The sequence below is a fragment of the Alicyclobacillus sp. SO9 genome (genome assembly GCF_016406125.1).
GTDB lineage: Bacteria > Bacillota > Bacilli > Alicyclobacillales > Alicyclobacillaceae > SO9.
The window spans coordinates 2018498-2076168 of record NZ_CP066339.1; the positions used below are offsets into that span (position 1 = coordinate 2018498).

Genomic DNA, 57671 nt, shown 5'->3' on the forward strand with positions numbered 1-57671 from the left:
AACGTTCTGGATTTTCTTGATTTTTGCCGAGAGCACGGGTTCTCGAATGTAGAGCTGCTGGACGTGTTTTGGAAAGACCAATCAAGTGAACTGCCGAAGGTGAAGGACTTTCTTCGGAAAAACGGCATGACTGTGGCTGCCTATGCAGTCTCAAACGATTTCGCAAAGGAAGCTGCAAGTGACCGAGAAAAAGCTGCAAAGGTCATCCTGAACGGCATTGAACTTGCGAAGGAACTTGAGACACAAGTCGTGCGCGTGTTTGCTGGGGACTTAAAACCGGGATCGGAATTTCAAAACAGTGTGGGCTATATCGTTGAGGGCTTTCGGAGCGTAGTTGCAAAGGCGGAAGCAGAAGGCATCGTTTTGGCTCTAGAAAACCATGGGAAACTGGCTGGTAAAGGTGAACAAGTTCGTCATATTATTCGCGAAGTAGGCAGTAACAGCCTCCGGTCAACTTTTGACATGGGTAATTTCATATTAGTAGACCAAACTGCCCTCCGAGCCTTTGCGGAACTGGGTACCTTGGTTGCGCATGTGCATGTGAAGGATTTCAAACAAGCAAATCATGGTGAGGGGCTTCAGGGTGTTAATGAAAAGTGGTTTGTGTCGACCGTTTGTGGCTTGGGTGAAATCCCTATATCCGAAGTGCTGCGAAAGATCCGCTCATCCGGCTATGACGGCTATGTGTCCCTGGAATATGAAGGTGATGGAGATGAAGTCTCCGGTGTGTTAGACAGCATGGAATATCTTCGCAAGTATATCAACTAGCTGTATCTGAAAGGGTGACTTTAATGAAACCTTTAAACGTCGCGGTTATCGGTGCGGGTTCTATTTCAGACCTACACCTCAAGTCTTATCAAAAAAACCAGCAAGCCGCTATCGTAGCCATTTGCGACATAAATGAGGGTCGAGCTCGCGCCAAGGCTGCAGAATACGGCATCGAACGTGTCTATACAGACTATCACAAGTTGTTGGAGGACAGAGAAGTAGAGTCTGTAAGCATTTGCACGTGGAATAACTTGCATGCTCAGATTGCGATGGATGCATTAAGGTCTGGGAAAAATGTCCTAGTTGAAAAGCCTTTGTCCCGGACGCTGGAAGAAGCTTTGCAGTTACAACAAATTGTAAAGGAAACCGGAGGACTGCTGCAGGTTGGCTTCGTTCGCAGGTATGCTTCGAACACAGAAATTCTAAATCGATTTATTCAGGCGGGTGAACTAGGAGAAATCTATTACTCCCGCGTCTCTTGTCTGAGACGGCTTGGCAACCCTGGCGGGTGGTTCGCAGATGTTGAACGTTCCGGCGGTGGTCCGCTGATTGACCTTGGCGTTCACATCATAGATATCGCTTGGTATTTAATGGGGAGACCCAAGGTTAAATCGATTAGCGGCAACACATATTTGAAACTAGGCAACCGAAGCAACATTCAGAACTTGTCTTTTTATCAAGCATCTGATTATGACACAAGTAGAAATACAGTCGAGGATTTTGCCAATGCCCTTATTCGTTTCGAAAATGGTGCGTCTATGACAGTGGACGTAAGCTACACTCTGCATGCGAAGGAAGACGAGCTGATTGTGAAGTTATATGGAGAAAAAGGCGGAGCTGAAATTGAGCCGGAGTTAGCTATTGTTTCAGAAAAATACGACACAATTTTGAACGTAACACCACAAGTAGATAACCGGGGACTTGATTTTGTCGAAGCATTTCAGAATGAAATTAATCACTTTGTTGGTTGCAGTCAGAATCATACAGAGTCCCGCAGTCCGGTGGATGACGGCGTTGAAATCATGAAAATGTTAGTGGGTATCTATGAATCAGCTCAAAAGGGGACAGAAATTTATTTTGATTAAACTGTTGAGGGTTGTGTCTTGATAAATTGGGAGTGTTTGTGTTGAGACGACTTGTCGCTGTGAATGGATTGGTAAAAATTGAAGTCTGCAGTGAACCGACTATGACTGAGCAAAGTGTTCTGATACAGACGCACTTTTCGGCCATTAGCCCTGGCACTGAGTATAAACTCATTGAGAGTTCACGGGAATCGCCTGTCCCTCTTGGTTACAGTGCAGCAGGTACTGTCCTGGCTGTCGGAAGCAAGGTCCTTGGCATCAAGGAGGGAGACAAGGTGGCTTGTTACGGAGGACCGTTTGTGACGCATTCGGAACGGCTGGTGGTTCCTCAAAACCTCTGTGTAAGGTTGCCAGACGATGTGTCGTTAAGTGATGCTGCCTTCGTCGGTTTGGGTGCCATTGCTGTCCACGGCGTACGAAGCCTGGGAATTCAATTTGGTGAAATTGTGGCAATTTTCGGCTTGGGTTTGCTTGGCCAACTCTCCACACAACTTTGTCATGAAGCGAATTACCTTTCCATTGTTACCGATTTATCAGAAGTCAGGCGCGGTCGGTTACTGAATCACTACAGTACTGCAAGCGGTGTACAAGTGCTTGACAGCTCACATTTCAGTGCAGCCATAAGTGAGGCTTCCGGTGGCGGCGGTGCAGATGCAGTCCTGATATGTGCTCACTCCCTTCAATCTGGACTCCTTGATGCTGCTTTAGAGGTTGTCCGATATCGCGGACGCGTGGTTATAGTAGGCAACATTCCTGTGGAGTGCTCACGAGAAAAAATGTTTCAGAAAGAAGTTGACGTCCAAGTTTCTCGAGCTGGTGGAATAGGAAGGTATGATGAGGGCTATGAAAACCGCGGAATAGACTTTCCAAGAAGTCTGGTTCGATGGACAGAAGGTAGAAATATGCAGGAAGTGATTCGCTTGCTGGCGTCTGGTCGACTCGACATCGATTCACTTGTAACACACCGCATTGCGTTCAATGATGCTCCCAGCGCATATACGGAGATGAAGCAAGAGTCGGATTTTATGGCAGCAGTCCTATCGTACTAGACTATTTTCAGGACAGACATCCATATTTGGAGGTGAAGCTGGTGGCCGAGTTGGTTGTGAATCCAGATTTCCGAGACCGGAAGGAAGGCGAGTCTACGGCAACCGGCTGGTTTGAAAAACCTGACCGGAATACGTTCGAATATGCGATTGAAGCAATTCAATTGGGCGGTGTAACCAGGAGCATCCAAAAGGTTATCGGATCTGGTCGCGGAGATGGATACATCTGGCAAAAAATTGACGTTACACCAGGGACCTATCGACTCAGCGGGACACTGAAAACACAGGGAGAAATTAGTTCCCAGTTAAGGCTCTTCTTTATGGATGAAAACGAGAAAATTATCCGTCGAGAAATATCACGAACGGTGCTCGGCAATAGTGACTGGGAGCGTATTTCAGTAGTGTGTGAATCCCCGCCTGAAGCCAAAAAAGCACTCCTGTTTGCCATCTCATACACAGTCTTTGAAGAAGCATCTTGCAGTTGGTCACACATTAGTCTTCAGCCAATCACTGATTCGACTGACGAAACAACAGGGACAACAGGAAGTGAAGCCGCAGAATTAGAAGACGTTGGCGTTTCGAGACCGGGCGTTGTCTCGTCTACAGATGAGGCCCCTGTTATTATCCCACGTCCACAAAGGATAAGCTGGGACACGTCGGTCGCATTTCGCCTCTCGCCGGCCGTTGTTATCGTACCAGAGGGAGACATGTTTCTTGAGGAGATACAGCGGGTCGCTGAGTACTTTAGCGTGTTTGTGAAGACCGAGCTTGGAATGGATATCAGGGTTGCGACATCGGACCAGGCAACGGTATTAATGGAAACTATTTTGTTACGCATAGGCAGTCCGAGGGAACATCAGGGTGCAGATAAAGACACCCAGGAAATTCTGCGGACACGCGCTGAGTCCTATTGTTTGGAGATTGAGCGGAACAGGGTCACAATCACGGGACACGATGCTCGAGGACTCTTCTTTGGAGTTCAGAGCTTCATTCAAATCATCAACGGATTGCAAAATTCATCGCAAAACGAATTGCAAACCACAGGCAAGACGGAGCAGTACTATCTTCCGGGATGTGTGATAGTTGACTACCCTGACCTTGAGTGGCGCGCTGTACATATCTTTATTGATTTTCTTTCACAAGACTTTACAAAAGCACTCATAGACAAAATTTTATGCCGCTATAAATTTAATGCACTTGTGATTGAGTGCTCGAGCGTTAAATGGGAATCCCATCCGGAAATCTGGCGGGAATCTGCTGTTGAAACCGATAAATTACGCGATCTCGTTGACTATGCAAAACGCCGTTTCATGGAAGTTATACCGCTGGTTCAGTCTTTAGGACACTGCCAGTGGCTGTTTGCCAATGGACAAAACGTCGATATTTGCGAGGACAGAGACAATCCATATGCCTACAATCCGCTCAATGACAGGTCGTACTCCGTAATGTTTGAAATCTACGATGAAGCCATTGAAGTATTTCGACCAAAGCTGTTTCATATTGGACACGATGAAGTTCGCATGGTTGGAAGCTTCCCTAAATCTGCGCAAGGAAAAGAAAAGGGATTCGAATCATTGTTTGTACAGGATACAAATCGAATTTCTCAGCATTTAGAGAGCCGTGGTGTAAGACCAATGATGTGGGCGGATATTATTCAGGAACCGACGTTTCAACCATATCTCTCAAAGATAGATTCCTCTCTGTTTATGGTGGATTGGCAATACACTCCTTTTCGAGCGTACCAAGGTATTGAATTCTTGCGAAATGAAGGATTTGATGTCATCGGGTCAGCCTGGCATAATCCGCAAAATATTTTTTACTTTACTAAACATGTAAAGGAAATCGATGGCTTAGGAATGCTTCAAACCACCTGGACGGGTCATTTTGGAAGTACGTGTGCGTTAGCGACAGACATGAAACAATACATTGCACATCTTTACGCTGCCGAGATGAATTGGAATGTAGACGGCTATGGGTCTGTAGCTGCACTACCCTATGATTCGCAAAAACTCGTCAAGACTGCACTGGAGGAAAACACTGTGACCGGGGAAATTCCAGACTGGGGAAGGAATTGGTGATGCGGTGATGAGCGATACTCCGAGCGTACAAGTAGGGTGGAAAGCTATTTTGAGAAGGTGTGTAGGGCCGGTACGGACTTATTTTGATTCGATGCTGCGCGGCATGGGAACAGACGACACCCACTTATTTGATGAGGAATTAGGACAGAGGGCGAGTTGTTGTACGACAGGGCAAGCGGCTTGTTTGTATACATTAGACGCTATCCTTACAGGTGGCGACGGCAAAGAGATTGCCGTTGACTTAATGAAGGATGTAGAACGTCGGCAACTTCCCTCCGGAGGCTTCAGTCAGCCCTATTACCGCAAAGCAGGAGAAAAGGAAGTTGTGGATATTGCTGAGATTGGGGCTGTTGCCAATAGTCTCTATCACGTGTGGAGGCATACAGGAAGTGATATTCCCGCTATCATTTTGAAGCGAAGTGCGGACTATTTGATAACTCAAAAGGTACCTCTGCACAGCGGTGCAGTCTACAAAAATCCAAATGCTGTCGATGATGTTCTGAACGGTGATATCTATGCAGCTCATACTTGGGCGCGTGCATTTCAGGTGACGAGGGACTCATCCTACGCTGAGGAAGCTAAGAAGACACTACACCATGTAGGAAATGCATTTAGTAGACACGAGAGCGGGTGGTGGCCTTACACTGAGACGTGGGCGGGCGAAATTGCCATGGGAAACAGTGTCAGTTATCAGGCCACAATTATAGCATTTGCGCACACATGCCTCGAAGTCATGCCGGCAGAAGTAACAACGCGGTGGATGCACATCATCAATGAAGCCACAGGTACCATTGCTCGGTGCCTGTCAGAACCACCGTCAGAGTTCGTAGAGGTTCCTTGGTGGTCCCGGGACTGGAAAAACACGTGGGAAATTTACCTCGCGTTGTGGCGTTCCAGAACGAGCAAAGGTCCATCGGACATTGTAAATCAGAGAATGAGAGAGGTAGTGCAGGATTTGGAACACGACGGAGTTCTGTGCTTTTCTCCGAAGATTCTGTCGGAAGATAGAACCCGGACACCGGTATCTACGACGTTTCGCAAGACAGCCACTTTTGCAGGAATTTTATCCTATATGGCGCTTGACGAAGGTGTCGTACAGGGGGCGGACGTCTTATGAAGAAGGGGGTGAACCAATTTTCAATGCCTGAGCATTGGAGCTTGACAACCATTTTTGAAATGGTTAAAAATGCCGGGTTTGACGGGATTGAACTGAACCTTGGTGATTCAGGTGAACTGTCCTTAACTTCCAGCGACAGTCACATCGAATCCGCAGCAAGGGAAGCCGAAGCAGTTGGGGTTGACCTGCCAAGCGTTGCAACAGCATTGTTCTGGAAGTATAGTCTCACACACAACGAAGCCGGGATTCGAGACAAGGCTTATGGTATTGCAAAACGGCTGATTGACGTCGCGGTAATGATGAAAGTTTCAACTGTTCTCATCGTTCCTGGTCTTGTCGATGCGGACACCCCTTACGATAAGGCATATGAAAGAGCAGTTGAACAATTGCAATCTATTGGAGAATACGCACGGCAACAAAACGTCCAGGTCGCGGTTGAAAACGTCTGGAACAGGTTCTTGCTTAGTCCATTGGAGATGCAACGGTTTCTTCGAGACATCGATAATCCATTTGTCGGCGTGTACTTCGATGTTGGAAATGTACTCGCGTATGGATTTCCTGAACACTGGATTGATATTTTAGGGAATAAAATATTTGCTGTTCATGTAAAAGATTTCAAAAACGACATCGGTAATATTCGAGGCTTTACCACTTTGCTGCACGGTGACGTAGATTGGCATGCTGTCATTACAAAGCTTAAAGCCAGTGCTTATGACCATTATCTGATGGCTGAGATCCCGCCGCACAAGTATCCTGAAAGATTTCTGCAGGAAATATCAACAGCACTGGATTTCATTATGGAGGTGGATAATTGATGGTAAATGTCGTGGTTGTTGGAGCAGGCACAATGGGAACTATGCATTCTACATCCTTCGCGAGGATGGAAGGTGTGCAAGTGGTCGGCATTGTCGATATTCGGGCAGAATACGGTAACAAATTAGCGAGCAAAATCGGCACCCAGGCATTCCTGTCACTGAATGATGCATTGACGAGTCAGGAGGTTCATCTCGTTGATATCTGCGTCCCTACGTACCTGCATCGGCAATACGTAGAACAAGCAGCAGATGCAAACTGCCATGTCATTTGCGAAAAGCCGATTGCCCTGACACTATCTGACGCCAACGCCATGATGGACGTCTGTGAACGGGCGGGCGTCAAATTTTTTGTCGGGCACGTTCTGCGGTTTTTCCCAGAATACCAAAAGTCACACCAACTTGTTCAACAAGGAAGGGTGGGAGATGTCGGAATCGTGCAGGCCGGGCGCGGAGGTGCATTTCCAAATGGATGGCAAGATTGGTATGCCAGCATCGAAAAGAGTGGAACCCTAATTACTGATATGATGATTCATGACTTCGATTTTCTGCGCTGGTGCTTTGGAGAGGTGAAACGTGTTTACGCAAAGAGTAACTGGGGGCGTGACTTGAATAAAATCGACCATGCCTTTGTTACGCTGCGCTTCAAGAGTGGTGTCATTGCCAGCGTAGAGGGAACTTGGGCGTATCCTGACGGGTTTACCACCTCTCTGGAGATTGCAGGAAAGGGAGGTATCATCGCACGGCACAGTGACGAGGAAGCCCCGATTCATACATTCTTACGAGAGGACGGCACGAATACTGGAGGCGTCGCTGTTCCGGAGAGTCCACTGCTGAAGGGACCCTATTACTTAGAACTTGAGCATTTTATCGACTGTATTATTCATGACACAACACCTCTGGTTTCTCCCCATGATGCGTATAAAGCCCTGCAAATCAGTCTAAGTGCTCTTCAATCCATCCGTACAGGAATTCCAGTTTATATAGAGGAGGAGACTTTATGAAAGTAGGGATCGTAAGTTTCGCACATCTTCATGCGTATACGTATGCCGATGCCTTGTTAAATATGGAAGATGTAGAACTATGTGCAATTTCTGATGGTAATGCCGCTCGCGGACGAGAGGCGGCCAAACGGTTTCGCACACGGTACTATGGGGATTATCACGAAATGCTGCAAGAGGACCTAGATGCGGTTGTCGTTTGTACAGAAAACTCAAGGCACGCTGAGGTGGTCATTGCAGCAGCAGAGGCAGGTAAACATGTGCTTTGTGAAAAGCCAATTGCCACCACGGTAGAAGATGCCAAGCAAATGATTGAGGTTTGCGAACGAAACAACGTCATTTTGCAAATTGCCTTTCCAGTGCGTTTTTGCGCCCCAATTCAGAGACTGAAACAAATGATTTTGGATGAGGACCTAGGTCGTATCATTGCAATTAAAGGTACAAATCGAGGTCAAAATCCAGGCGGCTGGTTCGTCGACAAGAATCTCTCTGGAGGCGGAGCTGTCATGGATCATACGGTTCACGTGATTGATTTGATGAGATGGTTTATGGGAAGTGAAGTCAGAGAAGTGTATGCCGAAGTCGACACAGTGTTTAACGATATTCCCGTGGACGATTGCGGCATTCTGACGTTGGAGTTTGAGAATGGAGTATTTGCCTCTCACGACCCCAGTTGGTCCAGGGTGAAGTCGTATCCGACGTGGGGAGATGTAACCCTCGAAGTCATTGGAACAAAAGGTGTAACCAAAGTAGATGCCTTTTCGCAACATGTTACTTTGTACAGTGACCTGGACAACCGAGTCTCTGAAGAATTTTGGGGGGATTCAATGGACATTGAACTGATAAGAGACTTTCTTTCCTGTATCAAGGAGCATCGCTCGCCAAGCATTACTGGTACAGATGGACTTAAGGCTTTAGAAGTAGCATTGGCTGCGTATCAGTCTGCAGAAACAAATCAACCTGTGAAACTAACTCACAGATAGGAGAATTGAGGTTTTAAGGCTGCGAATTTTCACATTGTACGCCCCAGGTTCAAGCAATAGGGATAGGGGTCTTGACAAGGTGTATATCTAGGTATACGTTTAACAAGAAATATGAAATCGATTACTTAGTGGTGAGAGAATGGCGACACTAAAGGATGTAGCGCGTGCCGCAGGCGTGTCAACGGCAACCGTGTCGCGGGCACTTGGCGGTACTGGTTATGTCTCCGATGAAGTGAAACATCGCGTTATGGCAGCGGTAAAAGATTTAAATTATCAAATGAACGGTATTGCGCGGAGTCTTCGAAACGCAAAGACGAATACTATCGGCGTTTTAGTTCCTGATATTTCCAATCCGTACTTCATGGAGATCATCCGTTCTTTTGAAGAAGATGTCAGTTCCAGCAACTATAATATCTTGGTGGCGAGTTCAGCAGAGACCCCCGAAAAAGAGCAGAAACTAGTCGAAGTTTTCGTTGAAAAGCGTGTAGACGCCATTGTTTTGGCAACCTGCCAGGAAGATGTCAGTCGTTCCGTCGCGGCCTGTCAACAAGGCGGTGTTCCTGTACTGCTCATTGATAGGTCTGCTGCCAACATTGACGTGGATACAGTTGTTGAAGAAAGTGTGTCTAGTACGTATGAAATTGTGAAATACCTGATTTCTTTAGGACATCGTAAGATTTCTATGATTAATGGAAGTGCGCCAATTAGTACGATTTCGGAACGGGAAAGAGGATTTCGCCAAGCGCTTGAGGATTTTAAGGTGCCACTGGTTCCAGAATACATACAGCATGGTGAATTTACACAGGAAAGTGGCTACTATTTAGGTAATCGATTACTTACCTTGTCAGACCCGCCAACGGCGATATTTTGTTCCAACAACTTTATTACCGTCGGGCTTATGGTTGCTGCGAACAACTTGAAGGTACGCATACCGGAAGATGTTTCTGTGGTGAGTTTCGGAGAGCTGTTATTACCAGAGTTGATTCAACCCCGGGTGACGGCGGTCATTCAAGACCCAGAGAAGGTAGGGAAAATAGCCAGCCGTATTTTGCTTCACAGGATTGAGGATAAGAGTTTAACCGCGACAGAGCGCACCGTTTTATCAACGTATATCCGCTTAGGTGATTCAGTTTTGCCGAGGAGTTAGTCGAATTGTCAAAAGGTATTGCTGGTGGAGAAGCAGGGTTGTGCAATCTCGTAAACATATCATTTGAATATTGGAAATAGGCGGAATTTTATGTCTTTTGGAAGGGGTGAGGATACGTGCAAAGCGGTGAAACGCAAGATTTCAAGACTGACTTTCCGAAAGTACGATGGAGAGGTAAGTGGATTTCTGCGCCGTCCGTGGTTGGAGGTCGAAGAACCGTATCTTCTGCTGCCCTCGGTCACACTATTTTGTTCCGGAAGAGCTTTGATGTGGCTGACAGCGGTTGCGAAAAGTTCCCCGCGAGAGTGACAGCGGATTCCCGCTACATTTTGTGGTTGAATGGTGTGGAAGTATCCCGAGGGCCGATTCGAAGTCAGCCGCGAAGGCTCACCTATGACGTTGTCGACTTGGCACCGTATCTACGTTCTGGCAGGAACGTACTTTGTGCTCGCGTTCAGTACTACGGCGAAAACACTGCGTGGTGGATGAAGGCGGATGCAAACCTAGCGTTGGGTAACTTTGGGGTATTTGCTTTCGAAGCGTATTGTGACAAGGACAAATCCCTTATCAGTGACGATAGTTGGAAAGCAACTGTCTCTGATGCATGGAGTTCCGTTCCCATGCAAGATAGAACACTGTCAACCGCACCGCTTGAAGTATTTGACGCTCGCAGACTGTCTATGCACTGGATTGATCTCAACTTTGATGATACGGGCTGGTCGTCTGCGAAGATTGTAGCGGCGGAGCATATGGGCTCGCTGAAATATGACAGTCCTCCAACCGATCCCTATGGACCCATGCGTGTGAGACCGATTTCCAAACTCACAACCTTTGAAAAAACCAGTTCTGTTCATTCAGTACATGTGGTCCACGATGAGCTTAGTTTGCACTCGGATCCAGTCAAGCACGTGCTGGCCAATCTAGCTGCAGATAACATTCAGTCCGTTGCGGCAAAGCCCGATTTCCCGGTTGCAATGCAAGTTGCGGGCGGTTGCGCCACCGTAATTATTGTTGACTTCGGTCGGGAGGTTGCGGGAACACTGCGAATCGCTCTGGATGCACCCGAAGGGACGGTTGTGGACGTTGCTGCCTCCGAAGCGCTGAGTGCGTTCGCAAGTGCGAATCAACACACAGGTTTTCGCTACATTGCGCGGGGACAGGAGGATTCCTTTGAGTCTTTTGATCCGATGGGGATGCGCTATGCAAAAGTCTGTATCACAGGTACTCACGAATGTCGTGTAGAGTCCGTAACCATTCACGAGCGTCTGTATCCGTTTACAGACCGTGGGTCTTTCATCTCGAACGACAGTCGCTTGAACTCCATCTTCGAAGCCGGCGTTCGCACAGTCTCACTCACTTCCCACGATGCCTTCATAGACTGTCCGTCTCGGGAACAACGCGCATGGATAGGTGACAGTGTTGTTCATCAATTAGTGCATCTTACCGTGAACGCGGATTGGAAATTGGCGATATGGAATCCACAGTTGGCCAATTCTCCGAGATACGATGGTATTCTTCCGATGTCTGTTGCAGGGGATTCAGAGGCTGCAGGCGGCGTCAACATTCCGGAGTGGTCCCTGCACTGGATTAGCAGTGTCTACAACCTGTACCGGTATGTAGGAGATAAGGTTTTGGTTGCCAGCCTACTACCATCCGTAGAACGCGTTCTCAGATGGTTTCTTCCATACCAAAACGAGCAGGGGCTATTGGAGCATCTTCCTGAATGGGTCCTTGTTGACTGGTCTACGGTGATGCGTGAAGGAGCTTCATCCATTCTAAACGCACACTTTGCCTTGGGCCTGTGGCAGTTTTCAGAGATGGCTGCCTGGCTTGAGGACGCTGGCCGTGCGAAATGGGCAACAACGATTTGGTCAGAAATAAGGAATTCATTCGATGTTTTTTGGGACCCAAAGCGGGAGGCTTATGTTGACAACATCGTCAACGGCATCCCAGGACGGGCCATAAGCCAGTTGGCACAGGCACTGCCTGTTTGTGGTCGTTTGGTGCCGCCAGAGCGTTTTGATGCACTGTTGCGAAATATGGTGGACAAGCGGCATCTCACGTGCAAATCGTGGTTGGCTGATGTGTTTGAACGATTCATTTCAGAAGCGCCAAATCTGACGAGTGAGCAGGATGGAAACGAATTGCTGCTGGAGTCTATTGTTAATGGTTCTATGGACATCAACGTGGACTGGGATATGGAACAGGAAAGCGTTGAAGCCCAGCCCTTTATGAGATACATGGTACACGACGCCGTTGTATTAGCAGGCGGGCCTGACAAAATTGCGGATTTGTGCCTTGACTGGGGAAGTTTTCTTGACGCAGAAGGGGACACATTCTGGGAGTTGTGGACAGGAGGCAGTCTATGCCATGGATGGAGTAGTACTCCGACGCGAGACTTAATTCAGTACACCCTGGGAGTGACGCCGGCAACCCCAGGATTTGAGTCTGCGCGCATTGCTCCGCGACTAGGTCATCTGGAATGGGCCAAAGGACAAGTGCCAACTCCCTACGGCTTCATTACAGTTCATATAGATAAGCATTCTATTTTGGTGGAATCACCCGTCCCGTTTCATTTGGATTTGTCTGGCGACGAGGAGTTGTGTTTTCCTGCGGGAAGGCATTCTTTAGATAGAGTTTCTGACTCCTAATCGCGTTACAAGGGGGTGGACGTCAACTGAGCAATGGGTCGCATTTCGTACTAAATCTAAGGGGGATATTCTAATGAGAACAAGGTTCAATAGGTACTACCTAACGCTTACGGCCGCAACTGTAGCAACAATGGCTTTGGTCGCTGGATGCGGGACCACGAATACTGCAAGTAATACGTCGAAGTCAAATTCTTCGAAGAGTTCCGCTGCCAATGGGAAAACAATCACATTGACGTATAGTACGGTAGCAACGCCCGACCAATTAGAGGTGAAGGCTGCAAAGAAATTTATTAGCGAGGTAGAAAGTCTGACCAATAACAAGGTCAAGATTAAGCTTTATACTTCCGGCAGCCTCTATGGTCAGGATGCCGCTTTGCCCGCAGTTGAGCAGGGAAATTTAGATATGACCACAGTTTCTGCAGCTACATTGGCCCCCCAAGTCCCGGAACTCGGAATGTTCACAGCGGCTTACACGTTTAAGAACTATACGGCAATGGATAAAGTTTTGAATGGCAGTATTGGGAAGAAACTGTTTAAGCAGGTTGCGCAAAAGACCCATGTACTCCCTCTTGACGCTTGGTATCTAGGAAATCGGGAACTGAATTATCGCAATGTTGGGCACGCCATAAAAACCCCGCAGGATATGAAGGGTGTAAAGCTGAGAATGCCAGATGCAAAAGCATGGCTGAATCTTGGTAAGGCGTTGGGAGCCAACCCTGTTCCGCTGTCCTTCAGCAATGTCTACACTTCTCTACAAACGGGCACCATTGACGCACAGGATAATCCGTTGCCGACAGATAAGGCCGACAAATTCTATGAAGTTGCAAAGAACATAAGTCTTACTAATCATGTAATCGATTCCATCTGGCCCGCTATCAGCGATAAGGCATGGAATAAACTGACTCCCAGTGAGCAATCGGATATGCAAAAGGCAGTGTCTGATGCAGGAAAATGGATGGCGCAACAAACCATTCAGCAACAGAAGACGCTCGTTAAATGGTTTCAACAGCATGGCGTCACAATTGTTCATCCTGATGTAAACGCATTCTATAAATATGCTCAAAATTGGTATAAAACCCACCCATCTGCTACGAAGGGATGGAACAAAACCCTGCTAAAGCAGGTACAGCAAGTGAATGCGTCCGTCAAGTAAGTCAATTTAGCGGAGGACTGCCAGGGGTCCTCCGCCCTGCGTGGGGGTGTAAGTGTGCTTCAGACTCTGAAAGTCTTAAGAAACATTGTGGAAATTTATATTCCCGTTATTTCATTTTCCGTGATGTTCTGTGCGTTTATTGTCGGGATTTTTTATCGGTATGTTCTGGACAATCCACTGACTTGGCCCTTCGAGGTCTCGTCGATAGGATTTCTTTGGGCAGCCCTCTTTGGCGCAGTCTACGCGATGCGTACTCGCAGTCACATTGCCTTTGACGTGGTGTATGATTTGATGTCTCCGAGAGTTCAGCGAATTGCACGCCTTGTCTCAAACGGTTTGATGTTCGTTGGATTTAGCATCGCGCTGTATCCGACATATCACTATATCCAATTCATGCACACCCAACAGACACCGGATTTTCAGATTCCCTTTAATGTGGTGTACGCTCCCTTTGCCTTGTTCTGCCTCACCGTATCTATTTACTCTCTGATTGACCTTTGGCAGGACATTCGCTCTATGTTTCATCACCGTGAAACACTTCTGAGGGAGGGACAGCAGACATGACCTGGTACTTTGCCATTCCCCTGGTTCTTTTTGTATTAATGTTCATCGTTCGTATGCCTTTAGGTTTAGGGCTGATGTTGACGGGTGTGTTTTATTTGTTGGCAACAGGCCAAGATGTGGGTCTGATGGCGGAGAATATTGTCAGTAAATTATACACACAGAGGGTCATTATTGCAGTGCCGCTATTTGTCTTCACAGCTAACGTCTTTAATCGAGGAGAAATCACCGATCGCATTTTTACATGGGTCAATTCGTTCATTGCCAAGTACCGCGGCGGCTTAGGACATGTAACTGTGATTGACTCGATGATTTACTCCGGCATGACGGGCTCATCGACAGCTGAGGCGGCTGGTCTTGGAAAGATGGAAATTTCGACGATGAAAAAGATGGGTTATGACGGCGGATTCAGCTGTGCAATCGCAGCATCTGCTTCTACGTTAGGAACCATTATTCCGCCGAGTATTCCAATGATATGGTTTGCGTTACTCTCCGGCGCGTCTATCGGACAACTGTTTCTTGGCGGCGTTGTCCCTGGGGTTCTCTTTGGCATCGCTTTAATGGTCTATGTGGTTTTTATATCTTATCGCAGAGGATATCCAAAGGGTGAGTCCTTTACTTTGCGAGAGTTTTTTGTCAGTACATTCAAGGCATTTCCAGCGCTCTTGACTCCAGTCATTCTTCTTGGCGGTATCTATTCAGGGGCCATGACAGCGACGGGTTCTGGGGCTGTCGCCGGTCTGTACGCCTTGATTCTCGGAGTTCTTGTCTATCGTGTCATAGGTTGGAAAGAGACCTACGAACTGTTGGTTGATACAGTCCGAATGACTGGCATGTTGACCATGCTCGTGGCTGGCGCATACATGTTTTCGTTCATCGTCGCTCAGCAGCAATTGCCAAATGTGGTAGCCCATCTGATGTTGGGTGTTTCAGATAACAAGTATTTGTTTCTCTTGGTCATCAACATTGTGTTTCTTTTGCTGGGAATGGTCTTGGACACCTCGGTTATCACACTGGTTTTTGTGCCCATCGTTCTTCCGCTCGTAGAACAATTTCATATCTCGCTGATTCACTTTGGTGTGATGATTGTCCTGAATATGATGATAGGTCTTTCCACACCCCCTTACGGACCTCTGCTCTATATCACGTCGGCTGTTTCGGAAACACCGTTGCGGGATGTAATCAGGGAGATATGGCCGCAATTAATCGCCATGATTATCGTTTTGATTGTGGTTACCTATATACCAGCTACCGTGACTTGGCTGCCAAATCACGCGATAGCAAAATAAGTGAGGAGGAGTGTCATGAACACTTCAGGGACTTTCAATGGAGTCTATTCTCTGCTGCTAACGCCTTTTCAGTCTGACAAGAAGATTGACTGGGATACCTATGAGAAGTACGTCGAGTGGCAGCTGGCATTTCAACCAAACGGCCTGTTTGCTGTTTGTGGAACAAGTGAAATGAAGTGGCTGCTTCGTTCAGAACGCATGGAGTTGGCAAAAAGAGCCGTTAAGCGAGCTGGGAATCTCCCGGTTATCGCCACGGCAAATTTGGATGACGACAGACAGATGCATAAGGAAGAAATTCAAGAGATGATTGAAACCGGTGTGTCAGGAATTGTTCTTGTTCCGCCCCTTGGGCTGGGCATAGATGCGTCGCAGTTAGAGGAGTATTTTTCGGAACTCATTGAGCTGTCATCGGTTCCCGTGTTGATTTATGAGTGGCCGCAAACCGCACCCCATATAGTGTCAGCGGAAACCTTCTCCTCTTTGGTGAAGCGTACAGGCCTGCGGGGAATCAAAGATACGACCTGTACGCTAGAGGGGATTTCAGAGAAAATCAAAAGCATTTCAGGCTACGATGCAACTGTTTTTCAAGCAAACATTCCTTTTTTGTTGGACTCACTCGACGTTGGTGTAGAAGGAATCATGGCCGTGGTGAGCAGTTGCTGTGCAGACTGGGTGGTGGAATTATGGCAACGGCGCCATGACCTCTCAGCAAGAGGCGACCTTTATTCAAAACTCTTACAGCTGGATATGTTGTTGCGCTTGGGCTACCCGGCCACGGGCAAGTTTCTTGCCCGCGCTCGCGGCATCGATATAAGTCCCGCCACTCGTTGGCCCATTGAGCTGACGAAGGAAGCAGAACGGGCATTAGCTGCATTCGTTGATGAGTTCGCTTTACAGAGTTAGTTACAGAGCTAGAGATTTAATAGTCCATAAACAGCTACAAATGACGTCAGCATGATTGGGAGGCACAAGACATGGGGAACACAAACGCAATGATGGATGAAACGTATCCAAAGATAGGTATCAGACCCGTAGTGGATGGCCGACGCGGAGGAATTCGAGAGTCACTGGAAGAGGTCACCATGAATTTAGCGAGATCGGCTGCAGAACTTTTTAGAAATCACCTACGCTATCCAAACGGTCAGCCGGTTCAGGTGGTGATAGCCGATACCTGCATTGGGGGCATTACGGAAGCGGTTGCCGCGAACCGACAATTTGCGGCTCTAAATGTCGGTGCGACGTTAACTGTTACACCTTCTTGGTGTTATCCGACGGAGACGATGGATCAAGACCCGATTCTGCCGAAAGCCGTGTGGGGGTTCAACGGCACAGAACGACCAGGAGCAGTCTATCTTGCTGCGGTTCAGGCTGCCCATAACCAAAAGGGGTTACCGGTCTTCTCAATATATGGGCACAATGTACAGGACATGGGTGACACATCAATTGAGTCAGATGTAGAAGACAAATTACTTCGCTTTGGGCGGTCTGCTTTGGCGGTTGCTTTGATGCGCAACAAATCTTATCTTTCCATCGGAACGGTTGCCATGGGCATCGCCGGCTGCATTCCTCAAGAGGACTTCTTTCAGTCTTACTTAGGTATGCGTAACGAATATGTAGACATGACAGAACTCCTTCGCCGGATAGATGGAGAAATATATGACAAGGCGGAGTTTCAAACTGCCCTGGAGTGGGTGCATGAATACTGCAAAGAAGGAGTCGATGTCAATCCCCCCGAAGTGCAGCGTTCAAGACTACAAAAGGACGAGGACTGGGAAACCGTTGTCAAGATGACACTTATTATCCGTGATCTCATGATTGGCAACCCCGTGCTTGACGACATGGGTTACGGAGAAGAAGCTCTTGGACACAGTGCGATTGCCGCTGGGTTTCAAGGACAGCGGGCTTGGACGGACCAGTATCCAAACGGAGATTTTGCAGAAGCCATTCTGACAAGTTCATTTGATTGGAATGGAACGCGATTGCCTTATATGCTGGCGACAGAGAACGACTCGCTGAATGCTGCAACGATGCTGTTTGGATCTTTATTAACAAATCGTGCCCAAATTTTTGCGGATGTACGTACCTATTGGAGCCCGGAGGCAATCGAAAGAGTAGTTGGCAAGAAACCCACTGGGATGGCAGAAGGAGGCGTAATCCACTTAACCAATTCCGGTTCAGCTGCGCTTGATGGAAGTGGGCAACAGACAGTAGACGGTACTCCTGTCATGAAACCTTGGTGGGAGGTCTCCGAGACCGATGTGAAAGCGTGTTTGGAAGCTACTTCGTGGTGTCCAGCGGTTGATTTCTTTCGAGGAGGAGGCTTCTCTTCTCGATATGTGAGCCGAGGCGGAATGCCCGTTACGATGGCTCGAATTAACGTGGTTAAAGATTTAGGGCCAGTCTTACAACTGGTTGAAGGTTACACCGTTGAGTTGCCAGAGGATATGCACAGAGTGTTGGATGAAAGAACAAACCCGACTTGGCCCGCAACGTGGTTTGTTCCCAGACTGACGGGAGAAGGAGCCTTTCGTGATGTCTACTCTGTGATGAACAATTGGGGCTCCAATCATTGCGCCGTCAGTTATGGACACGTTGGTGCAGACTTACTGACACTGGCTTCGATGCTGAGAATACCCGTGAACATGCACAACATACCCGATGCAGACGTATTTCGCCCTTCAGTCTGGAGTCAATTTGGTACAAATGACCCAGAATCAGCCGACTACCGGGCATGTAGGACATATGGCCCAATTTATGTCTGAGCTTGATGGAGGGGGATTCTCAGTGCAAAAGACTGTAATTGGGGTGGACTTTGGAACGGAGTCGGGACGGGCGGTGGTGGTAGATGTTAGAAGCGGTGCGATACTGGCGGCACATGTGACGCCCTATCCACACGGCGTATTGGATGAAGTGTTGCCAACTGGCGAGCAACTGGGAGACAATTGGGCGCTGCAACACCCTGAGGACTATTTGACGGTCTTGAAAACGTCGATTCCTAAAGTACTGCAAATAAGTAAGGTGTCGCCCGAGACAGTAATCGGGATTGGGATTGATTTCACGTCGTGCACGATGTTACCCGTTAACGCTGAGGGTGCCCCTTTGTGTTTACTGCCGATGTTCGAACACCGTCCCCATAGTTGGCCCAAACTGTGGAAGCATCATTCAGCTGCAGAGGAAGCACAGGATGTGACGCAACTAGCTGCAGCCCGTCAGGAGTCATTTCTCCCGTTATACGGCGGCGCGATATCAACAGAGTGGATGATCCCGAAGATTTTGCAAGTGCTGCGTTCAGACCCCAAAGTCTATGAGGCATCCAACCGATTTGTGGAGGCCGGGGACTGGGTGACAGCTCAACTGACCGGAAATTTTGTCCGTAACAGGAGTGCAGCCGGATTTAAAGCCATGTGGACTGAAACCGGCCCACCCGATTCGGAGTTTTTTGCAGAGTTGGACCCGAGGTTGCAACATATTATGTGCACAAAACTGCGTGGAAAAGTCGTTCCTGTGGGAAGTGTAGCGGGCCATCTGGTTGAATCCTTGGCACAAGCGACGGGACTCTGTCCTGGCATACCGGTTGCTGCAGCGGCAGTTGATGCTTTTGCAGCGGTGCCGGGTGCAGGAGTCGCGCAGCCTGGGACCATGGTACTAGCTATGGGGACTTCAACTTGTCATATGGTGTTGTCTGAAGAACTGCATATGGTGGAAGGCATAACTGGGGTCGTCAAAGACGGTATTTTGCCCTCCTTCTATGGCTATGAGGCTGGGCAGGCAGCGGTTGGGGATATCTTTAATTGGTTCCTTGAAAATATGGTGCCGGACTCCTACATTGAACACGCACGGGCAAATAAAATGAGTGTCTTTGACTTGCTGGAAACGAAGGCCAGTGATTTGACCCCTGGTGAGTCAGGTCTTGTTGCATTGGACTGGTGGAATGGGAATCGATCGATCTTGGGTGATGCTCATCTAAGCGGCATGATGGTTGGGCTCACTCTTAGTACAAAAACTGAGGAGATGTATCGAGCTTTAATTGAAGCAACCGCTTTTGGAACTCGAAAAATCGTAGAACGTTTTGTTGAATCTGGTGTTGAGATTAACAAACTTGTTGCATGTGGAGGACTTCCCGGAAAGAACAAAATGCTGATGCAAATATACGCAGACGTGACAGGTCGAAAGATTTCAACACCAGCGGTGGATGAATCTACCGCACTTGGTGCCGCCATTTTGGCGGCAGCCAGTGCTGGGTTGAAACTTGGCGGATACGACTCTGTCACAGAGGCTATTCATCAGATGAGTCCGCACAGGGTTGTGGAATTTCATCCGATTCAGAAGAATGTCGAGAGATACAATGAACTATACGAGGTGTATTGTGTTCTGCACGACACCTTTGGACAGGGTTCACCAGAACTCATGCATCGGCTGCGCAAACTCAGAGAATTGACACGCAAGTCCTAAGTCTAGCATCACAAGCCTATTAAAAACAGGGGTTTTCACACCCCTGTTTTCTTCACTCTGCGGTGACCTTCAAATTGGGGTGACGATTAAATTGCAGTGACCGTCAAATTGCAGTGACAATTACAGAGACTGCTGGTCTTCCTGCGCTTCAACACGGGCAAGCTGCCGTGAATGGTCAGGGCGATGAAAGAAGATAACGGCCAGTACCGAGCTAATAGCGAGAATGGCCAGCAGCCAAAATGCTCCTCGGAAGCTGCCGGTTGAGGTCACCACCCAGCCTGTAATGGTTGGCGCGACAAAGCCGGCAATTGCAAAGAACGTGTCCATCACTCCGAGAGCCGTTCCGGTTCTTTCTCGGGCTACATCGACGTTGATTGCGTAAAAAGTCGAGTTCGCACTCATGCCGAAGGCAACCGCCAGAGAGACAAAGATGAGCGTAACAGCGAGATTGTGGGTGTAAATGACAGGAATGATGCATGCGGCCGCCAGCAATTGCGAAATCCAGATGGGGTGCGAGCGAGCTTTTCGCAAGCTTCCCGTCTTCTTCAAAATCGCATCAGACAAGTATCCAACAGCCCACAAAAGAATAGCTGCCAGTAACCATGGGAGAATGCTGAACAGTCCAATGGACGTCAAGTCTAAATGGTATTGATCGCTCAGAAACGACGGCAGCCAGGTCATAAAGAAGAACAGGTAGTAGCCAAATACAAAAAACGACCAGTCGTTGGCAAGCAAAGTTGGATTGGAAAACAGGAACTTCCACAATCCTCTTACACTGTGGGACTGCTTGCGACGCATGGTTTTCGCGTCTAATTGCCGGCTTTGGAGTTGTCCCTCGCGGATGTGCTTTAGTTCGGCTTCATTGACATGTTTACTGTGTTCTGGAAAGTCTCGAAAGAGGAAGAACCAGAGCGGTACCCAAATGAGACCTAGAATTCCGAGAATGATAAACATACCGCGCCAGGAAGTCTTTAGAATCAATCCGGTAACAATCGGCGCACCAATAGCAAGCGCCAGCGGAACGGCGACGAGAGAGTTTGACAGCGCAATTGCGCGTTCGTTTTTGTGCAGCCAGTCACCAACAGCTCGGTTGATAGCGGGAAAATTCGGACCTTCAGCTACGCCAAGAAGAATGCGCATGACGTAAATCATCGTAAAACTGACGGCAAGGCCTGTGAGGCCAATGGATAAGGACCATAAGAGCGATGAGATGAGAAGAACACTGCGTGCACCGGAACGATCGACCCAAATGCCGCCAAAGAATGTCATAATCATGTAACCAACGCCAAAGGCGCCGAGAATCATCCCGGATTGAGCAGCATTTAAGTGAAACAGCTTTGAGATGTCCGGGATGGCGTACGAAATAGCCGACCTATCAATGTAGTTAATAATGGTGATAGCAAATAACAGACTAATGATGGCCCAGCGGTATTTTGTAGCCGTTTTCATTGTTTCCCTCCTTTGAAAATGTTCCCCTACTTTGGAATATGATTTAATGCATAGAGGTATTTTTACATACTATTCCTAGAATTGGGCGCGGTTGAGCCGATAGTTGTAACAAAAAAGTGAACATTATGAGATGTGTGAAATCGGTTTCTGTGACCTTCCATTACCATTGACCTGTTCTCATATCTATTCATCAGACAGGTTTACAATGCGCCGAAGACTAGTGAAGAATAGTACGATACTTAATTTCGAAAACTTTGACATATCTCTCATCATTCACGTCTGTTGTCTGCTATAGTTGACGTAATGGCAAATAGAAAAATGTGATTTGAGCGGCTCTGGGACGTGCAGGTTGCGAGAGCAGTCGACCAATCGGTTGGTTGATGACGTTGGTGAGCGGCGTGGAAAGCGCTCTCGTTTTCCGTAATTGCTGCGGCTGTTGACGGGAAAATTCGCTCAGCTGTCGGAATTTTTTTCATCGGAAGGGGATGGTGTCTTGCGTATTCTTGTTGTCGTTCCACCGAGTGAAGCGGCTCTTGAACAGGCGCAGCAAATGGCCGGCTTGTTCATGGGGCACGAAATTGAAGTTGCTTCCACTGCACAGGAGCAGAATCGTCGTCTGCCGGAGGCGGACATCCTGATGTCAAACGCCTTTGTGCCCGTGACGGCAGGAAACTTGGCACAAGCAAAAAACTTGCGGTTCATTCAGGTCTTGGGTGTAGGGGTAAATCATATTGATTTAGACGCGGCCAAAGCACAGGGGGTTGTTGTGGCCGATGTAGCTGGTGCAAACTCCGTGAGCGTCGCTGAGCATGTCATCATGTCGCTGCTGTGTTTGTATCGACCGATTGTCGCCAGCCACACAGCTATCCAAAACGGACAGTGGCCGCTGTCGCAGTGGTTCAATCAAGCAGAAGATTTGACAGGGAAAACCATTGGCATTGTGGGTATGGGCAGAATCGGCCGGGAATTGGCTCGCCGGTTGCTGCCTTTTGCTGTCGGAATTGTGTACACGGATGTTGTTCGGCTCACTGAGGCAGAGGAAGCAGAACTCGGCGTCAGCTACGTTGAAAAATCGGATTTGCTCTCCATCAGCGATGCAGTCACATTACATCTTCCTTTTACAGAGGAAACCTATCATTTTATCAATAGTGATGCATTAGCCCTCATGCAGCCCGGCAGTGTTCTCATCAATGCAGCGAGATCTGAGTTGGTGGATGAAGGAGCTCTCGTTGAGGCACTTCATTCCCATCTGCGCGGGGCTGCCCTTGATGTGTTTTCACCAGAGCCGCCAAACCCGGATAACCCGTTGTTTAGCCTGCCAAATGTACTGCTGACCCCGCACGGAGCGGGAACCACCCGGCAGGCTCAAGAGCAAATTGCTGCGCGCGCTCTGCAAAACGTGCTTCGATTTATGGATGGCAGGTCACTCGAAGATGTGGTGGTGGATGCATGAGCACAAATCCAGGCGGACGTATGAACGCAAGAGATGCATTTCATCAGTGGCTCACTGACAGAGGGATTTCGCGGATGTTTGGCAACCCGGGATCGACTGAACTACCGATGCTGGTCGACTGGCCAAAATCGGTGGAGTATGTGCTTGGCTTGCAGGAGAGCGTCGTTGTCGCTATGGCAGACGTGTACGCACAGACAACAGGCATGCCTGCACTGGTGAACCTGCATGCAGCGCAGGGGCTCGGGAATGCAATGGGATCGCTCAGGACAGCCCTGCATAACCACGCACCCATGGTGGTGACGGTCGGACAAGAGGACACAAGGCACCAGATTCTGAATCCGCTTTTGTACGGCGACATGGTCTCCCTCGGGCAACCTGTGGTGAAGTGGGCGTACGAGGTGAAGGAAGCGGCAGATGTCGTCCCGGCCCTGGAGCGAGCCTGGCACTTTGCAGAGGCAGCGCCGGCTGGACCCGTCTTGCTGTCGATTCCCATGAACCTCTGGGATGGGCCTGCAACAAAACTTCCAATCCGGCAGTCTTACACTTACACACGGACGACTGTCAATCCTGAATTTCTCAGCTCAGTGGCGGAGGCATTGTCAGAAGCGACATCACCTGCCTTGGTACTGGGGGGCGGAGTGGCTCGCAGCGATGCGTTTGCAGAGGCTGTTGCATTAGCGGAGCGCCTGCAGTGTCCCGTTTATGGAGCACCGCTTGCGGAACGCATGGGGTTTCCCAACCAGCACCCGCTGTATGAGGGAATGTTGCAACCTGTCTTGCCACTGATTTTGCAAACCCTCGGGCGATACGATGTCGTGGTGGTGATTGGCGCTCCTGTATTTCTGACCTATCCGTACTTGCCTGGTCCTCGCGGGTTGCCGATGCAGGTGTACCACATTGACGACATTGATGTGAACCTGTCAGCTTCTCTGGCACAACATACCTTTCAGTATCCAGTCAAAGGAGCCATCGCGGCTTTGGCAAACCAGGTTGTGGAAGCGAACCACACAAGACCGAACGCGTCTGCGGCTCGCAGAGCCCAGCGGAAATCAGCTGCCATTCGCTCGAAACAGAAGCTGGGCGCAGCTTTCGTCCTTGGGACTGTGTCACGAATGGTTGCGAAAGATACGGTAGTGATTGATGAAGGAATTTCTGCGAGTCCGTTGGTGCGGGAGTATGTCAATGTATTCCAAAGTGCACAGTATTTCAGTGCTTCTACCGGCGGTTTGGGCTGGGGCATTCCTGCAGCAATTGGTGCGGCTCTGGCAAGACCGGGACAGAAGGTGGTGGCGATTGTCGGAGACGGCGCCAGCCTCTATGGTATTCAGGCACTTTGGACGCTGGCGCGTCTGAACCTCCCAGTGGGCGTGATTGTGCTGAACAATCAGCGCTATGCCATCTTGAATGGATTTGGGAAAATGCTCTATCCGAGTCTTGAATCGACGATTCCAGGGATTGAACTCCCGGGGCTGAATCTGGTGAAGATTGCGGAAGGATTCGGTGTGTCTGCATCTCGTATCGATACGGCGGCAGCGCTCGAGTCGGCACTTGAGTCGGCACTTAACGACGGTTGGCGCTTTGATGAAGGAGATGCGGCAGGCGACGCAGGCGCTCAAAGTGGCCAATCTGCCGTAAAACCGTTCCTGTTGGATGTTGCGGTAAGCTCCGAGGATATCTCTCTGATGTAGTTTGACTCGCATAACGCAGAAGTTTTTACTTGATAAGAGAAAGAGGTGGATCCAATGAAAATTTCCATAATTGGTACAGGGAACATCGGTGGAGCATTAACGCGCAGGTTCACTCAGCTTCATCACGATGTTAGGATAGCCAATTCACGCGGTCCAGAATCTTTACGAGAACTAGCATCAGAAACTGGGGCGCTCCCTAGCACCGTCCAAGAAGTGGTTCAGGGTGCCGACGTCATTGTCGTGACGATTCCCGAGAAAAACATACCAAATCTACCGGGTGACCTGTTTGCACAGGTTCCGGCAGACACAGCAGTGATTGATACCGGAAACTATTATCCAAGACAACGGGATGGGAAAATTTCCGAGATTGAAGAAGGGCTGTCGGAAAGTCGTTGGGTGGAACAACACCTCGGCCATGCAGTTATCAAAGTCTTCAATAACATTTACGCCAAACACCTGCTGGAACGCGGGCTTCCCGCAGGAGAACCGGGACGGATTGCACTCCCTGTGGCCGGAGACGATGTGTCAGCCAAGCAAAAAGTGATGGGATTAGTCGAGGAACTTGGCTTCGACGCCGTCGACGCGGGTGGTCTGGATGAATCCTGGCGTCAACAACCTGGATCGCCTTGTTATGGTGCTGATTCGGACGTTGAGGGTTTACGGGAGGCGTTGCGGGCTGCCAGTCCACATCGTACGAGTGACTGGCGCGCCTGACACCCGATGGACACCAGATGCGAATAAGTCGGAAATGAAAGTTGAGTCCGGATAGCGGGGCATGGTATCCGTTTGAATTGAATCGTCGACATCACGTGGATGATGAGCAGATGGGCTGTTTTCAGAGAGAACAGCCCATCTGCTACTTTTCTGGAGCGGATTCCAACGGGTGCTGTGCAAGCAAAGGCTGCAGACCAGTTGCTGGGTGCATGGTTTTCGTGTGGATGAAACCGTCGCGGGCAGTCAGCCTCCCAGTCTTCGCGTGTGTGCTGGTCCCTGCTGCTTGGCGGACGCTGCTGCTTGGCGGTTGCTGGCGCTTGGTGGACGCTGCTGCTTGGCGGACGCTGCTGCTTGGCGGGTGCTGCTGCTTGGTGGGTGCTGCTGCTTGGTGGGTGCTGCTGCTTGGTGGTGGCTGGAGCTTGGTGGTGGCTGGAGCTTGGTGGTGGCTGCCGCTTGGCGGTTGCTGGCGCTTGGTGGTGGCTGGAGCTTGGCGGGTGCTGCCACTTGCTAAGGATCTTTTTGCTCCCTATCGCGTTACTCGCCAAAAAATAGGGATCGATTCGCTCACTATTTCTACAAGGCCATCACAATAATGATCGCATTGATCCCTATCATCCCCGCTCCGCTCTAACACTATGGATATTAGTGTCCTTTCATGACACTAATATCTTGGCCATGCGACATTAGGGATCTTTGAGATCCCAATCTCATCCCACGTCGAACAATAGTGATCATTCGAGTTCCTAACTTCCTAACTTCCTAACTTCCTAACTTCCTAACTTCCTAACTTCCTAACTTCCTGACTCCCTGACTCCCTGACTCCCTGACTCCCTGACTCCCTGACTCCCTGACTCCCTGACTCTCCGCCTCACTGCTCAGTCCTTATTAACGAGACCTGGTCTTACGACGAAAGACCTATCCCACTGCTTTCCCCTGTACATCCTTCGCCGGATTCGCTGAGTTCTGCATCGACCTATGATGGTGACAGACATCAGCGAATGGAGGTTTTTTCAATGTTACAAAAACCCGTTATAGCTATCACAGGAGGTACACGCGGCCTCGGATATGCGTTGGCAAAGGCCCTTCTTGAGGACGGATTTGCAGTATCCGTTTGTGCGAGACGGACGGAAGAAGTGAAGGAGGCTGGCCGTGCATTGTCAGACTATGGGCCGGTTCTAGCGCAACAGGTGGATGTGACGGATGCTGCCGCAACGGAAAATTGGCTGCAATCCACCAAGCGTGAATTCGGCCGCATCGACGGTTTGGTGCACAATGCATCGAGTATTGGCGATGTCCCGATGCCTGTGCTGCAAAACACAACGGCAGCCAATATGCGGCAGGTGCTGGAAGTCAATACAGTGGCTCCAGTCCTGATGACACAGCAGGCATTGCCCATACTCCTCGAACAACCCCGTGCCCTTGTGGTGGCGATTTCCAGTGATGCTGCTGTCGGCGGCTACGAAGGCTGGGGTGTGTATGGTGCCAGTAAGTCAGCGCTGGATTTGATTGCGAAGACATTCGCGTCGGAGTTGGCGGAGAAAAATGTGCAGGTTGTTTCTGTCGATCCCGGTGACATGGACACAGAAATGCACCACGACGCGGCGCCTGCTGACAACGGGTTACCGGCGCCAGCCATGTCAGCCAGCGCCATGATGGCGTTGTTTCGTCCCTTGCGAACCGGTGAGCCTTGGCCAAGCGTGTCAGGGTCACGGTTGTCGGTGCATCATGATGACGGCAAATCGCTGTTGGCTGGGCTGAAGGGAGAGGATGAATGATGGCGTCACTTCGCATGGAATCAAGTGGCATGGAATCAAGTGGCATGGAATCAGGTCGCATGGAACTGAGTGGTATGGAATCAGGTCGCATGGAGTCAGGTCGCATGGAGTCAAGTGGCATCAAATTGAATGGCATGGAATCCAGTCGAATCGAATCACTGCGGGTGGAAGACCTGGACTTCGGTATCGATGTAGGGCAGTATGTGGCGGATCGAACAGCAGAGGCTCGTGGTCTGGCCAGAGATAGCGTAAAGATGCTGGTGGTTCATCGCAGCACTGGACGGCTTCAGGACACACGGTTCAGCAGTTTGCCTGACTTTCTCGAGGCGGGGGACGTCCTGGTTGTCAATTCGTCGGCTACCATTCCTGCTCGGCTGGCGGTGCACTCACAGGGACAACATCATTTCATTCACCTGGCCGCAAGGCTTTCCGCCAATCGTTTTCTCATTGAACGGCGGGGAGGACATGGTGAAGCGGACGCCCGATTCTGGCCAGAAGGAACAGCGATAACCGTCCTTGGCGGAGACGTGAACGGACGGCCTGCAGCAAGCTGCAGGGTGAACCGCAGGTTTCATCCCAACAGTCGACTCTGGGAAGTGGAGGCGGATGAAGACCTGTATCAGCTTGCGCCTTCTATTGGATCGCCGATTCGGTATGATTACGTCAAACAAGACACCACCGCGGGGGATTATAGGACCATTTTTGCGAGAATAGCGGGATCGTCGGAAATGCCCTCAGCAAGCCGCCCGTTCACCAAACCTATTCTGCGCCAACTTGCCCGGCGAGGCGTCAAAGTGGCTTCCATCACCCTTCATACCAGCGTATCCAGTCATGAAGTCGAAACAGATTTGTCACAGCATCCCGTCTTGCCGGAATGGTATCAGGTTTCGGAACAGTCTGCCACTGTCATCAACCGGGCAAAAGCCAACGGCAACCGCATTATCGCTGTCGGTACGACGGCAGTTCGGGCAATCGAGAGTTCCGTGGATGCAAGTGGGAAAGTGATGCCACAACAAGGCTGGACGACGCACCTTGTCACGCCGTCGACGAAACCGAAGGTAGTGACTTCCCTAGTCACGGGCATGCACGACAACCATACGAGTCACCTGGCACTGATGTATGCCTTTATCCTCCCGGATACACTGCGGCAGGCCTATCGTGTGGCGGCTGACCACGGGTACTTGTGGCATGAGTTTGGCGATATCTCTTTAATCCTGTGAGTCAGTACGCAACGTGCTGGGAAACAACAATGGAAAGCGGGGGGTGACTCCCGGGTGAAATGGGAACGTGTCAATCACATCCAAGGCGTTTGGCTTGAAATAAGACACCCGTGTTGCATGGTGCGGCGGTGTCTTATTTTTTGATGCCTGTCAACCCTTTTCAATTTGCATCTTTTTGCGATAATGGACAATATAGAACATTTGTTCTGTAATAGGTTGTGTCATGGACGGGTATATAACTACTCTGGTTAAAACTGAATTGCATGCTGAGACGGACGCACGAAACTCAAAAAACTGGGCGGAGGCGACAAGAATGCGGATACTGCACACGGCAGATTGGCATTTCGGCAAGACGCTGGAAGGCCGGAATCGAATAGCAGAACAAGCTGAATTTGTGGATGAGTTGATAACCCTATGTGAAAAAGAAGCGGTCGATCTCGTTCTTATGGCAGGAGATGTCTACCAAACTGTCAACCCGAGCGCTGAAGCGGAGGCGTTGTTTTACCGGGCGTTGGACGGCCTGTCCGCAGGCGGTGCCCGTGGTGTCGTTGTGATTGCCGGGAACCACGACAATGCACAGCGGATTAATGCGGCAGGTCCGTTGGCTGACAAAGCAGGCATTACGCTGCTGGGATTGCCAAAAGACTCGGTTGCGCTGACGTCGCAAACAGCGACAGAGAGGGGGGTGTCTGAACTGGAACAACGGGTTGAGCGTGTCGACGGCGGTGTCGGGTTCGTCGAACTCAAAATACCCGGATGCAAGGAGAGTGCGGTCGTTGCGGCGGTTCCGTACCCGTCCGAGGGGCGGCTCAATGAGGTACTGTCAGAGACGCTTGATGAAGAGCAAATGCAACAGAGTTACAACAAGCGCATTGGGGAGTTGTTTCAGGAACTGGCGGGTCATTTTCGGGACGATACGGTCAATCTCTTGATGAGTCATCTGTATGTGAACGGCGGCATTGAATCCGAGTCCGAAGTACAGATTCAAATTGGCGGTGCATACGCCGTTTCACCTGATGTGTTTCCACAGGCAGCTCATTACGTTGCATTGGGCCACTTGCATCGACCCCAGGATGTGAAGGGGGCTAAGGTGCCTGTGAGGTATTCGGGATCGCCGCTTGCATACAGTTTTTCCGAGGAAGGCCAGAAAAAATCTGTAACCCTCATTGACGCATTGCCCGGACAGCCTGTGTCCATTCGGGAGGTTTCATTACAAAGCGGTAAACCGCTGGTGGAATGGAATGCGACCGAGGGGATTGCACAAGTAGAACAGTGGGTAGCTGATGGACGGGACGGCAACGCCTGGATTGACCTGAAGGTTCATGTGCAGACGGGGCTGGATTTGGAGAACATTCATTACTTACGCGATTTGCACCCAGGTTTCGTACATATTCATCCGATACTGCCGGTTGCAGACGGAGACACGGAAACAAGCTCTGAGGAAAACAGGGACAGGCCGTCTGTTGACGAGATGTTTCGCAGGTTCTTTGAAGAACGCACCGGCGGGGCTCAGGCGGACGACGAGTTGGTGGAACTGTTCCTCAGTCTGGTTGCGGAAGAAGAAGCGGACGCCGCGTCCAATGCAGATGACGGTCAAGGTGATGACGGTGACACCCGTCAGGGCCACTCTGATAAAACCGACGATAGCCATAAAACAGAGGACTCCAAGGAGGTTGGCGCATGAAGCCGATGAGACTGACGATTTCAGGTTTGAACAGTTTCCGTGAGCAGCAGGAAATTGACTTTAGCCAACTGACTGAGCTTGGTATGTTCGGTATTTTTGGTCCAACAGGGAGCGGGAAGTCATCGATTCTGGATGCCATTACACTGGCCCTCTACGGAAACGTGGAACGTGCGGGGCGTCACACCCAAGGCATTCTCAATCAGGCGGAGAAGAAGCTGGACATTGCTTTTGACTTTGAAATCGGATTGGCTTTGGACCGCAAACGGTACCGTGTGGAGCGGGTTTATAAAAGGGGGGCTGGGGAGTATTCTGTGCAACACCAGTCCAGCCGTCTGTTGCAACTTGAGCATCAGGGTGAAACCGATTATGGACTGGTCATGATTGCCGAAAACCAGCGGGAGGTCAACCAAGCCGTCCTCCGAATTGTGGGTTTGCAGCAAGATGACTTTACGAGAGCCGTTGTACTGCCGCAGGGAAAGTTCGCGGAGTTTTTGCAACTGACCGGAAAGACGCGAAACGAAATGATGGAGCGGCTATTCGGCCTGGAGAAGTTTGGACAATCTCTGTCAAACAGGGCTAACCGCCGGGCCAAGGACACCACTGCGAAGAGAGAAAACATAGAAACTGCGCAAAGAGAGCTTGGAGACGCGTCGGAAGCAGCTGTAAATGAGGCCGAACGGGTACTGGAAACACGAAAGAGTGAGTTGGAGCAGGCTGATAAGAATTGGCGTACCGCTCAGAACCGTTTAAAAGACTTTGAGCAAATCCGTGATTTCATGACGCAATTGGACGGAATGAGAACAGAGTTGAACGGCTTGTATGACAAAACAGACGAAATAGAGGTCATTCGGCAGGCTTTACAGCGACACGACGAAGCTGTCATCCTGTGGCCGAAGGTACAGAGCTGGCAAGAGGCAGAGGCTGCCGTAGAGCTTGCGCAAAAGGCGGTGGAAGGTGCCCGAACTGCGGCACAAGAGGCGAAACAGAGGCTGGATAAGGCCGTTTTGGAACGCGATGCTGTCGAAAAACAAGCTGCAGAACTGGAGCCAGAGCTGAACAAACAAAAGGTTTTGCTGCACGAGGCCAAGACTCTCGAAACAGAACTGGGCAAATCCACTGCCGACCTGGACAAAGCCAAGCAGGCATACGAAACGGTTGTAAGACAGAACCAAGCTGCGGTCAACATGCGGGACAAGGCCAGACATGAGGCAGCAGGTCTCGAAGCGCAAATGGATGGCGCACAACAGCAAGAAACCCTGCACAGGATTTCACCTGAAAGACGGCAACGCCTTTCCAACCTGGGCACTGCAGAGCAGGTCTGGATTTCTGCAGTGAGACGGGAAACGGATGCGCGGGACAAGCTGATCGTACGACAGCAGCAGTGGGATAAGGCACAGGCGGGAGTGAAGAAGTGGTCTGATGAAGAGCAAAGGCTTGTTGCTCAGGAAGGGTCCGTCCAAACAGAAGCAGACCGTTTGGAAAAGAGCGCGCCCGCCTTTAGCATACAGGTGCTGCAGGACTTTCTGCAGTGGCGTTCGCAGGCGGAAACGCGGCTGGAGACGCTCGCGAAAGTGGCAGGGGAAGCGACTGAGGTCCGTAGACAAATTGCTGAAGCCGAACAAACGTGTAGTGATGAAACAGAACGGGTTGGCGCGTTGACAGAAACCCGTGACAACAGCAAAAAAGAGTTGGACAAACTGCAATCGGAGTATGAAACATACATGGCTACCAATGAGTTTGAGTGGATTAGGCGGTTGCAGGCGCGTGTGCGCAACGGGGAGCCGTGTCCAGTCTGTGGTGCAACGGATCATCCGGATTTGTCGTCGCATTTGAATCGGGACGAAGCAACTACAAAAGCCGGATGGTCCACAGAGCAGGCAAATGCTCTCAGGCTGACAGAGGCGGCGTACAATCAACACAGTGATGAACTGCACAAAGCAGAAATCGCGTTGACCCAGGCCGCGTCAGTGCTTGAGTTTCGAAGAGAGAACTTGAAACAAAAGGAACAGGAACTGACTGATGTTCTGGCAGGTCTCTCTGCATACTGGACTCCTGACATTGAGAGAATGATGTCTTGTAAAGTCCCAGCAACACAGCAGGAATGGGAATCGTTCCTGAAGGCGTTCGATGCGTCGATGTCTCGGTTGCAGAAGCAAAACCAGGAGTGGGAGAAAGAGAAGCAAGCTGTTGAGGAGCGTGCAGCAAACCTTAAGGAACAGATGCAGGAGGCTCGGCATCAGCTCAGTCTGGCACAGACTCGGGAAAAGACTGCACAAGGTGAGGCCGCAGTGCAGCAAAGGGAAGTGGAAGCCGCCGCAGATGAAAAGACAAAGGCTGTAGACACGCTCTTTCAGGTGTTGCGCCAACTGGACGTCGAGCCAGCGTTGGAGTCGGCACCGGAAACGGCAGATGAGACGCTGAAGCGGCTCATTGAAAACACACGCACAGAAGCTGCAAATCATGATAAATTAGCGGGCGAAGCAAGGGAGACTATGCAGAAGTTGGCGCCACAGCTTGCGCAACTGCGGAGTACTCTGCGCGAACAAGAGGAGGCAGTCGGCCAAACGGATCGGGAGGTTACAAAGCTTCAATCGACCATCGCGGCTCTGCAGCAAAAGGTCACGGCACAGACTGAGCAACTCCGGGGATACACGGGAGGATTGTCGGTGGCTGACGCCATGACGAAGGTAGAATCGCAACTGCAGGAACTGAAAACCACGATGGAGCGCGTACAGACCCTTGTAAAATCTGCCGAGGACGGCTATTCGACGACCAGCCAGTCCGTTACAAAGGCTGAAGCAGCAGTGGAAGAGAAGACAGCCACTCTGCGGAACTATGAGCGGCAGTTGACGGATGCGCTATCCGAATCGAACTTTGCGACTGTTGACGCGCTGCGTGATGCACGCTTGGATGAGGGAGATGTACAAGAGCGCACGAATACCGTAAAGACGTATGACAAAACCGTCGAGGAATACCAGACGCGCAGCAAAGACTTGGAGACGAAGCTGGCCGGTCGGTCTGTTGATGCAGAGGCAATGGAACGCGTGAAGCAGGATGCAAAGACTGCGGATACGGTATATAGGCGTTGTCTAGAAGCCCACGGGGCGGCCAAGGAAAGCTACAGTGCGTTGTTGACGCGCAAAGCACGCTGGCAGGAGCTAGAGCAGCAGCGCCTGGAAGTGGATGGATTGGCTCGCCGGCTGGATGTCCTTACGAAAGTGCTCAGAGGGAATGCCTTTGTTCGCTACGTTGCGAAGGAGCAGATGGAGCTCGTCGCACGCCAGGCCTCAAACCGGCTGGCCCATCTCACACACGGACGGTACGCGTTGACCTTCAATGACGATGGAGATTTCTTGATGCGGGATATTCACAATGGTGGCCAGACCCGACCTGTCAACACACTGTCTGGAGGCGAGACTTTCCTCACTTCCTTGTCCCTGGCCTTGGCGTTGTCCTCTCACATTCAGCTGCGCGGGGAGCACCCGCTGGAATTCTTCTTCCTTGATGAAGGATTTGGTACGCTCGATCCCGATTTGCTCGACGTCGTCATCTCCTCCATGGAATCCTTGAATCTGGAGCGGATGTCCATCGGTCTCATTAGCCATGTCCCCGAGTTACGGCAGAGAATGCAGCGGCGCTTGATTGTAGAGCCGGCTTTGCCAGCCGGACGAGGGACAGTGGTGCGCATGGAGAAGGCGTAGGGCTGCTTTCAGCAGTCCCGTCTTCTTTTCGATGCCGTTGCTCAAATTGAACTCTCTGTAAAAAGGGATGAAATGATAGATGAGTAGATAATTGGTAAACAAAACTGTTAAGACATCTAGACGCGTAATGCACAGTAGTGTTCAAGAACCGAGATGCCGAAGCTAAATAAGCTGATAATAAGGAATGTTTTGCGTTGGCACGAAACTTGCGCTTGTGCTTACTGAGAAACGCATGCTGACATGAGGAGGGGTGCGCCAAGAGTAAGGTAAAAAATTAAAAAGTGAAAGTGGGAATCAGATGAAAACTGAAGTGATGATATCATTAAGTATTTATATGATTGCTATGATTCTCATCGGCGTTTGGTCTTACAGGAGAACTTCCACCCTGTCCGATTATATGTTAGGCGGGCGGGAGTTGGGCCCCGCGGTGACGGCCCTGTCTGCTGGAGCGTCTGACATGAGCGGTTGGTTGGTAATGGGGTTGCCAGGGGCAATGTATTTATCAGGTATTTCAAGCCTATGGCTGCCCATTGGCCTTACTATCGGCGCCTATTTCAATTACTTGTTACTTGCGCCGAGGTTGCGCATCTACACAGAACTTGCCAATGATTCCATTACCATTCCAGACTATCTGGAAAATCGCTTTGAAGATGGTAAGAGTATGTTACGCCTGGTATCCGGTATTGTGATTTTTGTCTTCTTTATCTTCTACACGTCCTCCGGTATGGTGTCAGGCGGGACTCTTTTCAAGAGCGCTTTCGGACTAAACTATAACTTGGGCTTGGTAATTACCGGCGGAGTGGTTTTAATCTACACCATGTTTGGCGGCTTTTTGGCAGTCAGCACGACCGACTTCGTGCAAGGAGCGATTATGTTCATCGCCCTCATTCTTGTTCCCATCGTCGCGTTTACGCATATTGGGAGCCTGCCGCCGATTATCCACGACCTCCACAGTGTCAATCCGTCTTTATTAAACCTATTCACTGGTACTTCTTTTCTTGGTGTTGTAGGTCTTCTGGCTTGGGGACTAGGATACTTCGGACAGCCGCACATCATTGTTCGGTTCATGGCTATTAAGTCTGTAGGAGATTTAAAAACAGCCAGACGTATCGGTATAGGTTGGATGATTACTACACTTTTAGGTGCATCGGCTGTCGGGCTCATTGGTATTTCGTATTTCCTGCACCATGGCGGCCCTTTACAAAACCCTGAGACCGTTTTTGTTCAATTTTCTAATATCCTGTTTAATCCCCTTATTACAGGTTTCATTCTAGCCGCTATGCTTGCCGCCATTATGAGCACAATTTCTTCACAGCTTCTGGTAACAGCCAGTGCAGTGACCGAAGACTTCTATAAGACGTTTCTTCGTAGAAAGGCATCCCAAAAGGAATTAGTATTCATAGGCCGCCTTGCGGTGTTCCTTGTGGCCGTCATCGCTCTGGCAATCTCGCTCAATCCCAACAACACAATTTTGAGTCTCGTCAGCCACGCCTGGGCAGGATTTGGTTCATCCTTTGGATCCGTTATCCTTGTCAGTCTCTTCTGGAAGCGCATGACAAAATGGGGGGCCCTAGCCGGCATGGTGGTTGGAGGATCAACAGTGATTCTCTGGCTTCAAGCCGGTCTATCCAAAACTTTGTATGAAATGGTGCCTGGATTTGCGATGAGTCTCGTTGCTGTCTACGTCATCAGTTTAATGACTGCGGCACCTGACAGAACTGTTGTCAAAAAATTCGAGGATGTCGAAACAAAGCTCGGTTTATAGGTTTACAGCCATGGACCAATTCTAGCGCCAATTTTGTGGATACTGTCACTTGCATGATACACTCTATGGAGCATAATGACCTAGTCTAATTGAAATCCGGGAGGGCTATCATCGTGAGTGATGTACGGTACGTAACGAATATCATTGTATATGAAGACGGGCATGTTGACGTGATTTGGGATTCCTCTGTGTCAGATGAGGACTGTTATAGAGCATTAAAGCAGGTCACGGACGATATGGAAGCGGCCTTGGGACACAATCAACCGCCGACACCGCCGAAGAACACGCCGCCTACAATCAGACGACTCAAGTAGGGCAGTATTGAGGCGAACCTCAAACGGTGAGTCCTAAACGCGGGAACAATGCAAGCCGGTTTTCGACACTGACATCTGTAAATGTAACTGTATTTGAAACATTTTTGGCGACAGTCTGGCATGGTGACAGGGCATCTTGGGCCCTGGGCCGCACTGTCGCCTTGTTCTTGACTTTGCTCGTTCTTGGCATTATCAGCCGTTTTTCATTACGACCGACTGGAAGTTCAGTACGTCGGAATGCGGTAAAGTGTTGAACGATACAATCGTGAAAAACTCCGCTAGAACCTGCTTTAAGCGCTCGTCTGTGAAGAAGGAAAAGAACCGCTTTGGTTCGCACCTGTCGTCTTCCCGTACCCCTTCCGAATTACGACCACCGTATACGCCCATGTAGAACAGTCCGCCAGGTTTCAGCACACGTTGAATCCCGCTGAGGACTGTTCTCAGCTCGCTTTTTGGAATATGCAAAAGACAATTCAGTGCCCACAGGGCATCAAATGAGTTGTCCGCAAATGTCAGGTGTGAAAAATCCATTACTTGCGCATTCAGTCCCTTCGCTTTGCACAACACAATCATGTTTGGCGACATGTCTACGCAATTCACTTCCAGACCCTCGTTCTGAAAGAATTTTGCATCGTGACCTGGACCGGACCCAATTTCCAGCAGGCTCTGATAACTGTGTGCTCTGATAAAATTGAGAAATTTATCGCGCTCTTCTATTTTCCACGCTTGGCGCTCCGACCGGTCACGTTCGCTGGCTTGGCGGTCATAGGCTGCTATTAAGTCATCTTTCAGTGACGATAAGTCTTCCATCTGTTCGCTCCTTTGTATTGAATGGCGTTCGCTTTTGGTTGGTGAATCGCATGCGACTGTCACCTCAATGCGTCTCCGGCACTTTCGTCTAAGAGAATGGTACACTAGTTTGATAACAAAAGAACAGCGAGGTTGTCGAACAGATACTATCGCTAAAGCTCTGCTTATGGACAGTTCGGATGGGTCATTTAAGTAGATTATAGGATGGAGGACGCACCTGTGCAGACAGTCTACTTCATAGGAATAGACTTGGCCTTCTCGGCGAAAAACAACTCCGGCGTCTCTATTCTTTCCGCTATACAGCCAAACACCGGCAGGCGGGATACGGTTTTGCAGGGGTTGACCTACATTGGTTCTCGGTTGTGCAAAACGGATGAGGAGATAGGGGAGTTCGTCCTTCCTTATTTAATCCCTGGCAATTGCGCAGTGGCTGTAGATGCACCGCTGGTCGTCCCGAACAAAACAGGCATGCGTCCCTGTGAACGGGGGATTGCGAGAGTGTTTGGAAGTAGACAATGTACTGCTTACCCAGGGCATCAGGGGAACATGGCAGGGACACGGGGACCACAACTGCTGTCGTACCTTGAATCTCTAGGTGTTCCGATTGTTGCTAATCCTCGGATGGAACAGCACCCTGATGCCGTTCATTTCATGGAGACGTACCCGCATGCTGCGCATTTAGCCATGTTCGAATTACCAACGGTATGGAAGTACAAGAAGAAACCTGGACGGTCCTGGGATTTGTGCCGCAGTGAATTAATCGAATACTGGCGACGGATAGGTGCTCTGATGCCTGCAGTGACTTCACAAATGCAGAGGTTGTCAGGCCTGGCGGACACAGATCCGCTTTTGCAACGCATTGCTCCTTGGCTGCGGGCTATTGAAGGCGGCATTCTGAAAAGTGTTCAACCGCCAGAAATCATTGGGAAGCGATATAAGGAATTTGAGGACCTGACAGACGGCCTGTTTTGTGCTTACATGGCTGGTCACATCTATGCGGGTAAACCGGCACTTCTTTTCAGTCCGAAAAGTAACGGGTCAACCGACTTACAGCAGTACAAGGATGGAGATGACTTTATCGTTGTTCCGTCTCTGTGAGCCTGTGACGAGGTTTGTGATTGTGGGTGTCGCGTCGTATGTTTCCTCCTCGTAATTAGGAGTTGCAGCCGCATGTAAAGTGAGATAGGATGCAAAGACACGTGAACTTCAGCGTAGGTAATTGCTAATTTGCTTGGGAGGTGAACCAAAGCTGTTTGAGGCTTTGGATGAATATGAAAATCGCTGATGGAGTTGAAATGCTTCAATTGCAAATGAACATGATGGGGAATACGAGTACCATCAATCCGACCCTGTTGTACGACGAAAACCATGCTGTGTTGGTGGATGTGGGTATGCCTGGTGAACTGGACGCACTAAAGGCTGCGGTGGAACAGGCGGGAGTGCCTTTCAATCGGATTGACGGGGTGATTTTGACGCACCAGGATCTCGATCACGTTGGCGGCATTCAAGACGTCCTGCAAGCCCTCGACAAGCCTGTCGAGGTTTACGCGCATCCGGAAGACCAACCCTACATTGAAGGTGACAAAGAACCCATCAAAATGACCCGGGAAAATGTGGACCAATTGCTCGAACGCCTGCCGCAAGAGGTTCACGAACAGGTCAAGACATTATTCTCGAACCTTCCTACCGCAAAGGTAACTGAGACTGTCTACGATGGTGAGGTTCTGCCCCTGTTTGGCGGAGTACAAGTAATTTATACACCGGGTCACACGCCAGGCCATATCAGCCTCTATCACCAACCGTCCAAAACGCTGATTGCGGGGGATGCAACGGTGAGCGAGAACGGGAAAATTATAGGTCCAAACCCGCAAGCAACTCTGGAGATGCCAATTGCCCTGGATTCGGAAAAGAAGTTTGCAATGCTCGATATCTCGAAGGCTATTTGCTATCACGGAGGCCTGTGTGAGAGCAATGTGAATGAACAGTTCCGTCAACGCAGTGAAAACTAGTCAGCAGACGGCCCTTTAGATACGTGTTGCGTAAACTGACGCGGATCTGCAGGAGAGGCCTGTGCCCGTTGCAGCAGCTGTAAGATTCGTTGTTTATGTCTTCGTATCAGAAACTTTCCTAGTGTATCGGACGCCCGCGGAAAGAACTGCGGGCGTTTAGTATTTTCATAGACTGTCGCTCATACCAAGTCCCTGCCTCCATCATAGGATGTAGCAAATCTAGTAAAGATGGAGGTGACTAGAATGAGTTCAAATGTCAAGACTGCAGTTGACTGGAAACTAGGCCGATTATCAGTGGCACGACTGCGTCGGGCTAGGGTCCGCCAGGCTTTTCCTATTGTCTATCCCAATATCGCTAAGGGTCAGTCCGTGTTTACGAGGTCGTTCACGGCCAGCGGATTTGTGGTGCTGGATGTCCAACTTCCAGCGGGTCCTACGAGAACGATTCCGACCGTAACTTACCAGGTGGTGAATGCCGTTACACTGGCACCGCTAAGCCCTGCTATCACAAGAAAAGGTACTCGTTTTGTAGTTTTGCCGTTCTTTAGCAACGATGGGTTACGACATACCGTCAAATTGAAAATGAAGAACAACGGCACAGGTTCCGTCGCGCTGTACGGAGCTCTCTTGGCAAACTAGCACTGGAACATTTGCCAACACAACCAACGGAGCTCGTCCAGTCGCGACGATGCTCCGTTACCTGTTGCCTGGATTTCCACGAACCACTCCTTCACGATACAATGATATCAACCAGTTCTACATATACGAGTGGGGTGAAGTATGTGGACAAGCAGTGGTCGGGTGACGACGAGTCGTTGGCACCTGAGGTGAGAGAGCGTATGCGAGCGGAGCAGCGTAAGGCCGAAGCGAAACTTTGGCCAGAATTGGAGTTTCCTTTGTCTCTTCCGGAGGCACTGATGAGGTTGACCAAGAATGAGCTGTCGGACATCCGTTCGACGCTCAGCGTTCCTAATGCAAGTTCACTTAACAAGCAAGACCTAGTCAATTTGCTGAAAACCGAGATTCCTGTACGTGTGTCTCGCATCTTGGGTCTGCTGGATGAAGACAGATACGGCGTATTAAAACGGATTGCGACTGCGGGTGGAAAGGCTTATGTCGACCTTCACCCATTTAAATACGAGTACTTTAAGCTGCGAGGTCTTGCATTCACAGGAACCGTTGATGGAAAACGCACTGTGGTTATGCCAATCGAGGTTTTGGAGGCGTTTCGAACCCTTGATTCTCCGCGGCTTCGTGCTACGGTTCGCCAAAATACGGAATGGCTTCAGTTATCGCAAGGCCTGCTGTTTTACTACGGTTATGTGTCGAAACCAGAACTGATACAAATGGTCGAAAACTATACGGGTACACAAATCGATGCCTACGACTATTTTGTGTTAATGTACGAATCGATGGCCTTTGGCTACAATATGGAGCTCTCTGTGGACGGATTTAAACACGAAGACGTTGCGAATGTCGATGAAGTTTTGCACGAACATGAATTTCGACCAAATTTGCCGTTCTATCCTTTCACGAAGTCCCAGTTGCTTCGAGCTGGCGTGCCCGGCTTCGTGGATGAAAATCCTGCCTACAAAGCGCTTGTAAGCTTTCTAAGAAACAGCTTTGGCATGGATATGGCGGAAGCAGAAGATGAAGCAGAATTTTGCGTATACGAAATTCAACATGAGGAGTCTCTTGCGCATATTGTTCAGGACCTCTCGCAGGTGTTAGAGATCCCCAGTATGGAAGTTGTCCAAAAGTTTATGGAGCATCTAGTCCGCTTGCACAATCATACAAGACTATGGTTCCTAAAGGGGCATACACCAACAGAGTTGGCGCCAGAAGGCAACGCTTCGGGTCTGCTGCCGGACTCCAACGCTGCTCACACCGGCAAAGTTGTCAAAATGCCTGTTAGAAGCACCAAGGTTGGGCGGAATGAACCGTGTCCTTGCGGCAGCGGTAAGAAGTATAAAAAATGCTGTGGTAGATAAGTTGGAAAGGCGTTTTGTGATGGGGCGGTATTCAGTGTACACTAGTCGGCGTATACGCTTACAGACGCGGACGCGGTTTAGTTCGGCCTAAGATGATTGGGTCATTGGGTCGTTGCGATGACCTGCTGTTTGTTGGCTGCCGCTGTATCGTACAGCGAATATGGGAGTGAGGATAACTTGTCAAACAGAGAGTCAAATCAGCAGGATGGACCACATGAACAGGAGGAACGTCACCAGGAAGCAACCGATTTGGAACGAGACATTCACACAGATTTTAAGGAAGCTATGACCTATGGTGATTATCTTCAACTGGATAAAATTCTGAACAGTCAGCGCAGATTGTCAGAGCATCACGATGAGATGCTGTTTATCATCATTCACCAGGCCAGCGAGTTGTGGATGAAGCTTGTCTTACACGAACTGAATGCTGCCACACGTTGTATTCGTGATGATGATTTAGAGCCCGCGTTTAAGATGTTGTCCCGGGTGGCCCGGATTCAGCAACAACTGATTCAATCTTGGGATGTTCTTTCTACCTTGACCCCTGCTGAATACATGGAATTTCGAGACAAACTTGGGTATGCATCTGGATTTCAGTCTTATCAAAATCGGTTAATCGAATTTGCTTTGGGCCATAAAACACCCCAGATTTTGTCGGTCTACAAGCACCAGTCTCAGGTGCATGCACAACTGCAGCAAGCCATTCACGAACCGAGCATCTATGATGTGGCAATTCACGTCTTGGCTGCCCGGGGTTTGCCGATTGACGAAGTGTGCCTGAACAGGGATTGGACACAAGACTACGAACCCAATGAGAGTGTCGAAGCGGCCTGGTTGACCGTATACAACGATGTGAGTAAATACTGGGACCTCTATGAATTGGCGGAGAAGCTGGTGGACATTGAGGGGAAGCAACAACAGTGGCGGTATCATCACGTGATGACCGTTGAGCGTATCATAGGACACAAACACGGAACGGGCGGTTCGTCCGGTGTTACATATCTGAAGCGTGTCCTGGAGCACCGCTTTTTCCCTGAATTGTGGAGTTTGCGGACACAACTCTAGGATTTTTGCAACCGTACCATGGTCAATCTGGTGGTTAAGCACACAAGCAGGGTGACAGCGGTGCGTGCTCATACTTGACTTGAAACGAGGCGATGTCAGTGGGAACAGTAGATACGACCCGAAACTATGCGAAAGCGATGGACAGGGAAGATGAACTCGCTTCCTTTCGCAAGGAGTTCTACCTGAAGGATGGGGCCATTTATATGGATGGAAATTCCCTCGGCTTGATGTCGAAACGAGCGGAGAAGTCGCTCACGGTTGCAATGGATACGTGGCGGAATTTTGGCATTGACGGTTGGACGGAAGGCGATGCACCGTGGTTTGACTACTCTGAACGATTAGGGGCCATGATGGCACCTTTGGTCGGGGCGTCGGCTGAGGAAGTGATTGCGACGGGATCGACAACCACAAACATTCATCAACTTGCAGCCACCTTCTACAAACCGGAAGGCAAGCGCGCGAAAATTGTGGCGGATGAACTCACCTTTCCGTCTGATATATACGCTTTGCAAAGCCAATTGCGCCTTCATGGGTTGAATCCAGATGAACACTTAATTCGGGTGCCAAGCCGGGACGGCAGGACACTGGATGAAGAGGACCTGATTGCTGCAATGACTGATGAGGTGGCGCTGGTGCTTCTGCCTTCAGTTCTGTACCGCAGCGGTCAATTGCTGGATATGGCACGGTTGTCTAGTGCGGCACGGGAGAGAAACATTCCGATAGGATTTGACTTGTGCCATTCCATCGGTGCAATCCCGCACGAGTTGTCGCAGTGGGACGCAGATTTTGCCGTGTGGTGTAACTACAAATACCTGAATGCCGGCCCGGGCAGTGTGGCAGGACTGTTTGTCAACCGCAGACACTTTAGCAAGGTTCCCGGTCTGACGGGCTGGTTCGGTTCGAAAAAGGAGGTACAATTTGAACTGGATCACCAGCTCACACCTGCAGAAGACGCCGGTGCCTACCAAATCGGAACCCCTCATATCCTCAGTGCTGCCCCCTTGCTGGGGTCCCTTGAGATGTTCAGAGAGGCTGAAATCGGCAGGCTGCGGGAAAAGTCGCTCCGCTTGACACGATACCTGATGGACTTGGTGGAGAGCGAACTGTCGGGCATGGGATTTGCCATTGGCAATCCAAATGAAGACTATCGCCGCGGCGGTCACGTCTGTCTTGTTCACGATGAGGCTGTCCGAATTTGCAAAGCACTAAAGGACAACGCTGTGGTTCCTGATTTTCGTGCGCCGGATGTCATTCGCCTTGCGCCAATTTCCCTGTACACTTCGTTTGAAGATGTTTGGGACATGGTTCAGCGCCTGAAAGTCATTATGGAGGAGAAGCAGTACGAGCGCTACGAGAAGAAACGGGGTGTCGTGGCATGACGCATTCGGATGGGCCGCGGCAATGGCAAGACATCTCACAGAAACTGGACAGTCAAGTCCCTGTTTGGCCGGGAGATACCAAGTTTTCTTACCAGTTGACCTGGACGAAGTCAGCGAGCGGATCGGTCAATGTTGGTCAAGTAACCATGAGTACGCACACTGGTACGCATATTGATGCACCATTCCATTTTGACGATAACGGAAAAAAAGTGTTAGACCTCGATGTGAATGTGTACATAGGTCATGCCAGGGTCATCCATCTTCCACAGCCAACGGCTGCGGCTCACGGTGAGGGTTGGAGCATCGGCTTGGAAGACCTGGCCTCCATCGAATTGGCGGGGGTAACGCGCCTTCTCCTTCGCACAGACGCGTGGAAAAATCGCCGGGTGTTTCCTGAGAGAATTCCGGAAATCCGCTCAGAAGTGGCGGAATACCTCAGTGAGTGCGGCGTGCAACTGTTGGGATTGGATTTGCCTTCGGTCGATCCCCTTGACAGCAAGGAGCTGCCCACACACCACGCTCTCACGCAACACGGCATTCATATACTCGAAGGCCTCGTGTTGGATGATGTGCCTGCGGGGGACTACGAACTGGCTGCATTGCCGCTGGCTCTGGCAGATGCGGACGGCAGTCCGGTGCGCGCGGTCATAAGGGCTTTGTAAGCGTGCGAAAGGCGCCAACTGTTGCGAGGGCCCTCCTTCGCCGCAGTGAATGGCCAGGATGACATTTGTCATGTGCAAACCATTACGGCGCTCACTGACGACTCACCGCCATATCATGCTACTCTTGGTTCAGACAATAGTTGAATACACCATGACGTGTATCGAACCAATTCGGAGGAGATCAGCATGGAAGAAGATACGAAGATACAGGAGAAAATCATCGAAGAGCTTCGCCAGATAAATAGACGCTTAGACTCCATTGAGCGCTCTTATCAAGGGATTGGCGGCCGTAAGTCTTGGGGCACTCCCCAACTATGGCCGCTGATTCCGATTGTTGCCATTGTGATGTGGGGGCTGACACAAATCTTTCATTAAACCTCATGAAACGACATCAAACTTGCTCGGTTGACGGGCCGGTTACAAGGGAGCGGCTCTCATATGGATCTTTTACAAATGAAACGAGAACTATCTATTAAAGGTAAAAACGGTATTTCATTTCTTATGTCCGGGACGGTGGTCTGGGCAATCATAACGGTTATTTTTATATTACCCTTCAGTCCGCGGGAGAAAGACCTGATTGCCTTTTATTCGACGGGGCTGATGTTCCCCATGGCGGTGCTGTTTTCAAGACTCATAAAGGCTGATTGGAAGGCACAAGACAATCCGCTGGGCAGTCTCGGTTTGTATTTGAACTTGGCCCAAATGATGTACTTTCCAGTCTTATTTTGGACAATTGTGAAGCATCCGACTGATATGGTTCTGTTGTTCGCAATAATTACAGCTGCACACTTTTATCCATACGGATGGCTGTATAACACGAAAGCCTACTATTTTCTTGGGCCCATTGTTGCGTTGCTTCTCTTCGGCATCGGTTTGGTCAGTAACAAACCATCTTGGGTCATACCCTTTTCCATGGTAGTAGCGCTTGTGTTGATGAACGTATTTCTCGTTGCGGACTACAAGAAAAAATTCTCGCTGTATTTGCTCGATGGAAAAGCTTGATACCGCTTAGCCAGTCGTTGTGTCACATTTGTTATGGGAAGTTTTCCTTGAGTTGAGTGCAATCGTTGCTGCAATCAACAGGAGAATGGACAACATCCACCAGCCAAAGGAAAGCCGATGCGTCAAATCGACCACGACTCCAAACAATGGGGAAAAGACGGAGGACCCTAAAAACACCACCGACCCCGTTAGGCTCATTGCAAATCCACTGTGGGTAGACGGCACAGACTCACCCGCCCAAGTGAGAGCCAAAGCATTCCACCCTACGGCTGCAACTCCGAATAGCAGCCAAAGAACAAACAGAACCCACAACGGTGTGGCGGCGGGGGCGAGTCCTACTGTAAAGGACAGCAACGCCCCTGTTATCCCCGTAAATGCCAGCATGGGCGCTCGTTTCCCGCCCAGTTTATCACTCCATCGGCCGAAGACGATTCGACCGGCTCCACCGCCAATTTGGCTGAGCGCAAGGATAGTGCCAGCCACAGCCAGACTCACGTGATGAATCTGATGTAACTCCGTGATGGAATAGGTGAGGAGAATGTATTGTCCAGAGACCATGAAGAAAGCTACTGATGCTGGGCGCAGCAGGCTTCGCCAGTGCTGTCGTTCCATTGGTATGTGGTTAGCACGGTCCCTTTGTCGGTGCCAGCGCGGCATGACTACACTGAAGAGCCATCCAAAAACGAGTAATCCTAAGGCAAACAGCACATAGACCTTAGGCAGTCCCCAGTGTGGGACCAGTTGGGGTAAAGTGAATGCGGCTACAGCAGCACCGGTTGGTACCCCCGTTTGCCGAATACCCATGACCATCCCTCGCGGCCGGCCGGCAAAGGCGGTAAAGACCGCTTTCGTCCCTGAGGACGGCACAATTGCGAGTGCAATGCCAATCAGAAACAAAACACCTAATAACGCACCGAAACTCCGAACTGTTGACAAGCTCAAAGCCAAGCCCGCCATCAGGCAAGTGCCCCAAAACAGAACAATCCGCGGTCCCAGTCTATCTACCAGCATCCCTACGAAGACCATGCTCACCATGATGCCAAGGGATAGAGCGGTGGTTATCAAGCCAAGCTGAGCAGTGCTGAGTTGAAATGCCACGGCAAAAAAGCTTCCCAAGACGACCAGTCCTTGTTGAACGAAGGACATCCCCGTTTGCGATAGAAATGCCAGACCCAAAAATGGAGCGGGGTGCAATCTAGCAGGGAAGTTTTGTTTGGAAAACACCTTTTCCATCAAGTCCCTACTTTCTGTATGAGAACAAATCGAGTAAAACCTTCGGACTAAATTATACCTCACTTCAGCACTCGATATCTTGCAGCTTTCGGTACAGGGTGCTCCGACTAATGCCAAGTCGACGGGCAGCCTCTGACAGGTTTCCCTGAGACTCTTCCAGTGTCTGAAGAATCATCTGATGCTCATATTGGCGAAGTCCATTTGAGTTCTTCTGATGCCGGACACAGTCTGCAGGAGGCCTCAGGGTAAGATTCGATGGTTGGAGCCTTTTTGGAAAATGATTTGTTTCGATGGTGCTGCTTTGTGCCAAAAAAGCAGCTTCACGCAGTACGGATTCCAGCTCTCGCACGTTTCCAGGCCACGAGTACGAGAGGAGCAGCTGCTGGGCCTTTCCAGTTAGATGAAGGGCATTTAAGTCCAATTCTCGCTGGACTTTGGGAAGCAGATAGTGAATCAGTTCCAATAGATCGGTCCGATGACGCAAAGGCGGTAGGTTTATTTCAATTCCCTGCAGCCGAAAAAACAGGTCAGCCCGAAAGTGTCCGGTCTGTACCTCGCTCCACAGGTCCTTATGAGTTGCCGCGATGATTCTGACGTCCACCGGAATTGGTTTAGTTCCTCCGATTCGCACAATGTAGCCTTCTTGCAGAACACGCAACATCCTTGTCTGCATATCAGGCGGCATTTCCGCAATTTCATCCAAAAACAGAGTTCCCTGGTGGGCCAATTCAATCTTCCCTTTGCTGCCCCCGTTCTTTGCCCCCGTAAAGGCTCCGGATTCATATCCAAACAATTCGCTTTCTATTAGAGTGGGAGACATGGCACCACAGTTAAGGGATACAAAAGGGTATGTTTTTCGCTGACTTTCGCGATGAACGGCCTGACTCACCATTTCTTTACCGGTACCCGTTTCGCCATAGACCAGCACCGTGTAGTCTGTACGCGCAGCGCGGCGGGCCAGGTCAACAGCAGTCAGAAGTGAAGGATCATGAGCAAAAATGTCCTGAAAACGATAGCGTGTCTGCCACGGCTCAGACGTCTTTGATGTCTTCGAACTCAATGAGTTTGTGGCTCTTCCAGGTATATTAGGAGGTGTCCCGGGTGCCTCTTGAACGGATTCGGAGGCTGATGTGCGGGTTTGGTTGGGTTGAGACGAGAAGGGTGCGGTCCGATACGGTCTGTTCTCCAACACAACTGAAGCTTCAACAAACTCGTTGTTATCCAGCGGTTTATGGAAACGCAGCAGTTCAGTGTGGTCTTGACGGTGTGATGATAATAGCAGGTGACTGTCACGCAGCACTTCTTGCAAAAACAAGTTCCGTTCTGTCAGGTTAGTCACTTGCAGCATAGTTCTGCCTTCTCGATTGGCCCCGATGATTCGACCATCCAAGTCAATGCCAATGAGTGCGCGTCTTCTGTGTGCGGCTGTAGTTGCGGCTGTAGAATGAAGAGACAGCACCAGGTGATACTCTCGATTTTGCAAAAGCATCCAATCTTCCATATTTCTTGCCGCCATCTCTACCAAAGCGAGTTGTGACGGATGGAATGCTTCATAGTAACCGCTCACATCGAGTACCGCTGCCATTTCTCCAGAAGGATGGAATAATGGTACCGCAGAGCAGCACAAAAACTGATTGTTCTCACAATAGTGCTGCTCACCGACAATGGTAACAGGATTGTGTTCCACAATGGCCGTTCCAATTGCGTTGGTACCGCGGATAGATTCGCTCCAGCACGCCCCCTCCCGGAGATGAACTTTTTCAGCATCAGACATAAATGTCGGGTCTCCAATGCTGCTCAGTATGTACCCGTCCACGTCTGCGACGATAGCAGTGGACTGTATGTCCCGAAGACTGGTAAACAGGGTCAGCACCGACGGCCCAATAGTTTGAAGCAGCGTCTGGTGTTTCTCCCGGCGGTGCAAAAAAGAGGCCTGTTCGAGAATAGCATCTGGATTGACATCCGGCTTTACTCCGTACTTTCGACTCCGTTCCCATGAAGATGCTACGACTTCCTTCGAAATCATTCTGCACATCCTCTCCTGCAAAACGACGGTCCATACCTGTAGTTAGTGTGTACTTATCGATGTATGAGATTGGAACAGGTGTCTCAGTTTAGGGCACTCGTGCGACACATTTCGAATCTCACGGCATTCCAAAACTGCAGCGTCGCGGGGGGTTCTGAATTGGCACGATTTTTGCTGAAGTCTGGAAGAGACGAGCTGGAACAAGTTTCGGCAACAGCATATTTAAAACGGGTGCGATATGAGATTTGAGCCTTGCCATGATGGAGGTGATTACGATCCCAATCTTGTAACAAAATTATACCAATTTGACACGAGCTGTTGCACACAGTTTGGACTTCATTTCATGGAGATTTTGCGTCAATTCACAGTTGACGCGAATTTCTGCATTCAGTCTTTTCATAGTTTGAAGAGGATTTGAATCATCTAAGGAGTGAAGCATTCTTGCTGAAAAAATCTGTCAATATTAACGGTGCGCAAATGCGATTGGTGGTCGATTCGAAAGCCACGCTGTCAGATGTCCTGCGCGAACAGCTTCACCTGACCGGTACGAAAGTCAGCTGCAACAAAGCGCAGTGCGGAGCCTGTAACGTCATTATGAACGGAAAAGTTGTGTTTGGCTGTGCAACGAAGATGGAGAAGGTTCCTGATGACGCTATTATTACAACAATTGAAGGGATCGGGACGCCGACAAACTTGCATGCACTGCAGTTGGCGTTTGTAAAGCACGGCACCGCTCAATGCGGGTTCTGCACGCCTGGATTCATTGTTTCCGCAAAAGCCCTGCTCGACCAAAATGCGAATCCAACTCGAACTGAGACTCGCGATTGGTTTCAAAAACACAAGAATGTCTGCCGCTGCACAGGGTATAAACCCATTGTCGATGCCGTCATGGATGCTTCCAAGTTGCTGCGAGGCGAGTTGACTGTCCAAGACCTCAGCTTCAAAATGCCTGCGGACGGGAAAATTTGGGGTACTGACTACCCGCGTCCGTCTGCCGTTGCAAAAGCCACAGGAACGATTGATTACGGCGCCGATCTCGGTATTAAAATGCCTGCGGGTACACTTCACCTCAAATTGGTGCAGGCACAAGTTTCCCACGCCAATATTCTCTCCATTGACACCACTGAGGCCGAACAGATGCCCGGAGTGTACAAGGTGGTCACACACAAGGATATCAAGGGCAAGAACCGCATCACCGGTCTTATTACCTTCCCGACCAACAAGGGCGACGGCTGGGACCGACCAATCCTCTGCGACGAAAAGGTTTTTCAGTTTGGTGATGCACTGGCTATCGTCTGTGCCGACACTGAAGCCCACGCACAGGCTGCAGTAGAAAAGGTCAAGGTGGATTTGGAAGTGCTGCCGGCCTATATGAGCGCACCTGCAGCAATGGAACCGGATGCTCTCGAGATTCACCCAGGGACACCCAATGTGTATTATCGCCAGGGCATTCAAAAGGGTCAGGATACAGGGCCGTTGATGGAGCAAGCCGATGTGGTGGTTTCTGCGGAGGACTTGTTTGTCGGCAGACAACCCCATCTGCCAATGGAACCCGACGTAGCCCTGGCTTACTACGACGATAACCAGCACCTGCAAATTATGAGCAAAAGCATCGGGCTTGAGTTGCACTCCTTCATGATTGGACCAGGCCTTGGTGTCGAAGCCGGCAAGAACCTGTTCCTCTCCCAGTTCCCGGGTGTGGGCGGTACCTTCGGCTACAAATTCAGTCCCACAATTGAAGCCTTGGTCGGTGCAGCTACGATTGCCACAGGTCTGCCCTGCTTCCTGAACTTTGACTACTATCAGCAAATTACCTATACAGGAAAGCGATCGCCCTTCTTTATGGACCTGAAATACGGTGCTGACAAGAATGGAAAAATCGTGGCAATGGAGAGCAATTGGGCGGTCGATCACGGTCCATACTCCGAGTTCGGAGACTTGCTGACACTGCGCGGTGCGCAGTTTATCGGGGCTGGATACGGAATCGAAAACATTCGCGGAGCCGGCTACACGGTAGCCACCAACCATGCCTGGGGTTCAGCGTTTCGCGCCTACGGATCGCCACAGAGTTTGTTTGCCTCGGAAACGCTGATGGATATGCTGGCTGAGAAACTGAATATGGACCCACTGGAACTGCGGTACGTGAATGCCTACCGAGAAGGGGACACGCTGCCCTCGGGGCAGGAGCCTGAAGTCTACTCCATGACCCAGCTCATTGATATGATTCGGCCAAAATACGTGGCTGCACTGAATGCCGCTACGGCCGCATCAACGCCACAGAAAAAACGAGGCGTCGGCGTATCCGTAGGTGTTTACGGTTGCGGACTGGACGGTCCTGATGGCGCTGAAGTGTGGGCTGAGTTGCTTCCAAACGGTCAGGTGCAGGTGAGCACCAACTGGCAAGACCATGGCCAGGGAGCCGACATGGGGTTACTGGCTACATCTCATGAAACCCTGCGGCCTATGGGTGTTAAACCAGAAGACATCAAATTGGTCATGAACGATATGAATCTGGCACCGGCAGGCGGACCGGCAGGCGGCAGCCGTTCACAGTTTGTCGTCGGGAACGCAGTGGTGAATGCCTGTGAACAACTGGTCCGTGCCATGACAAAGCAGGATGGCACATACATGACCTATGACGAAGCCGTCGCTAAGGAACTTCCCACAAAGTATGTCGGGCAATGGAGTACAGCAAGTGCAGATGCTAGTGCCTGCGACCCTGACACAGGCCAAGGCAAGCCTTTTGCCAGTTACATGTACGGTGTGTTTTTAGCCGAAGTCGAGGTCGACACGAAAACAGGAAAAGTACGTGTGCTGAAGATGACTTTGGCAGCAGATGTTGGCAGCATCGCTAACAAGACTGTGATTGACGGGCAGATGTACGGGGGCTTGGCACAGGGCGTCGGCTTGGCATTATCGGAGGATTTCGATGACCTGAAGCGCCACACCGACATGCTCCACTGCGGTATTCCGTATATCAAGGATATTCCTGATGACATTGAATTGATGTATCTGGAAACCCCGCGGGACTTGGGGCCGCACGGAGCCTCTGGTGTCGGTGAACTGCCGTTGACCTCGCCCCATGCCGCCATTAGCAACGCGATTTACAATGCCTGCCAGGTGCGTATCACACAGCTTCCGGCGCTGCCGGAAAAAGTACTCGCAGGCCTTCAAGGCAAGGACATTCCGGTTGCCACAAGGCCCGTTAAGGACCCTGTTATGCTCTAACGTTAGGTCATTTGAAGCTCGTGCTGCTGCAGGGATTTTTCCTGCAGCGGTGCAACTTTCTGGTGGTTTCTTGAGTGCTCTTATCAATACGGAGTTTTCACCCGGAGTATGGGGGTAGAGAAGTGGACCATAAGCAATGGCGTAAATACGAAGAAAAATGCATTCAGGAGCAGCCGCCAGCGTGTACAGCAACGTGCCCTGTCCATGTCGACGTGCGCAGTTTTGTATCGGAACTAAAAGCAGGGAATTTTGACAGGGCTCTTGCCATTTTCCATAGAAACGTTCCGTTTCCCGGAATTATTGGTCGAATTTGCGATGCTCCGTGTGAAGGCTCCTGCAAGCGGTCTGAGGCAGGAGATGCAGTTGCCATCGGTATGTTGGAAAGGGCTTGTGTTCAAATGAACCAGACGATTCCGGCGAGGGTCAGTAGAGCGCGGAAAAAGGACAAGCGAGCTGCTGTCGTCGGAGGCGGCCTCAGTGGTATGGCGGCAGCAACAGACCTCGCTGCAAAAGGATATGAGGTCGTTTTGTTTGAGTCCAGCCACCGCTTGGGAGGAAGACTTTGGAATACCCCTGAAAGCATCTTGCCGCGGGATGTGATTTTGGAGGAAACGGGACGGCTTGGTGCCCTTGGAATTGAAACGCGCTTCAACGTAGTTCTTGGCATGGACTTACCTTTGGAAGAGCTACGCAGGAACTTTGATGCAGTCTATCTGGGGCTGGGAGACAGCGGTAATATGCCACGAGAACTGCAACTCGATGGACAAGGCGCACTCTCGATTCATCCCGTTACTTATGCAACCTCCAGCGAAGGTGTGTTTGCCGGTGGCGGGCTGCGGATGGGGTCGTCCTATTCTCCCATTGGGGCACTGTCCGACGGCAAACGTGCGGCTTTGTCGATAGACCGCTACTTTCAAAATGCTTCTCTGACGGCTGTTCGCAACAACGAGGGTTCGTTCAAAACCACACTCTACACTTCAACCACAGACCTTGAACCGTTGCCCATGGTCACACCGAAGTCTGCAGACCGCGGCTATACACCGCAAGAAGCGATGAGTGAGGCCAGCCGATGCATCGACTGTCAGTGTCTCGAATGTGTACAGCAGTGTGAGTATCTTGCTCACTACGAGTCCTATCCCAAGAAGTACGCTCGCCAAATCAATCAAAACCTGCGAATTGTCATGGGGATTCACGGGGCGAACACATTCATTAATTCATGCAGTCTGTGCGGTTTATGCAAGGAAGTGTGTCCAACAGAATTTGACATGTCAGAGCTGATTCGTGAAGCACGTCAGGAAATGTTACAGAACGAGAAAATGCCGCCGTCTGCACATGACTTTCCACTTGAGGAAATGGACTTTGCTAACAGCGATGGTTGTAGACTGGAACGTCATCAACCAGGGTGGGCAACGAGCAGTCATGTGTTCTTTCCAGGGCACCAGTTGACAGCATCTGCACCAGATTTGGTCACACAGACCTATGCCTATCTGAGAGAAAAGTTCAACACGGGTGTTGGCCTTATGCTGCGCAGTTCCGGCGTTGAAGCAGACTGGGCAGGAAACAGGGAGTTGATGCAAGAGAACGTGCGAGCAATCAGAGCAGAGTGGCAGAAATTGGGCGAACCGACGCTCATTGTCGCCGAATCGGAAGACTATCACGTCTTCAAAACATACCTGCCTGAAATTGAAACGCAGTCGCTGTGGGAGGTCTTTCGTCATTTTGGAATTCCAGAGACAGCTAAGACCAAGGTCCAGTCGAGACCGTTAAAAAGTAATCCCCCCCTGGCGGTACACGACGCTTGTATGACTCGTTATGAGCCGGAAATTCATGAAAGTGTCCGCAGTGTTCTGTCGCAACTGGGTTACGAAGTCGAGGAACTGCCAAATAGCAAAGAACGGACAGAGTGTTGCGGTTACGGAGGACTACAGATGTATGCCAATCGTGAGTTGGCAGAACAATCGGCAATACGAAGAGCCGCGCAAAGCCAGTTGGACTATGTGGCATATTGTGCCATGTGCCGCAACAACTTGTCCGCCGTGGGGAAAAGGACGTATCACCTGCTGGACTTTCTTTTTACAGATGGTGATTTGAAAGCACCCACACGAGGACCTGGATACTCGCAAAAGCGCAGAAACAGAATTGGTTTGAAACAAAGATTACTCACAGAGTTATGGGGTGAGAAAGTGACTGTGGAACACCACCCACATGAGGACGTTCTCTTAATTCTATCGCCAGAAGTCGCGAGGGCCTTGGAAAGCCGCTTCATTCCTGAAGAGGATGTACAAAAAGTCATTGAATATGCACAACGTACGGGCAACAAGGTTCGGAGGAAGGGAACCAATCACTTTCTGGCCGCCTATAAGCCTGTTCGAGTGACATACTGGGTTGAATATACACCGCAGGATGAAGGCTATGTCATTCACAATGCCTATTCCCATCGAATGGTTGTCAATCCACCCCAAACGTGAACTTTGCCCGAGCCTAAGAGCCTAAGAGTGTAAGAGTCTAAGCATGCTTCATTAGAGGGCTCCATACTAAGGATGTGAACATGTGGCCGGTACCGATATGATTCCAGACGCTGTGTTTGAATGCGAAAAATGTGACAGTCAACTGGAACCTGGGCAGGTTACGGTGTCATACCTCGGCAGCAGCTTTCCTGTGGAACTGCTTCGCTGTCCGCAGTGTGGCTTTGTACTGATTACGGAACAACTTGCATTAGGGAAAATGCTTCAAGTTGAAAAGACGTTGGAGGATAAGTAGCGCAGTACTTTTGGTCTGAAACAGATGGCACGCCTCAAGCTCTGAGGACAATGCGGGGAGGTGACAGTATGGACCAGGTGAGAGGAAGCAATTTATACGAAAGCTATGAAATGAAACAGGTGACGGGAGAAACCATTCGACCAGGCGGGTTCAGTCTGACAGAGCGTGCGGCCGACATCTGTAAGTTTGCGAAAGGGGCCAACGTTCTCGATGTAGGTTGCGGTGTTGGATCGACGGTACAGTATTTGCGATACCAATACGGGCTAAGTGCTGTAGGAGTCGACCCGTCGCCGTTGCAGTTGGCCGACGGACTTAGTAAAAACAGAGATTTACCTATTTTTCAGGGGCAAGGCGAGGCGCTTCCTTTCGAACATGAATCCATGGAGGGGATTTTTGCGGAGTGTACCCTCTCACTTATGGACCCGTCGCTGGCGTTGCCTGAGTTCTACCGTGTGTTGAAGCCAAACGGATATCTTATCGTCAGCGATATTTATGCACGAAACGAAGACGGCGTGAGCAGCTTGCGAAACCTGAATGTGGCAAGTTGCCTGACGGGAGCCGTATCACGAAAAGTCTTGACAGACAGGCTTCAGGAATCTGGATTTGAAGTCGTCCTGTGGGAGGACCACTCACGATTGCTGGCTGAGTTGACTGCAAGACTCATCTTTGCGAATGAATCTGCGGGCTCTTTTTGGGGTCTTGTCTGCGGCACGGGTCTTTGTACGGATACAAAGGGGGCAGTGAACACTTCGCGCCCGGGATATTTTCTGTTAATAGCGCGAAAAACGAATGGAAATACGCATGGAAATACGAATGGAAATACGCATGGAAATACGAATGGAAATACGCATGGAACTACGGATGGAAATACGCATGGAACTACGGATGGAACTACGGATGGAAGGGAGTGACAAGCCACGAACGACACAATGTTTCGAATGCTGGAGTTGAGTCAGCAAGGATTGAATTGCAGTCAAATGATTGTTGCAATGGGGCTCGAGACGTTGGGCCAGGTCAATCCCGACCTCGTTCAGGCGATGGCAGGTCTGGGCGGCGGCGTTGGCTTTACCGGCAAAGCCTGCGGTGCAATGACTGGCGGCGCTTGTCTGCTTAGTTTGTATGCGGCGGGTCTGACACCACACGATGCAATTGATGCTCAGCTTCGTTCCATGGAAATGGCTGAAGAACTCGTGCGGTGGTTTGAGCAGCAGTTTGGACAAGAATACGGCGGCACGAACTGCCAGCAGATTCTCGGAGCCGCGTTTGAAAAAAGAACACCTCAGCCAGCTTGTGCAGACATTGTGAGCAACACTTACAGCAAGGTTCAAGAGATTGCAGAACAGCACAAATTGGACCTGACGGGTGACGCTCATGACTGACATGTCCGTACTGTCACATACAGAAAGCGTGTGTCCTGATTGTCTCATGCCCATTCCTGCACAGCGAGTACGTATTGGCGACATCGTCTTTCTAGACAAGACCTGTCCCAGGCACGGCAGATTTCGAACGAAAATCTGGCAAGGGAATCCTGCTTTTGAGTCCTGGGTTCGGCCCAAAGTCCCAGGAACCATTCACATGCCCTTTACAGAGAAAGACAGCGGCTGCCCTTTTGATTGCGGTCTGTGTGCAGACCACCGTCAACATACTTGCACAGGAATTATTGAAGTGACACAGCGCTGTAATTTGCATTGTACCTTTTGTTTTGCTGACGCAGGCGGGAAGAGTATTGATCCGAGCAAAGAGATTATCAGGGGCTGGTATCAACGTTTGCTTGACTCCGGCGGGCCGTGCAACATCCAGCTGTCCGGCGGGGAACCAACCCTTCGCAACGATTTGCCTGAGTTGGTGGAGATGGGCCGCAGCATGGGATTTTCGTTTATCCAAGTCAATACAAATGGACTGCGCTTGAGTCGAGACATACCGTATCTTAAAGCCTTGAAAGCTGCGGGGCTTGCATCCATCTTTCTTCAGTTTGACGGCACTCAACCGCAGATTTATCAGACTCTGCGCGGGGGGAACTACCTGCAGCAGAAATTGGACACCATCGACCTCTGTGGGGAATTGGGCATTGGGGTTGTGTTGGTACCGACAGTTGTACAGGGGGTCAATGACGATAATCTCGGTGACATTCTTGAGTTCGCCTTACAGCACATGCCTGCGGTTCGCGGGGTTCACTTTCAACCAGCCAGTTACTTTGGGCGCATTCCAGAGACACCCTCAGATGATATGCGTATCACACTGGGTGAAGTCATGACGAAATTGGAGCAACAGTCCGGAGGGCGCATCAAAACGGACAATCTGCGTCCTGCAGGGTGCGAAAATGCGATGTGTTCTTTTCACGGGAACTTCATTTTGATGGAGAATAACCATTTGTTGCCGACCACCAAACATCAAGCAGGCGAAACGTGTTGCCTGCCGACAGAGCGAGCAGAAGAAGGCGCAAGCAAATCAAAGCAGTTCGTCGCACTGCACTGGGCGCCCATTGAATTGAATTTGTCTTTGCCAACTGCGTCCGAACATGTTGCTCAAGGCCGTGCAGATGTTGCAGAGCGTTGTGACGATGGGTGTGACCGTGACGATGCGAACGGCGCGAGGGATGCAGGTTGTGACTGTGACGAGGGGTCCGGTGTCGTGGCTGCCGGTTGCGACTGCGGGGCAGGAGAAGGGGACAGCATGGACAGGTTTCTCCAACGAGCACAGACCCATGCTTTAACTGTTTCCGGCATGGCCTTTCAAGACGCTTGGAATCTGGATTTGGAGCGACTGCGGGACTGTTGTATCCATACCGTTGCACCAGACGGCAAGCTCATCCCTTTTTGCGCTTACAACCTGACGGACAGCCGGGGTCACTACTTCTACCGAGGTAACAGACAAAGCCAGCAGCCAGAGCCAGTAGAGTCTGGTTCTGTGAACAGGGGGTGAATTGATGATTCAATCGCGCAAACAGGATCTAGCCAGAACTCCGATGGAAGCTTGGATTCATAAGAAGATAACCGGTGCTGCGTCAACTTCGGTATTAACCCGGAACAAACTTGAGGATTATCAGCTCCAGATGCTGAGAAAGACTGTGTCCTTGGCGAGAGCAAAGAGTCCATTTTATAAAGAGAAACTCGCACAATATCCGGCAGAGGGCTTGTCTTCAATTCAAGATATCAGTCAGCTTCCATTCACAACTGCCGCTGAACTAAAGGAGAATCCGCTGAGGTTTCTGTGTTGCAGCCAGGACGATATCGAACGGATTGTAACACTTGAAAGCTCTGGAACCACCGGAACACCAAAACGGATTTTTTTCACTCGGGACGATCAAGAGCTGACACGAGATTTTTTCCACCACGCTTTAGGCGTTGTTGCTCGTCCCGGCGACACTGTTCTGGTCATGCTCCCAGGGGAGCGTCCGGGAAGCGTCGGCGACTTGTTTGCACAAAGTGCGCTTCGTATGGACGTGCGGCCCGTACCTTATGGTTTGGTTCGGGACCCGGCCGACGCACTTCGTGTCATGCAAAGGGAACAGGTGGATACATTGCTCGGTATTCCCGTGCAAGTGCTGGCGCTGGCAAGTTATGAATCGCCAGGGCAAAACACTTTTGCCGCCAGTGTGAAAAA

Annotated in this window: 46 protein-coding genes (2 of these 46 running past the window's edge); 42 read left to right on the forward strand and 4 right to left on the reverse strand. The window is 50.2% G+C overall.

Features of this window, described 5'->3' with window-relative positions; all coding sequences use genetic code 11:
• The 16 genes from GI364_RS09065 to GI364_RS09140 form a co-directional block, all read left to right on the forward strand.
• On the forward strand, positions 1-768 hold the 3' portion of the coding sequence (locus GI364_RS09065) for a sugar phosphate isomerase/epimerase family protein (protein WP_198853288.1). The gene continues 57 nt to the left of window position 1, outside the view; 768 of the gene's 825 nt are visible here — the last part of the coding sequence; the start codon falls outside the window, past its left edge; its stop codon occupies positions 766-768.
• Between the two features lie 23 nt (positions 769-791).
• Positions 792-1853: a Gfo/Idh/MocA family protein gene (locus tag GI364_RS09070; protein WP_198853289.1), complete on the forward strand. Its 1062-nt coding sequence runs from the start codon at positions 792-794 to the stop codon at positions 1851-1853.
• 41 nt (positions 1854-1894) lie between these two features.
• Entirely contained in the window at positions 1895-2899 is a 1005-nt protein-coding gene (locus GI364_RS09075) for a zinc-dependent alcohol dehydrogenase (protein WP_233096078.1), read from the forward strand.
• A gap of 41 nt (positions 2900-2940) precedes the next feature.
• Positions 2941-4974 carry a family 20 glycosylhydrolase gene (locus GI364_RS09080; RefSeq protein ID WP_198853290.1) on the forward strand — a complete coding sequence of 678 codons (2034 nt, stop codon included), beginning with the start codon at positions 2941-2943 and terminating at the stop codon, positions 4972-4974.
• Positions 4975-4981: 7 nt separating this feature from the next.
• Positions 4982-6091, forward strand: coding sequence for a hypothetical protein (locus GI364_RS09085; protein ID WP_198853291.1), 1110 nt, complete (start codon positions 4982-4984; stop codon positions 6089-6091).
• Positions 6088-6906, forward strand: coding sequence for a sugar phosphate isomerase/epimerase family protein (locus GI364_RS09090; RefSeq protein WP_198853292.1), 819 nt, complete (start codon positions 6088-6090; stop codon positions 6904-6906). The genes GI364_RS09085 and GI364_RS09090 overlap by 4 nt, the downstream gene beginning before the upstream one ends.
• Positions 6906-7907, forward strand: a complete 1002-nt coding sequence (locus tag GI364_RS09095; RefSeq protein ID WP_198853923.1) for a Gfo/Idh/MocA family protein — start codon at positions 6906-6908, stop codon at positions 7905-7907. The genes GI364_RS09090 and GI364_RS09095 overlap by 1 nt, the downstream gene beginning before the upstream one ends.
• On the forward strand, positions 7904-8887 hold the full coding sequence (locus GI364_RS09100; RefSeq protein ID WP_198853293.1) for a Gfo/Idh/MocA family protein: 984 nt from the start codon (positions 7904-7906) through the stop codon (positions 8885-8887). The genes GI364_RS09095 and GI364_RS09100 overlap by 4 nt, the downstream gene beginning before the upstream one ends.
• A gap of 139 nt (positions 8888-9026) precedes the next feature.
• A complete protein-coding gene (locus GI364_RS09105) occupies positions 9027-10034 on the forward strand; it encodes a LacI family DNA-binding transcriptional regulator (protein ID WP_198853294.1) in 1008 nt (335 codons plus the stop codon).
• 116 nt (positions 10035-10150) lie between these two features.
• A complete protein-coding gene (locus GI364_RS09110; protein ID WP_198853295.1) occupies positions 10151-12685 on the forward strand; it encodes a family 78 glycoside hydrolase catalytic domain in 2535 nt (844 codons plus the stop codon).
• A gap of 73 nt (positions 12686-12758) precedes the next feature.
• The gene (locus GI364_RS09115) at positions 12759-13838 is read left to right on the forward strand and encodes a DctP family TRAP transporter solute-binding subunit (protein WP_198853296.1); all 1080 of its coding nucleotides are present in this window, start codon (positions 12759-12761) and stop codon (positions 13836-13838) included.
• A gap of 54 nt (positions 13839-13892) precedes the next feature.
• Complete coding sequence (locus GI364_RS09120; RefSeq protein ID WP_198853297.1) at positions 13893-14402, forward strand: TRAP transporter small permease; 510 nt, start codon at positions 13893-13895, stop codon at positions 14400-14402.
• On the forward strand, positions 14399-15688 hold the full coding sequence (locus GI364_RS09125) for a TRAP transporter large permease (protein WP_198853298.1): 1290 nt from the start codon (positions 14399-14401) through the stop codon (positions 15686-15688). Before GI364_RS09120 ends, GI364_RS09125 begins: the two co-directional genes overlap by 4 nt.
• A 15-nt stretch (positions 15689-15703) precedes the next feature.
• Complete coding sequence (locus tag GI364_RS09130) at positions 15704-16591, forward strand: dihydrodipicolinate synthase family protein (RefSeq protein WP_198853299.1); 888 nt, start codon at positions 15704-15706, stop codon at positions 16589-16591.
• Positions 16592-16662: 71 nt separating this feature from the next.
• A complete protein-coding gene (locus GI364_RS09135; RefSeq protein WP_233096079.1) occupies positions 16663-18450 on the forward strand; it encodes an L-fucose isomerase in 1788 nt (595 codons plus the stop codon).
• Positions 18451-18472: 22 nt separating this feature from the next.
• Positions 18473-20140 carry a ribulokinase gene (locus tag GI364_RS09140; RefSeq protein ID WP_370541840.1) on the forward strand — a complete coding sequence of 556 codons (1668 nt, stop codon included), beginning with the start codon at positions 18473-18475 and terminating at the stop codon, positions 20138-20140.
• A 120-nt stretch (positions 20141-20260) separates the two neighbouring features.
• Here the strand turns inward: GI364_RS09140 and GI364_RS09145 are convergent, their stop codons facing one another.
• Complete coding sequence (locus GI364_RS09145; RefSeq protein ID WP_198853300.1) at positions 20261-21589, reverse strand: MFS transporter; 1329 nt, start codon at positions 21587-21589, stop codon at positions 20261-20263.
• A 493-nt stretch (positions 21590-22082) separates the two neighbouring features.
• Between GI364_RS09145 and GI364_RS09150 the strand changes: the two genes are divergently transcribed.
• The 10 genes from GI364_RS09150 (at position 22083) to GI364_RS09195 (ending at position 35903) form a co-directional block, all read left to right on the forward strand.
• A complete protein-coding gene (locus GI364_RS09150) occupies positions 22083-23042 on the forward strand; it encodes a 2-hydroxyacid dehydrogenase (RefSeq protein ID WP_198853301.1) in 960 nt (319 codons plus the stop codon).
• The gene (locus GI364_RS09155; protein ID WP_198853302.1) at positions 23039-24730 is read left to right on the forward strand and encodes a thiamine pyrophosphate-dependent enzyme; all 1692 of its coding nucleotides are present in this window, start codon (positions 23039-23041) and stop codon (positions 24728-24730) included. The genes GI364_RS09150 and GI364_RS09155 overlap by 4 nt, the downstream gene beginning before the upstream one ends.
• A gap of 45 nt (positions 24731-24775) precedes the next feature.
• Complete coding sequence (locus GI364_RS09160; RefSeq protein WP_304503175.1) at positions 24776-25444, forward strand: NADPH-dependent F420 reductase; 669 nt, start codon at positions 24776-24778, stop codon at positions 25442-25444.
• A gap of 41 nt (positions 25445-25485) precedes the next feature.
• On the forward strand, positions 25486-26037 hold the full coding sequence (locus tag GI364_RS09165) for a hypothetical protein (RefSeq protein ID WP_198853304.1): 552 nt from the start codon (positions 25486-25488) through the stop codon (positions 26035-26037).
• A gap of 420 nt (positions 26038-26457) precedes the next feature.
• Positions 26458-27219, forward strand: coding sequence for an SDR family NAD(P)-dependent oxidoreductase (locus GI364_RS09170; protein WP_198853305.1), 762 nt, complete (start codon positions 26458-26460; stop codon positions 27217-27219).
• Positions 27216-28439, forward strand: a complete 1224-nt coding sequence (locus GI364_RS09175) for an S-adenosylmethionine:tRNA ribosyltransferase-isomerase (RefSeq protein ID WP_198853306.1) — start codon at positions 27216-27218, stop codon at positions 28437-28439. Before GI364_RS09170 ends, GI364_RS09175 begins: the two co-directional genes overlap by 4 nt.
• Before the next feature lie 313 nt (positions 28440-28752).
• Positions 28753-30123: an exonuclease SbcCD subunit D gene (locus tag GI364_RS09180; RefSeq protein WP_198853307.1), complete on the forward strand. Its 1371-nt coding sequence runs from the start codon at positions 28753-28755 to the stop codon at positions 30121-30123.
• Positions 30120-33824: an AAA family ATPase gene (locus GI364_RS09185; protein ID WP_198853308.1), complete on the forward strand. Its 3705-nt coding sequence runs from the start codon at positions 30120-30122 to the stop codon at positions 33822-33824. The genes GI364_RS09180 and GI364_RS09185 overlap by 4 nt, the downstream gene beginning before the upstream one ends.
• A gap of 298 nt (positions 33825-34122) precedes the next feature.
• A complete protein-coding gene (gene putP, locus GI364_RS09190; RefSeq protein ID WP_198853309.1) occupies positions 34123-35589 on the forward strand; it encodes a sodium/proline symporter PutP in 1467 nt (488 codons plus the stop codon).
• 113 nt (positions 35590-35702) lie between these two features.
• On the forward strand, positions 35703-35903 hold the full coding sequence (locus GI364_RS09195; RefSeq protein ID WP_198853310.1) for a hypothetical protein: 201 nt from the start codon (positions 35703-35705) through the stop codon (positions 35901-35903).
• A 192-nt stretch (positions 35904-36095) separates the two neighbouring features.
• Here the strand turns inward: GI364_RS09195 and GI364_RS09200 are convergent, their stop codons facing one another.
• Positions 36096-36713, reverse strand: a complete 618-nt coding sequence (locus GI364_RS09200) for a class I SAM-dependent methyltransferase (protein ID WP_198853311.1) — start codon at positions 36711-36713, stop codon at positions 36096-36098.
• A 219-nt stretch (positions 36714-36932) separates the two neighbouring features.
• Between GI364_RS09200 and GI364_RS09205 the strand changes: the two genes are divergently transcribed.
• From GI364_RS09205 to GI364_RS09245, 9 genes are all read left to right on the forward strand, one after another.
• Complete coding sequence (locus tag GI364_RS09205; protein WP_198853312.1) at positions 36933-37811, forward strand: DUF429 domain-containing protein; 879 nt, start codon at positions 36933-36935, stop codon at positions 37809-37811.
• A 167-nt stretch (positions 37812-37978) separates the two neighbouring features.
• Positions 37979-38722: an MBL fold metallo-hydrolase gene (locus GI364_RS09210; RefSeq protein ID WP_233096080.1), complete on the forward strand. Its 744-nt coding sequence runs from the start codon at positions 37979-37981 to the stop codon at positions 38720-38722.
• Positions 38723-38965: 243 nt separating this feature from the next.
• Complete coding sequence (locus GI364_RS09215; protein WP_198853313.1) at positions 38966-39361, forward strand: hypothetical protein; 396 nt, start codon at positions 38966-38968, stop codon at positions 39359-39361.
• A 143-nt stretch (positions 39362-39504) separates the two neighbouring features.
• A complete protein-coding gene (locus GI364_RS09220; protein WP_198853314.1) occupies positions 39505-40713 on the forward strand; it encodes an SEC-C metal-binding domain-containing protein in 1209 nt (402 codons plus the stop codon).
• 249 nt (positions 40714-40962) lie between these two features.
• The gene (kynA, locus tag GI364_RS09225; protein WP_255524681.1) at positions 40963-41778 is read left to right on the forward strand and encodes a tryptophan 2,3-dioxygenase; all 816 of its coding nucleotides are present in this window, start codon (positions 40963-40965) and stop codon (positions 41776-41778) included.
• A 92-nt stretch (positions 41779-41870) separates the two neighbouring features.
• Positions 41871-43157, forward strand: a complete 1287-nt coding sequence (gene kynU / locus GI364_RS09230) for a kynureninase (protein ID WP_198853316.1) — start codon at positions 41871-41873, stop codon at positions 43155-43157.
• Positions 43154-43819: an arylformamidase gene (gene kynB, locus GI364_RS09235; RefSeq protein ID WP_198853317.1), complete on the forward strand. Its 666-nt coding sequence runs from the start codon at positions 43154-43156 to the stop codon at positions 43817-43819. The genes kynU and kynB overlap by 4 nt, the downstream gene beginning before the upstream one ends.
• Positions 43820-44005: 186 nt before the next feature.
• Complete coding sequence (locus GI364_RS09240; protein WP_198853318.1) at positions 44006-44194, forward strand: hypothetical protein; 189 nt, start codon at positions 44006-44008, stop codon at positions 44192-44194.
• Between the two features lie 63 nt (positions 44195-44257).
• A complete protein-coding gene (locus tag GI364_RS09245; RefSeq protein WP_198853319.1) occupies positions 44258-44821 on the forward strand; it encodes a DUF7010 family protein in 564 nt (187 codons plus the stop codon).
• A gap of 6 nt (positions 44822-44827) precedes the next feature.
• On the opposite strand, the gene GI364_RS09250 is transcribed toward GI364_RS09245, so the two are convergent.
• Both GI364_RS09250 and GI364_RS09255 read right to left on the reverse strand, forming a co-directional pair.
• Entirely contained in the window at positions 44828-46054 is a 1227-nt protein-coding gene (locus GI364_RS09250; protein WP_198853320.1) for an MFS transporter, read from the reverse strand.
• A gap of 64 nt (positions 46055-46118) precedes the next feature.
• The gene (locus GI364_RS09255; RefSeq protein ID WP_198853321.1) at positions 46119-48080 is read right to left on the reverse strand and encodes a sigma-54-dependent Fis family transcriptional regulator; all 1962 of its coding nucleotides are present in this window, start codon (positions 48078-48080) and stop codon (positions 46119-46121) included.
• A 441-nt stretch (positions 48081-48521) separates the two neighbouring features.
• Between GI364_RS09255 and GI364_RS09260 the strand changes: the two genes are divergently transcribed.
• The 7 genes from GI364_RS09260 to GI364_RS09290 form a co-directional block, all read left to right on the forward strand.
• Positions 48522-51308: a molybdopterin-dependent aldehyde oxidoreductase gene (locus tag GI364_RS09260; RefSeq protein WP_198853322.1), complete on the forward strand. Its 2787-nt coding sequence runs from the start codon at positions 48522-48524 to the stop codon at positions 51306-51308.
• 122 nt (positions 51309-51430) lie between these two features.
• Positions 51431-53776: a pyridine nucleotide-disulfide oxidoreductase/dicluster-binding protein gene (locus GI364_RS09265; protein ID WP_198853323.1), complete on the forward strand. Its 2346-nt coding sequence runs from the start codon at positions 51431-51433 to the stop codon at positions 53774-53776.
• Between the two features lie 82 nt (positions 53777-53858).
• Positions 53859-54068, forward strand: a complete 210-nt coding sequence (locus tag GI364_RS09270) for a DVU_1557 family redox protein (protein WP_198853324.1) — start codon at positions 53859-53861, stop codon at positions 54066-54068.
• 68 nt (positions 54069-54136) lie between these two features.
• Positions 54137-54979, forward strand: a complete 843-nt coding sequence (trsM, locus tag GI364_RS09275) for a DVU_1556 family methyltransferase (protein ID WP_198853325.1) — start codon at positions 54137-54139, stop codon at positions 54977-54979.
• Positions 54980-54997: 18 nt separating this feature from the next.
• Complete coding sequence (locus GI364_RS09280) at positions 54998-55447, forward strand: DVU_1555 family C-GCAxxG-C-C protein (RefSeq protein ID WP_198853326.1); 450 nt, start codon at positions 54998-55000, stop codon at positions 55445-55447.
• On the forward strand, positions 55440-56990 hold the full coding sequence (trsS, locus tag GI364_RS09285) for a radical SAM (seleno)protein TrsS (RefSeq protein WP_198853327.1): 1551 nt from the start codon (positions 55440-55442) through the stop codon (positions 56988-56990). Before GI364_RS09280 ends, trsS begins: the two co-directional genes overlap by 8 nt.
• Before the next feature lie 4 nt (positions 56991-56994).
• A protein-coding gene (locus GI364_RS09290; RefSeq protein ID WP_198853328.1) for a DVU_1553 family AMP-dependent CoA ligase crosses the window boundary here: on the forward strand, positions 56995-57671 show its 5' portion. 706 nt of this gene lie beyond the right edge of the window; only the first 677 of its 1383 coding nucleotides appear in the window; it begins with the start codon at positions 56995-56997; its stop codon lies beyond the right edge, outside the window.

Coding starts and splice junctions, on each gene's coding strand:
- GI364_RS09090 (WP_198853292.1), top strand. CDS start 6,088: ATGAAGAAGGGGGTGAACCAATTTTCAATGCCTGAGCATTGGAGCTTG.
- GI364_RS09130 (WP_198853299.1), top strand. CDS start 15,704: ATGAACACTTCAGGGACTTTCAATGGAGTCTATTCTCTGCTGCTAACG.
- GI364_RS09145 (WP_198853300.1), bottom strand. CDS start 21,589: ATGAAAACGGCTACAAAATACCGCTGGGCCATCATTAGTCTGTTATTT.
- GI364_RS09240 (WP_198853318.1), top strand. CDS start 44,006: ATGGAAGAAGATACGAAGATACAGGAGAAAATCATCGAAGAGCTTCGC.
- GI364_RS09155 (WP_198853302.1), top strand. CDS start 23,039: ATGAGCACAAATCCAGGCGGACGTATGAACGCAAGAGATGCATTTCAT.
- GI364_RS09255 (WP_198853321.1), bottom strand. CDS start 48,080: ATGATTTCGAAGGAAGTCGTAGCATCTTCATGGGAACGGAGTCGAAAG.
- GI364_RS09115 (WP_198853296.1), top strand. CDS start 12,759: ATGAGAACAAGGTTCAATAGGTACTACCTAACGCTTACGGCCGCAACT.
- putP (WP_198853309.1), top strand. CDS start 34,123: ATGAAAACTGAAGTGATGATATCATTAAGTATTTATATGATTGCTATG.
- GI364_RS09135 (WP_233096079.1), top strand. CDS start 16,663: ATGGGGAACACAAACGCAATGATGGATGAAACGTATCCAAAGATAGGT.
- kynU (WP_198853316.1), top strand. CDS start 41,871: ATGTCAGTGGGAACAGTAGATACGACCCGAAACTATGCGAAAGCGATG.
- kynB (WP_198853317.1), top strand. CDS start 43,154: ATGACGCATTCGGATGGGCCGCGGCAATGGCAAGACATCTCACAGAAA.
- GI364_RS09125 (WP_198853298.1), top strand. CDS start 14,399: ATGACCTGGTACTTTGCCATTCCCCTGGTTCTTTTTGTATTAATGTTC.
- GI364_RS09170 (WP_198853305.1), top strand. CDS start 26,458: ATGTTACAAAAACCCGTTATAGCTATCACAGGAGGTACACGCGGCCTC.
- GI364_RS09180 (WP_198853307.1), top strand. CDS start 28,753: ATGCGGATACTGCACACGGCAGATTGGCATTTCGGCAAGACGCTGGAA.
- GI364_RS09095 (WP_198853923.1), top strand. CDS start 6,906: ATGGTAAATGTCGTGGTTGTTGGAGCAGGCACAATGGGAACTATGCAT.
- GI364_RS09085 (WP_198853291.1), top strand. CDS start 4,982: ATGAGCGATACTCCGAGCGTACAAGTAGGGTGGAAAGCTATTTTGAGA.
- GI364_RS09185 (WP_198853308.1), top strand. CDS start 30,120: ATGAAGCCGATGAGACTGACGATTTCAGGTTTGAACAGTTTCCGTGAG.
- GI364_RS09215 (WP_198853313.1), top strand. CDS start 38,966: ATGAGTTCAAATGTCAAGACTGCAGTTGACTGGAAACTAGGCCGATTA.
- GI364_RS09100 (WP_198853293.1), top strand. CDS start 7,904: ATGAAAGTAGGGATCGTAAGTTTCGCACATCTTCATGCGTATACGTAT.
- GI364_RS09175 (WP_198853306.1), top strand. CDS start 27,216: ATGATGGCGTCACTTCGCATGGAATCAAGTGGCATGGAATCAAGTGGC.
- trsS (WP_198853327.1), top strand. CDS start 55,440: ATGACTGACATGTCCGTACTGTCACATACAGAAAGCGTGTGTCCTGAT.
- GI364_RS09200 (WP_198853311.1), bottom strand. CDS start 36,713: ATGGAAGACTTATCGTCACTGAAAGATGACTTAATAGCAGCCTATGAC.
- GI364_RS09070 (WP_198853289.1), top strand. CDS start 792: ATGAAACCTTTAAACGTCGCGGTTATCGGTGCGGGTTCTATTTCAGAC.
- GI364_RS09105 (WP_198853294.1), top strand. CDS start 9,027: ATGGCGACACTAAAGGATGTAGCGCGTGCCGCAGGCGTGTCAACGGCA.
- trsM (WP_198853325.1), top strand. CDS start 54,137: ATGGACCAGGTGAGAGGAAGCAATTTATACGAAAGCTATGAAATGAAA.
- GI364_RS09210 (WP_233096080.1), top strand. CDS start 37,979: ATGAATATGAAAATCGCTGATGGAGTTGAAATGCTTCAATTGCAAATG.
- GI364_RS09250 (WP_198853320.1), bottom strand. CDS start 46,054: ATGGAAAAGGTGTTTTCCAAACAAAACTTCCCTGCTAGATTGCACCCC.
- GI364_RS09280 (WP_198853326.1), top strand. CDS start 54,998: ATGTTTCGAATGCTGGAGTTGAGTCAGCAAGGATTGAATTGCAGTCAA.
- GI364_RS09245 (WP_198853319.1), top strand. CDS start 44,258: ATGGATCTTTTACAAATGAAACGAGAACTATCTATTAAAGGTAAAAAC.